We start from the raw sequence: 57,671 nt of genomic DNA, 5'->3' as shown, positions 1-57,671 counted from the left end.
TCCTGGTTACTGCTGAAGAAATTCTACAAAGTGAAGAGACGCCTGTTTGCTTCAAGAGCAAGCGGATCAGCCCGATGTTCCTGGGCAAATTGCATCGTGCTCTTACTCAAAGACGTATAGCTCGATTCATCCATGTTCAAAAGAGCCTCAATTGATTCTAAAAATGCATTTTTATTATCTAATGCGAGATCATAGCCAGCACCTTTTTCTTTTAAGTTTCTCCAGGGGGTTTTGTCACTTATAATAACCGGGCAGCCGGCTGTCAGGCTTTCAAGTATAGTATGTCCGAAGTTTTCGCCCCGGGTTGGCATAAACAAAGCATGATAATTCATAAGGGTAGCTTGCACCTCATGATTCGGAATACTACCGAAATAATTTACATTTACAGTGGCTGGCATTGCGGCTATCACGGCTTCACATTCCTTCCAGTAGAGTTCATTATAAATGGGACCAAAGATATCAAGCACGATAAACCCTTCGCCTCTATATGCCTGCAAAACTTCGAGTGCATATTTCGTGTTTTTTTCAGGCGATACTCTAGCTATACTTACTAATCTTAGTTCATCGTATTTTTTTGAACGAGTGGCTGAAGCGGCATGAACTGTTAACTTAGGCAGATTAGGTGCAACTCTGATTTCATGCCGGTCACCAAGTAACTTTATGATATCTTCCTTTTCTTCCTGGTTCGTCGCGTGAAATATAACGCGCTGATATAAGCCCAGACTTTTAGCCAATTGATAGAAGAGTCTTTTCTTGCCAGCTTTCACATTTACAGATCCTGCCGCAAACATACCACGACCGGCTATCATAACAGGATTTAGTTGCAGCAGTTTAGCTGACAGAAGTGGTACAATTGAAAAGTAAAAAGAATAAACCCCATTAATGTATAAGAGATCAGGTTTTACACTTTTTAAAAGTTTATGCACCTTAAGTGCAGACATAGCTGAGGAGGAGAAGTAATACACCTGCACCCCTTCTTCCGTATGATTCCAGGCATCCGACTCAATATTGGCATATGGTAAATCGGAACAATAGTCTGTATCACGTGTTATTACCCAAAAATCATAGTGGCCTTTTAAATGAGCAATGAGGTTGGCACAGGATTGTATAGGGCCGCCTGCTTTATAACCTGGTAAATACCAGTCAATGGAAATTAATATACGAGGTTTACAGACTTCCATCACATTGTTTTGTATAGATTAAGGTATTGTTGCGCGACAGCTTTATTGCTATAGCGTTTACAATTCTCCAGGCCTTTCGCAACAAGTTCCTCACGCAACTGATCGTTTTCTATAAGAGATAAAACAGCCTGCCTGATGCTTGATACATTATGAGGATTAACTAATAGGGCGCTTTCTCCGGCAACCTCTGGCATGGAGCTACAATTGCTGGTAATTACTGGTCTGCCTGTGGCCTGGGCCTCCAGAATCGGCAAACCAAACCCTTCAAAAAGCGACACAAAAGTAACAATATCTGCCTGTGCGTACAATAGACGAAGCTCTTCGTCAGTTACACCAACCCTGTTCGTATAGTCTATGTTATACTTCTCCAAAAGCAGGGCTTGCTGCTCCGAAAGCTGACCTACTACTACAAATTTGCAGGAAATTTGATAAAGCGCCTCTATGGTACGCTCAATATTTTTATTATACTTAGTACCTATCTGCAGTATGACAGGCTTTGCTTTAGCAAAAGGCTTGGCTACATACTTGAATTCCTGCGATATGATGTTAGGAATAACAACCACCTTATTCGGATTAACCTGCAGGTGTGCCACCAGCTTATTCTTTGTTTCTTGCGACACTACAGTTACCCTTTTAACCCTCGCGATTGGCATTGTAAGCCAAAAAAAACTTAGCAGAAAATTACTGAGTCGGTTCTTACGGTACAACGAATCTATATCATGGATGGTGAGAATCGTTTTTTCTTTATTTAGCAGCAGTGCAATGAAATTGACATCACCCGTAATATGATTGATTTCTCTCTGTAGCCGAAAGGCCTCCAGGGAAAGCAACAACCTGCTTGTAAAACCCCTACTATGCCTGGATAAAAAACAGTTTGTATAGGAAACACTTGCTGGAATTTGTTTCTGAAGGTTCAGAAACAAATTCTCGATACTAAATGCTCCGGGGCGTGGCTTTCGAAAGAAGTAGGTGATGTGCACGCGTGAACCTATAATCTGATTTTGAAAAACTTCTGAAAGGACCAGTACAGCAGCCATGTTACAAATGCTGCTTTTACTAAATGGTTAAATACCGTTGTGAAGTCCGTTTCGGCTTTAACGACTTGCAGGAAGATGAGGGGTAACCATAAAATAACAGTTGGCCTGGTTTGAGCGATTGTCATGATTGAATGAAACGAGAAATTAATGATCAAGCCAAAAAAGAACATAAAAATAATTCCACCCCCTACGCCAAAATTTGCGTAAGCCTCTCCTAATGAACTTAAATTCATGCTGGTGCTTCCAACCAAAACCAAGCCCGAAAATCTTTCAAAATATTCCTTGCCTCCTGCAACATATTTATCTGTATTCAAAAAACGCGGGAGTACAGTTGAAGTTACTCCCCTTACAATTGTTTCACCATCCGCAAAGGGCTCAACAGCAGGCGTATGGTTCATAGTATGAGCGACAATCCACCCTTGATTAATTCGGTAAATAAATCTCTTTATATTATTATCAGAAAAAAGTCCTGCTTCACTATTAAGTTGTGCATCTATAAGACTGGTAAAGTAGCCTGTATTATCTTCTACCTGTCCTCCATACCAAATGGCACTACGGTATTCACCTTTTACAGCCTGAATAGCGAACAAAAATATGAACCCCATGAAAATGGCAGAAAGCTTTATAAAAAAATTATACTTCCGGACATAAGCCAGAAAAAGCACGATAAAGGTAAGCCATAAGAAAAAGTCATGAAACATAGAGGAGGCTACGGCATCCAGAAACAGTAACCCAACTATAAAAGCCAATACAAAACTTTTAGTGGCAGAATTGGTAAAGTATAAATATAGCGCTCCAATATATTTTAAATTACTTAACAGGAATACAAAGAAAGCAAGTCCTCCAGGCACAAAATATTTTGCAAAACCGGATACAAAACCTATTACAATTAAAATATAAGCTGTTCTTTCTTTCCCTTGCAGCTCAGCTTTGATCAAATTTAAAGAAATGACTTTCCTTTTTGCTGAAGATAATGGAAAAAAAATACCCATGATAAAAAAAACAATAGCCGGAACAGCAAAAGAAAAATAAGTTTCCTGTTCTACCGGTTGCCTATAATAATCAAATTCTAGAAAAATATAGCTAAGTACCGGCCCTAAGAGTAACTGTGAGGTATATATAAGTGCAATTAATTCCTTTATAGCAATAGAATGTTTTGAATTATAAATAAACAGAAGAAGAGTAAAAAATGTAATTGATATACTGTAATCATTATAATCCGAAAAAGAAAATATAAAACTTACTCCATAATAAATGAATATGAAAACTAATAACCAGGCAAAGAATACAAAATAACTAGATTTCTCATAAGCAGGATTTATACCTTGATCATAAGGTTGTAATTCTTTTTTTAACATTGAATATGATAATTAACTGTCTAGTTCCTGTAAAAGAAGCTTGTTTACATCCTCAGCATTAAATTTCAAGCTTCTTCGATTTAAAGATTTTCTACATATAGCTTTTTCAAGATCAAAATTTACAAGACTATTAAAATCAACATTTAGTACTTTTGGATATGCATCTTTAACAATATAGGGATGAGTACCTAGTATAGCATCAGAAAACCATACATCTAAATCACAAGACAGATACTCAAATAGCTTATTAGAGGCACTATACTTTACATTTGCATTATATATCTTGTATAAAATTACGCCAATATCGTATTTACTGATAACATCAGGAATGAAATCATAATCTATACCTGATGAGTAAAGTTTTATATTCGTATTAGATATAGAATTAATATAATCTTTTGTTCCTTTTTCAATATTATAACAATATATATCAAACTTCACATCACCCTGCTTACTAAGCACCCATTCACAGAACTCTTTTATATAAGTTGAGGAAAGTGATAATGACCCTACATAAACAATTTTTAAGGGCTTACTAATCATATCACGCTTAGTACTATTTAATTCCCATTTCTGAGGAGGGTAATTAGGTAGTTCATGGAGTACGTTTTGATTAATAAACGGAAAGTCTTGGTAAAAAAGCTTAACTCTTTCTGCATTGGTTTGTGATATCCAACTGGCTTTCTTGAAAAGAAATTTTCGTTCAAATTTGTGATAAAATTTTACTAGCTTCATTCCATTAATGTACCATTCAGGAGCCGAGTATTCGTGAAAATGTATTAACAATTTAACATTTTTATTTATGAACCTTGCATATAAATAAGCTGGGAGAGCAGAATAAGACTCATAATATAATAAGACATTTGGCCGGAGAACAATCAAACTAAACAAAGTTCCTATATTATACAGTAACTGTTTTACCAAACTTACAAATTTACTGTCATTATAATTAGGAAGAGGAAATCTTCTAACTTTGATTTGTTGATGGGAAAATCTACCTCTTTTAGAATTTCGTGAAGTATAGACATTAACAGTTAAATCACTAGTATCACCAATGAAATTAAGCGTATTCATAATTGGGGGATAATACTCGAGTGGTTGGTAATGAAGAATAGCTACGCGCATTTTTATGAAAATATTTTATCGAGTAAATCATTTATAATAATCTCATAGCTAAAATTTTGTGCTTTATTCTTACCTCTCTTAATCAATTCCTCCAGCGCTTTTTTATCTTTAATGTAGGTAGCAACTTTGAAAGTTAGCTCTGATAGACTATTATAAAATATAACATCATCATCATTATAGAATAATGATGTTTCATAATTCTTCTCTGTAATTAACGCAGTACCACAAGCTGGTAGCTCAAATGTACGAGTAGTATGGAGCTCTGGAAATTTTTTAGAGAGTGCACCAAAGCCAAATAAGCAAGATGATAGCGCTTTTGCATAATCCTCTCCCACTAATTTCTCGCCTAAATAGTGTAAACTATGATTTTTATTTTTAATTACAAATTTCTGCCATCCATAGCCTGCTAATTTTACATTGTAACCACTATTTAATAAATGTTGAATTACTTCTTCTCGATTTGGCTCGTTTAATCCCACAAAAGCAATACAAACTTCTTTCTCTGAGAAATCATAATAAGGTTTATGTATTGTTGTATGAAAGCCCTGCGTCGTTAACAATATTTTATTCTTATCTTTAAACTTTGTATATTCTTCTATTTCAAAAGTTTTAGTTGTAATCAAATAATCATAATAAGGTATTCCCCTCTCAAAAAGTTTCGATCTATTCTGATGAAAAGCAGTATCAGGAGTATAATGTATTATTTTACCTCCTTTGGATCGAATTAATTTCAAAGTTTCAGGTGTGATAAAAATACCTTTATCAATCCAAATAAGGTCAAACTCTCTAGCCTGTAAATTGTAAACAATATAGTTATTTATGCTTTTAATTAATGGACCAACCTTATAACGAAAGCCTAAAGTTCTGAAAAGCTTATTCGAATTGGTAAAAGGAATATTTGTATCTATATAGCTGAAGCTTTTGATCAATTCTGATTGGCAAATTATCTCGCCACGCATTCTTGAGGTTGTTCCATATGAATACTGACCTATGTAAAGAGCTTTCATTTTTTTTAAGAATAGTTTTAGAATCTAATCAGATGAAGAGTTACAAACACTATTGATGATTCTATCTCCAACTGCATTCCAGGTAAGCCTATTCGTAGTAAACTTTCTCACTTCATGTCTAACTGCAGAGTATCGGCTCTTGTGTTTTATTAACTCTAATAAAGGTTGAGCAAAATCCCCTGCATTAAATGGTGCATCAATCAATATACCTGATTCATTATCTTTTATTAATTCTGGTATACCGAAACTTTTGGGAGCTATAGACGGGCAACCATAATAGCCAGCTTCAATGATAACGGCTCCCATTGTATCCATTACCGTAGGGTGAATCAAAAAAAAAGCTTTCTCAAGTACCCCTATAAATTTAACTAAATCTTTAGGGTCTTTTTTATTAAGGAGCCCCGCATAAATGATTCCATCTAAAGATAGGATCGAGGCTGGCGGCTGTTGTCCTATAATAGTCAAGGTAGCCTCTGGATAAATTTCTCTAATTTTTTGTATTGTTTCTACACAAACATAGCCTCCTTTTTTCTCAAAATTGAGAGATATAAAAAGAAAATCTAGGCCTCTTTCATATTTATCTACCTGAGGTATAGCAATGTTACCTCCTACCCATACCACTTCAGCATTATTGAATTTACAACTGTAGTGTTTCTCAGCTTCGTGCAGAGCCCAAAAAGAACCAAAAAATAAATGGTTTGCATTTAAGAGCCATTGTTTTTCTAATGCACTTATACGTGCTATATCTTTCTTTTCAAACTGATTGGGCTTAGAATAAACTTCTAAATATGTTGGAAAACAGGCATCAAGATATACACCATAAGGTTTATCGAAGTAGCAATTCGTCCAAGGCATCTGACCAAAAAAAAAATTATATTCAGCTTCTGAGGAAAGTTTTTGTAGTACAATATTCTTCACCAGATCTAATCTTTTCTCAGACAAAAAATGAAAACTGCCTCTAAAACCAGCTATACGCTTAATTTTGGAGACTAATTTCTCAAAAGGAAAACTAGTAGGTTTGATAGGGCCTATGTAGTTAATCTCAAAAAATTTTGAAAGCTGCTCTATGAGTCTACAGTTTATGCCGCTCCAACCACCGCTTACAATATTTAAATCTTCTGTAGATATAAAATTTATCTTCATCTTGTTCATTAAGGCGGAGGTATATAGATTTATCCTTTAAAAAAACTAACAATGTTTCTTATCTGAATTGCTTTCTTGAAACCAAGAAAATGAGTTAATATACGTTGTACCTTCCCCCCCACCGGCTCAAAGTTCTTTACCTTCAATTTATTTAATTCAATCCAAGCTTCTCTGCTTACTTGAGGATACAAATTATCAAATCTATAGATTATTTCTGCAAAATTGCGGGCTAAAGCTCGCTTTACTTCTATAGTCATTGAATGTTCCGGAACATGTTGTACATACAACTTAAAACTATTTAAAAGTGAGAGCGCTTTGCTGTTTGTAAATGGTGCTTTTGAAACGCTGTTGGCATTTAAAGATCTATAGTAAATCTTGGATCTTGAGCAGAAAATTATTTCATCCGCCTGCAGCATTATTCTAGAAAAAAACTCTCCATCTTGGTTTATTTTTAAACTTTCATTCCAAACACCTGCCTTTATTATTAGAGATCTCGGCGTTAGCCAAATAGATGTTTGCCCCATTCCTTTCCCGTTCCAAGAGTCAATAAGCCACTGGATGGGGTATTTGTAGCTTTTGTTGAGGCAGGAATCCTCTATTCTAAAATCATCTATATTACTGTAGAATCTACCCCATATGCATGAAGATACTGAGTTGATTGAGCATTTCTGAAGTAACTCCAATTGGCTTTCTATTTTATTAGAAGAAAGCAGATCATCAGCATCCAGATATTGTATATATTCTCCTGTAGATACTGAAAAAGCATAGTTTCTGGCAGCGCATGCACCTTTATTTAATTGCTTATACACTTTTACTTTTTGTGTTTCAAAAGATTTAGCAACAGCATAAGAATTATCAGTTGATCCATCATCAACGACAATAATTTCTATATTTTCCCATGTTTGATCAAGAACACTCTGAATAGTTTTTGCAATAAACTTTTCAGAATTGAATAATGGTATAAGAACAGAAACTTTTGGAACCACACTTAAATTATTTATTTCTCAAAATTATTAAGAAGATTAACTATATTTTTTATTCTCGTGGATGGTTTTAATCCATTGACAACATTCTGTCTACCAGCCTCACCGAATTTTTTAATCAACTGTACATCTTCTAATAATTGAATAATTTTTTTACCCATCTCTTCATAATCGTATTCTCTTACCAGAAAACCAGTTACACCATCTATTACATTTTCAGGAATACCATTATGTAAGGTTGACACAACCGGTAACCTGAGAGCGGCAGCTTCAGCTATACTAATAGCAAATCCTTCCTGGTCTCCCTGATATGACGTAACACTATGTTGCACGTAAACCCAATGAGTATTCAGAATCGGTATAGCATCTTTTCTTTGAAGTGCACCAAGTAATATTACCTTATCTTTCAAACCTAAAGATTCTATTGTTAACTCTATCTCTTTTCTTAAAGGTCCTTCCCCAATCAATGTTAATGTTACATTTGGGATTTTATCTAGCACAAGTTTGAAAGCATGCAATAAAGCTATGGGGTTTTTCTTTGGCGTCAAACGACCTAGAAACACTAAGGAAGGAGCAGTATTAAAACGTTGAGCCCATGGTAAAGGTGTATACATTTCAGAATCAATACCAAGCTTAATTACATTAACTTTATAAGCAGGACATCCTTGTAAGACTAATAATCTCTTTATATGATTAGAAGCAGCTATCACATATGAGGCTTTCTCGAAAACTCTTTTCAATTCATTCCTATAAAAGGAATTGTTTAAAGATGAAGTTATATCAAAGCCATGGAAATGTACGATAAAGGGTAAGTTCTGATCTATCAAATACTCTAACATCAAAACTGCAGTTGTGCCATATTCGATGAAAGCCACATCTATCGCTTTCTTTCGTAGCTTCCCCTTAAGTTTATAAAAAGCATATCTTTTGCTGAATAAAAAATTAAATTTGCCGCCAAGGGTCAACAACAATTTATTTGTAAAGCGGTTAGCAGCATAATAAAAATCTATCCTCTGATGGTTGATGCCGGGAAAGCCATTCAGATTAGAACTTGTATAAACTTCTAGTTCATAAATATGTGATAGTGCAACAAACAAATCAGATATAAATGTTTCTGATACAGAAACTTCTTTTGCAAAATATGCAACTCTGACAGTTTTGTTACTGAATCTATTATTCATAATGAAAGCATATGATATTATTGCTTCACTTATTCCGTCTTACAGGTTAAGGCGAATATCCAATGTTCTAAAAAAGCTTCTAACTATTTGAAAATGATGTTTCTAGTATGTAAGCATTTAATAGTTAAAAAATAATTATATGCTAATTAAGAGCTCTCTATAAAATAACATCAAAAATCAGGCATAATAATACTTCCAGTAATTTTTACAACTACAAACACTTTCCTCAGATTAACTTTTTAATAAGAGAGGCTGTCTTAGACATTACTTTATTTCTAATCTTAATTTTTCGTAATATTTTTTTTTCACTGATAGTAAGAGGACAAAGCGGGTCATTTAATGCCTGATTAAGTATTTGCTCCCGAAGTTCTTTATAATCCTTTGAATGAGAAGATTCCTGTTCTTCATGTCTTCTAGACCAATATAACTGTACAGGCATAAGCACAATATTGTACTTCAATGAGTAATTCAATAAAAACTCATAGTCACCAATCATACGTTTACCAGTGAAGCCGCCTTCTCGGCAGAAAATTTCCCTATTAATTATGAGGGATCCAGGAGATCTATCAAAATGATGACTACCAAAAAAATGTTCTAAATATGATTCTCTCGGAGACATCAATACTGGTAATGGACGTAATGAATATGCAGAAGAAGCTCCATAAGCAACATCAGGAAACTGGTTGATACTCCCAACCATTACATCTAAACCATGTGGATATATGACATCATCTGAATCTAAGTATTTTATATATTTTCCTTTTGCATAATACGCAGCTTTATTTCTGTTTGGATAGTCACCTAAATTAACATCATTGATAAACACCTTTACTCTATTATCATTTGCAGCATAAGATTTAGCTATATCGACTGTACCGTCTTTTGACTTATCATCAACAATGATTAATTCAAAATTTGTATATGTAGAGCGTAATACACTTTCAATAGCTTCTGCTATATATTTCTCCCGGTTATAAGCAGTCATTAAAACAGAAACGAGCGGTTTTTCTATTTTCATTTCTAAGATAATTTTAAACTAGATGTTTTGTTTACCTTGTGGCGGAAGCCCACAAATTTGCTCATGAAAAGTATCCAGTGCGTCTTCTCCTATAATTAAATGAGCAACTGTATCTTTATATGCATTATTTACTGCTCTCATTTTCTTCCAGTTAAAGGCAATCCATTTCCTGTCAGCTTTATATTTAGTATTTCTAAAAATCACTTTAAGGTAGTCAATGAAATTATACTTCATTGACCTGACATAACCGAAATTCTTGTAAATGTAATACAAAACCGTAAGGCTTCTTTTATAAGTATAATCATAAGTAGCGTGATGGTAATGGAAAACACGAGATGAAGGATCATACACTATTTTGTTACCTGCCAGAACAACTTCTTTTGCCCACTGCATATCTTCTCCAAAGCTGACTTTTTGGAAGGGGTATTTGAGCAAAGAAGACTTTCGATACATTGCATTCACATTGTCCCAATTACATAATCTATGCAGTTCCTTTAAAGAATAAGGCGTTAGTAACTGTTCTTGCGACAACTGCACATAACGTGGTTTTGGTTTACTATAAGGCCTAAACCATTCATGCGGATTTTTATCTTTATCATGCGGAACAATTTGCTGACCACAGACACCTATCACTTCAGGATCATCAAAGTGCTTCGCCATTTTCTCGATCCAAAAATCATCAGAAGGACTCGCATCTTGTACTGTCATTAACAGAAGTTCTCCTTCTGCCTCTGTTATACCAACATTACGGGTTAAACCATGGTTGAATTCAGATGCTTCAATTTGCAGTACTCTAACAAAATCAAATCTTGAAACTGTATCTACAGTTTTATCTGTACTTCCAGAATCAATAACAATGACTTCAATGTTTTTATAAGTTTGTTTTGCTATCCCTGCTAAACACTTTTCAATAGTGTCTTCACCATTTTTAGTAGGTATAATTACTGATATGAGAGGATGAACCACGTCTTAGAAAAATTTAATAATGTTGTATAAAAGCTTTAAATGAGGAACTGAAGGGCGTTTATACAACATAGCCTTGCTCCACAACAAGAATTTTGCAAGAACAGAACCGTGTCTATACTTTATAGAGAGCAATAAATTATTTATTATTGCCTGATATTCTAATTCATCTAAATCTTTTCTGCTCATGGGATGCACAGATACAGGCAAATTTTTTTCCCACTTTTTATGAAACTGCTCAGCTATTACAAGCCAACTTTGCTCTAACCTACCCGCAGAGGCATGTTTAAACAAAATATCATATGTCACATAATTTTTCAGCCCCTGAGAAGCAACACCTAACGAATAATCTAAATCATAAAAATGGAACCCTTTCAAATTGATTTCATCAAACCTTGTCCGCTCCCACACGTCTTTCCTGCAACAAAACCATACTCCGTCTACAACAACTACTTCTGCTAGTTTAGTATTTTCCGGGTTATGGCATTCATGCATCCACTCACCCTTCCTGTATTGAATAATATTATACCTTAAAAACTCCTTGGCATCATAAAAGTTGGATACCCACCACGGCGAATAGTTCCTTGTTTTAACTTTTGCCCCTGCAACACCAATAAGTCCTGTTAAGTTATTGCTGAGAGATTTTACTATAGTATTTCCCCAGTCAGAAGTTTCATAATAAATATCATCATGCATAAAGCAAAGTAAATCATACAAACTTTGCTCAGCTCCTTTATTATAAGCAGAGAGTATGCTATAAAAATTATCTTTATTGTTTATAAAAACAATTTCATATGGTACTCCTATTGTACACCTAATATTATTTTCCAGCTCTGAACTTAAAGATTCGGCTCTTGAACATATTATAAGTGATATCATATTTTATGGCTTCTGGGCATCAAGAGTGGCTTGTAAATATTCTCTTCCCCACTTATGGCAGGGTTCTAAATGATTACCCTCAGCCCATTCATTCCATGCATTGATAAAAATAAAATTTTCCTCACCCGAGTAAGGTTGAAAGTTATTAATTACAGTTTTCAACCACCTTTTATAAACACCAGGAGTTGAGTTTTGAAATATTATTGCCCCCTTTTTTTTCCTTGGGGTATTATCCCAACCAGGAGTGACTCCTGGGAAAAGCTTATAATCAACCTTCTTTTTCTGAAGCATCTTGTCAACTATTTCATCATAGTTAAATATACTATGATAATTGAAAGGGTCATTGTTGATACCCAATATAAGGCGGAGTTTAGTAAGAAAGCTTCTTTTCCTTGAAGGAAAGTTTCTCCAATCTGGTTGAAATTCCGCTGCTGCATCAAAACCTATTTTCTCTGCCGGATATCCCGCTTCAAACATCTCCATGCGGATCAGGTACAAGTCTGGAAATCCTGCCTCCTTCGTCTTTTGCTTCCACAATTGAGCTGTTTTATCAGGGAAAGGCATTGTCTCTGTCCGGCAAATTGCAAAAACAGGTTTGCCTTCTACTTTGATATAATGAGGATCTGAAAAAAACTTAAGAAGATAATCTATGTGATTTTCATCATCTTCTATACTGTATTTTTGCTCAATAAGAATATTATCATTACCATCCCATGTCCTGGTCCAGCTTCCGTTTGCCCAGCATAACATAAAAGGGAAATCAGGTTTTCCAGAACTAACAATTTCATCAACTGGCCTTTCTAACAGCCGCTTTCCATGAAACCAGTAATGGTAATAACAAAAGCCATAAATTCCATATTGCTTTGCTAAGTCAGCTTGTGCCTGCCTTGCCTCCGGAAGACGAAGATCATAAAATCCTAAATCTGATGGCACATGTGGCTGATAGTGATTTTTGAATAAAGGTTTTGCTTTAGCAACATTGGTCCATTCTGTGAAGCCAGTCCCCCACCACTCGTTATTCTCAGGTATAGGATGAAATTGGGGTAAGTGTATTGCAATAGCTCTAACTTTTGACATTTTTAAATTCTCTTTTTATACTATCAAGTAACGCATGGCCCATTAATACTGCAAAAGCACCCGCAAAATACAATCGCTTTTGCAAACTATAGTTTCTGCTTTTATCTAGGATGAGTTGCGCTATAAGATATTTGTAACCAATAAACTCTTTTTTATGAAGCTTGTCTTTAAAATGTTCTATAATGATAAACTTCTTATTATTAAGCCATTCAGGATCGTGAGTTGTTGTACTGGATCCATCGGCTGTATAAACAGAAACTATAATATCTAAATATTTAGGACTTGAATGCACAAAACATCTTAAGTTAAAATCGTAATCTGCACATACTAAATATTTCTGATTGTAACACCCTATTTTATCAAATAGAGCTTTTTTATAAAAAATTGCCTGATGACTGATATTCTGATTCAAGATTTTGCGAAGGTTAAATTCACCACCATAAATCTGTCCATCTTTCCACCAAGCAGAACTACCTTCTATTTTGATATCGCCATAAACTACTTCAGCATTGTTTTCAGAAATATACTTGAAGACCGTGTTCAAAACATCATTATTATAGAGCCTGTCATCGCTGCCAAGAAATAAAAGCCAATTACCTTGAGCTCTTCTTAGACCTTTATTATAGGCATCATAAATACCAGTATCTTTTTCAGAAGCAAAATTGATATTTAATTTGTTTATAAATCTAGTTACAGTCTGCTTGGTGTTATCTTTAGAATTGCCATCAACCACAACAACCTCAAAATTCGTAAACGTTTGCGAACCTAAACTCTCTAAACAAGTTTCAATTACCTTTTCAGAATTAAAAGTAGGTATGATAATAGAGAAAAAAGGCTGTTCGGTAAAAAAATTGTCAGCAACTTGCATTAGAAGTGGTTATTTTAATTTTATAACTTCAGGAGTATTGACTAGGCTTCTTGTGAACTAAAAGACTCAAGGTAACTTTCGAAAACAGTTAATGCTTTGACTTCAGAATGAAGACAACTATACTTCCTGTATGCATTTTCCTTCAACAAATTATAAGCTTCATTAGAGTTAGCCAGTCTTAGTATTTCTTCTGCCATTGTATTTATATCCAAATAAGGAACTACAATGCCGGCGTTATCAGAAAGAAATTCTGGTGCACCACCAGAGCCTGCAAAGCATATGATTGGCTTTTTAAGCATAGCTGCCTCCAACACAACTAATGGATAAGGATCTTCCCTAGATGTAAGCAAGAAAATATCCATCGCTGCAATATAATCTAAAGGATTCGGCACAGAATTGATGATGGTAACATCATTAACTAATCCAGCGTTTCTTATATCATGTAAAAGTCTTTCATACTCTAACCCTGAGCGGGATGCGCCAACCCACAGATACTTAAATCGCATAGCAGGAGATTTTAGCTTAACATTTAAAGCTACTTGAATAAATATATCTATTCCTTTTCTCCAATCCGATGTTCCAACAGAACCTATTAAGATTTCGTTGGTAACGCCAATATTCGTTTTAAGTGTAGCTACAACAGAGGCATTATAGTTATATAATGGAATATAGTACCTCAATAAAGAAATTTTTTGCTCATCTATCTTATGATTAACCTGAAGGTTCTCTTTCACAGCATCAGAAGGAACTAATAATTTGGTTGAAAACTTGAAAGTAAGAGCTAATGCATCTGGTGTAGTAAAGGTTCTTATAGAATTTTCCAGCTCATGAACATAAGTGATACAATTAGTTTTGAGATGGTTTAGCTTCCTTAAAATATTACCGTTCGTGACAGTATTAGAAAAAATCAAATTATAATTATTGGCTGTAAAAGCTTTTAATTCAAATGTAGTTTTCGTTTTATATCGTAGGTTTAAACCAAGATGCTTAAAAAGTTTAAAGAAACTCCTGACTATAAAACTTTTATGAATGCCTCTAAACTGAGAATAGATAAAAACATTTCCTGTCTCTTTAAAATCAGCAGTAAGCGGTCCATCAAATCCTATAATTATATCTATAGTGGTCTTGGGGTTTTGTAATTTGTATGACCTTAAAAAATGCAACAAAAGTATAGGAGCTCCTGTCCTGCTGGCGTCATGTGAAATAACTAAAATTCTGTTCATATCTTAATCAATCGCTCCCTTTCCAATATCTCAGTCTGCTCAACAAATACTAAATAATTTACACCACTAGAAGCAATAGAACCTAATATTAAGCCTCTGTTACATACTCTACAACATGCAAAGTGCTTTTTTTAGGTAAAAAAACATATTTGCGAACATGAAAGCGGTTGATGATGGCATATTTTAATCGAGATGTAAATTTATAAAAGGATAAAAGTGCTATAATATTTAATTTAAAAAAAATCGAATATTCCAGATGTAAGCGCAAAAGGAGTTTGTTTAAAGATATGAGCGCTTCAATTTTATCTACTTTCTTCCACTGATAGAATAACCATAAGTAAAGATGAGTGAGCAACTTTTGGCGTTGAGGGTTTAGATTTTTAGAGGATTGAAGTGAATCTGCAATTTTTTTAAACAAATTAAGGTGTGATCGCAAATGAGGTTTGGAAATGGCATCTCTGCCAATAGACGGCCTGTCTTTAGTATCTTTACGCCAGAAACAATCTGGCTCACCATTTTTTTTAAAACGTAAACCATTAAGTATAGCCCTAATCCCTAACTCCCAATCCTGAAAACTAAGTAAATTTTCATCCCAGGAACCGATTCTTCTTAACGATTCAGCTTTCCATGTGACAGAGGTAGTTTGCCAGGGAACATCTACCATCAAAAATCTATCAAGATCTGAAAAGGAAATGTCATCACAGTTCCAAAGAAGATTTGTATCACCCATCTTATCGTTGAATATAAAGCAGGGAGTGACTAACATATCAATTTCGGGACCTTCTTTTTGTAATAAGTCTACTCTATTAGCCACTGCATAAGGCGCAAGCAAATCATCAGAGTCTAAAAATATCAAATAATCTCCAATGGCATTGGCTATTCCAATATTTCTACAAGTAGGTGCTCCTTTGGGTAATCTTTCTCTTTTAATAACATTTATATAATGCGGGAAATATTCTTGCCACTTAAGTGCTTTTTCGTAGGAACCATCTGTAGAGCCATCGTCTACTATAATTAGTTCCCAATTGGTAGTTGACTGACTAAGGACAGAACAAATTGTCTCATCGATCAAGGTGTATCGATTAAAGAGGGGAACAATTATACTAACTACAGGTTTCTTCATGCTACTTAACCTACCTATGACTATACATAAGTAATAAATTTTTAAAAACGATTTAGTATTAACCAGAATATAGGAAAGAGGAAATTGATTCTACTATACTTAAACGCGCTGTAATTCTGCGTTTATGGATGAATAAAATATTTTCATGCTCTTTGCAAATAGTTTATGTATAAGTTTTAAAAGTGAGTCAGCCGACATTGAAATGCTTAGGGGCAGTAAATGCTAAAGAACGTAATTTTAATATTTTGAAGCTTGTATTCGGACATAGCCATACAAAGCACTTTATTTAGTTAGTTTAATTATACAGACTACCACACTCGAGATACACTCATTTTTATTTGCATGCAGTTTTATTGGTCACATCATACGCTTCTAATCATAGTCTTATATATCAAAGTTATTTATTAAAAATTTTAAGTAGAGTTTTCTGTTCATTTTCATAAGAAAATAATTTTTCAACTCTTAACCTGCCTGCTTTACCCATTCTTTTTCGAAGTTCAGAATTGTTAGCTAATAATAAAAACGCCTTGGCATGTGCTTCAATATCCCACTGTTCCACAAGTATACCCGTTTCATCATGTATAACAGTTTCGTTCAAAGCACCACTATGAGCAGAGACAACTGGTAATTCTGCTGCCATTGCTTCTATAATGCTTACACCGTATGCTTCTTCTTGCTTTGTTAATGGTCCTAAGCAATTATGAGCAGTAAAAATATCAGCTTTAGAACGAATATCTATTCCCTTTTCTGCGCTAATCGCGCCTAAAAAATGTATGTTTTTTTTATATTTTGATTTTGCTTTATACAATTCGCACGTGACTCTAAGAGGTCCATCCCCTGCAATAATCAATTCTCCCTTGAGCCCTTTATCACAGGCTAATTCGAAAGCTTGTATAACGATGTCTGGTCCTTTGCAATCAATTAACCTTCCTAAGTAGAGGATACTTATATAACCATGTTTTTTATCTACAACAGTTTTTTTCTGTTCTATAGGTACTCCTAGATATTTTATCGATATATTATTTTCCCCTATACCAGCTTCTAACAATATTCTTTTTGTAAAATTTGAATTGGCTATAAAATGAACATTTTTTTCAAAGCTCCTAATTTCAGATAAATAATTAATGCTATGTATTCTTTCTTCTGGATTTAGATGATTACATAAATCCCAGTGAACATCATAGCCATGACAATGAATAAATACCCTACACGGCAAAGAATTCAATATTTTCTTAAAGGATACAGCATAGTTCAGGAAATGAATAAAAACAAGATCGATTTTATACTCTAATATTATATTATTTAGTATTTCCACCCTATCCTGTTGAGGAATAGTTACTTCTTTGTTCAAAATTTTTCTAGTTATTCTTTGAAAAAGTGACTTAGAAGTATGTTTTTTTAAACTGACAATAGGAACCTCATTCCATGTTGTATTAGTAGTAACATGTTCAGTACATATGACAATTAAGTGATCCTTCATCATCTCAAGCATTCTTACTGCCCAAATCTCAGAAGGCAAACCCCACTGCGGAATCATACAAAGGATTCTCATCAAACTGTATATTAACTAGATCAAATTACTTATTTAGGAAAGCAATAGACATTAGTTACCATCTGATCTATGTCTAAGCCTTCCCACATTTTAAAATCAAATTTTACAAACTTGGAAAAGAAGACATATCGTTTATAACCATAATTATCCAGTAGGTTATCAAGTTCTTCTACTGAATGTCCAGAACGTAGCGCAGTTCCCTTATTATATTCTATTGCTAGTATAGGTTTATGATGTTTTATTGTTTTTTCTGCACCCAATAATGCATCATATTCAGCACCCTCTATATCAATTTTTATAAATGATAAATCATTAATTTCATTTTGTGAGGCAAAATCATCTAGGGAAATTGTAGGGACTTTAATAGCATTATCTACATACTCAGATGTAAGGTAGCCTACACCATTACACTCATTTAAAAAACTAATGTTGTTGGTAACTTCATTACTGGGAGGTACAAACCACATACTTCCTTTTTCTTTGGTTACACCCAAATTGTGGGCAAAAACCCATTCCATCTTGTTTAAATTTATATTTTTTTCTAATTTTGTATAATTTGGCAAAAAAGCCTCAAAAGCATCAACTCGACCACCATTACCTACAAGTTTCCCCATCAGTAAACTAAACCAACCTCTTTCAGTACCTATGTCCCAAACAGTTTGTCCCTCCTTAATGAAATAGCGCATGATGGTAGACATGGCAGGATCATATTCTCCAAAAAAGTAAATTGAATAGCTAATATAATCCTTTGGAGAAGCGAACATTTTGAAGCCATACTTAGTGTATGTTAACATTTCTTCATCTAAGCATAATTTTCTTAAATGATTTCGTACTACTGTGTTTAGCTGTTTCTTATTATTGAAGGCTACTTTCTTTAGTGCCTTAGTAAACAAATATTTAGAATTAATCATTGCTATTTTCAATAAGATTATTTTCAATTTCAGCAGGAATTATGCAATAGTTTCCTGATCTATTTATCTTTCCACTTTTCCAGAAATCACTCTCTGCAACGCTAAAATATGATACATTATCTATAGAATCTATAAAGTTTTCAGGGGCTGTATTTGTATGTGTAAGAGTTAGCTTTAGATAATATTCGCCTGATCTAAGTAAAAAAGATGGTATCTGTATTTTAAAGCAATTATTGTCATTAATTCGATTAAAATAAACACCCATTTCATCATTGATGAAGCTAGCAACTATGTTTTCGTAGCTGTCTTTAATTTGTAATGAGAAGTAAATTCTTTTGTCTTTAATAGAACTATTTACCTTATAATATACATGTATAGTAACCTTATCTCCAGAGTAGAATGTATCCGTTTGTAGACCATACTCATTCATCATTTCAATTTTAGAAAAAAGTATTTGTTGACTTCCGGTTCTGTCAGTTCTTTGTGCTATAGACTGATATCTACTAGTTATATCATTGTATGAGAAATACTTTTTTATTGTTTCTTCTATACCACCAATATAATCATTAGTACCATTCTTCAACAAAAGCCCGCTGTTGCATAGAGACTTGATTGAGGCCATGTTATGACTAACAAATAAAACCGTTCTGCCTTCGGATTTACTTACATTTTGCATTTTACCAATAGCTTTTCTTTGAAAGTCAACATCACCTACTGCTAATACTTCATCTACAATAAGTATCTCAGATTCTAGGTGCGCTGCAACTGCAAATGCCAAACGCACTCTCATCCCAGAGGAATAACGTTTAACTGGAGTATCGATGTAGCGCTCTGTTCCAGAAAACGCTACTATCTCATCAAATTTTGAGCGGATTTCGGCTTTCGTCATGCCTAAAATAGCACCATTCAAAAACACATTTTCCCGACCAGTTAGTTGGTCATTAAAACCAGTACCAACTTCTAGTAAAGAGGCAATCCTTCCTTTAGCTTTTATACTTCCAATAGTTGGTGAAGCAACCCGAGATAATAATTTTAGCAGTGTTGATTTACCGGCGCCATTTTTACCAATTATACCCAAAACCTCCCCCTGCTGTACTTCAAAATTTATATCCCGAAGTGCCCACACATAATCACTCGTACCCTTCGTAGTCCTATCATTTATATCACCTATTTTAAGATAAGGATCTTCTTTACCCCTAATTTTATGCCACCACCTATTCAGGTCATGCGAAATTGTGCCAGTTCCAACTTCGCCTAATCTATATTGTTTTGATAAATTTTCTACTTTTATTGCTGTACTCATCTTGTCCAATTAAACAGTATCTATAAATGTCTTTTCTACTTTATTGAAAACAATTACACCCAAAATGAAGATGCAAGCTGCAAAGACAGTAGGATAGGCAACGTAAGACCACTGGAATGTGCCAGTTCCAAGAAAGGCAAACCTGAAAACTTCTATAATTGGCGACATGGGATTAGCCATAATAAATAATTTATATTTTTCAGGAATTTCAGAAACAGGATATATCACCGTCGAACCATACATTGCCAGTTGAACGCCAAAACCGATCAAAAATTGAAGATCACGATATCTTGTTGTCATCGCTGAAATAAGCATACCAAACCCCATAGATATTACTGCCATCAAAACAACTAACAGTGGCACCAGCAGAAGATAAACATTAGGTTGCACTGGAGCACCTGTAAACATATAATAAGCCAGGAACGTCAGAAATAGAACAAACTGCACACCAAATTTGAGCATATTGGATACTACTATAGAAAGGGGTGTAATCAATCTTGGAAAATACACTTTACCAAAGATATTTGCATTGCCGACAAAAGTATTTGAAGTGGCTGTTAAGCAAGAAGAAAAATAATTCCAACAAGTAATACCTGCCATATAAAAAAGAAGCGGAGGTACGCCTCCTGTAGAAATGCCTGCTATTTTTCCAAAAACAAGAGTAAAGGTAATAGTAGTGAATAGAGGTTGTAAAAAGAACCAGATAGGTCCCAAGATAGTCTGTTTATAAACAGAGATAAAATCTCTTTTTACAAACATTTGCAATAGATCTCTATAACGCCAAACTTCTTTCAGTTGTAAATCTAGAAGACCAGAACTTGGTTCTATCACAAGTGTCCAATTCTCATCCTCAGTAGACTGGTTTTCAACTATTCCTCCTTCAAATTGCTTTGCTGCTGCTTCCTCTCTTGTCTTTCTTTTTGTAACAGTACCTGTATTCATAGTGCAAATCACTGGATTATAAAGTATGAGTAATAAATTTACTACTCGTGGTAATTGAGTATTCTGTGACCGCCATCTTTCAGATAAGTGTCGCGCTTAAAGAGTTCAACATCGCTCTGCATCATGTCCTGCACTAACGCTGCAAGGTCATACTGCGGCTCCCAGCCCAGTTTCTCTTTGGCCTTTGTGCCGTCTCCTATTAGCAGATCCACCTCTGTTGGCCGAAAATAATTCGGGTCCACGCATACAACTTGCTTTCCAATCTCAAGCTGGTACTCCGGGTTAGAACAGGCGGCTACGTAGCCCTTCTCCTCCACGCCTTCGCCCTTAAAGGCTACCTCCACGCCCACCTCGGCAAAGGCCATTTTCACAAAGTCTCTTACAGTTGTTGTTACACCGGTAGCTATTACAAAATCCTCCGGAGTATCCTGCTGCAGAATTCGCCACATGGCCTCCACATAGTCTTTGGCATGGCCCCAGTCCCTCCTTGAGTCCAGATTACCCAGGTATAGGCACTGTTGCAATCCCATGGCTATTCTTGCTGCGGCTCTTGTTATCTTGCGCGTCACGAAAGTCTCGCCCCTCAGCGGTGACTCATGATTAAAGAGGATACCGTTACAGGCGAACATGCCGTAAGCCTCCCTATAGTTCACCGTGATCCAATAGGCATAAAGCTTGGCCACTGCATAAGGCGATCGGGGATAAAATGGAGTAGTCTCAGACTGAGGCACAGCCTGCACAAGCCCGTATAACTCTGAAGTGGAGGCTTGATAAATCCTTGTTTTCTCTGTTAATCCAAGGATGCGGATGGCCTCCAGAATCCTAAGTGTACCTATGCCGTCTGCGTTTGCCGTATATTCCGGTGTGTCGAAACTCACCTTCACATGGCTCATGGCGGCCAGATTGTAAATCTCATCTGGCTGCGTTTCCTGAATGATGCGAATCAGGTTGGTGGAGTCTGTCAGGTCTCCATAGTGCAGTTTCAGGTTAATGTTCTGCTCGTGCGGGTCCTGGTAGAGGTGGTCTATCCTATCGGTATTTAACATAGAACTGCGGCGCTTGAGCCCGTGGACCATGTAGCCTTTGCTCAAAAGGAGTTCGGCCAGGTAGGCTCCGTCCTGCCCTGTTATACCTGTGATGAGTGCTGTTTTCATTCTTATTCTCTTTATCTTAAGGTTGATTTAGGAATGATAGTATAAGATTTCCAACCACCCCTAACCCCTCCTTGTCTAAGGCGGGGGAATAAAAAAATAGGTTATACTGCCACGTATTTATTTTTGTAATCGGTGTAGGCCATGGCTATGCCCTTTTTGAGTTCTGTTGTGTGACGCCAGCCGAGGCTGTGGAGTTTAGAGACGTCCATTAGTTTACGTGGAGTACCGTCTGGTTTGCTTGTGTCAAAAACTAACTCTCCCTGAAATCCCACAACTTGCTTAACCAGTAAAGCAAGTTCCTTGATGCTGATGTCTTCACCTGTACCGACATTTAAAAATTCTTTACCACTATAGGACTCCATCAGGAAAAGGCATGCCTCAGCCAGATCATCGGCAAAAAGGAATTCCCGGCGTGGGCTGCCCGTGCCCCAGATAGTCACCGTCATTTCCCCACTTTCCTTTGCCTCATGAAACTTGCGGATGAGCGCGGGCAGCACGTGTGAGTTCTGTGGATGATAGTTGTCGTTGTAGCCGTAGAGGTTGGTGGGCATCACGCTGATGAAATTGCAGCCATACTGGTCACGGTAGGCCTCGCAGAGCTTGATGCCGGCTATCTTGGCAATGGCGTATGGCTCGTTCGTCGGCTCCAGCTCCCCTGTCAGCAGGTATTCCTCCCTCAGGGGCTGTGGCGCCAGTTTCGGGTAGATGCAGGAGGAGCCCAGGAACATCAGCTTCTTAACTCCTGTCTCGTATGAAGTTTGGATAACATTGGCCTCCATCATGAGGTTATCATAAAGAAACTCCGCACGGTAGGTGTTGTTGGCCACAATGCCTCCTACCTTCGCCGCTGCCAGGAACACATACTCCGGCTTCTCCTCCTGAAAAAACTCCCGCACGGCCACCTGGTCCCGCAGGTCTAACTCCGCAGAAGTTCGTGATACGATATTACTATACCCTGCCGCCGCCAGTTTCCGCACAATAGCCGAGCCCACCATCCCACGGTGTCCTGCCACGTATATTTTAGAATCCCTATTCATGATAAATGCACAAATTTATTATTAAACCCGCGTGTCGTCCTTTTGTCATTTCGAACGCAGTGAGAAATCTGGTATATTTCATGGTCCCGCAATATTTCAGATTTCTCACTGCGTTCGAAATGACAAAAGAAATGAAATATTTAAACACCTTTATTGCAGTTTTTTTTATCAGCAACAACTAGTAAAACCTGTTTATCATAATGAACCAGTGTATTTTACTTCACTAGCATGCAAATTTCAGAGGGCTTAGCTCAAATCTGACTATTTATGGTTGTCAAAAACACCAACATCGGCGGAATATTACCCTTTAAGATCAAACTTTAATCGCACGTTTCCACCAGGTCTTTTGCTGCGTATCTTCTGCATAGTAACCATAACCATAGCCATAACCATAGCCATAGCCATAAGTCAGTTTTTCATAGTCTACATCATTGAAAAGAATGGCTGTGTTTCTGATCTTGCCAGCTTCGTACTGCTGCTGAATATTGTGCAGGAAGGCTTTCTGCGTATAACCCTGCCGTACCATAAAAATGTTGGCATCCGCAATCTGCATCAGCTCAAACCCATCTGAAAGGATACCCACAGGAGGGGTATCCATGATAATGTAGTCATACTGGATTTTAAGCTCCATAATCAAATCCTCCATACGCTTGCTTAGTAATAGCTCGGATGGATTTGGGGGTATATCACCGGAAGGCAAAATATAGAGTTGGTCCTGTAAAGTCGGATGAATAATTTCATCGAAGCCTGCATGCCCCGCCAAAAAATTGCTCAGACCTGTACTGCTCATAACCCCGAAATCCGCATTGCTGTTAGGCTTGCGCATATCCGCATTAATGAGTAGTGTACGCTCACCTGAAATAGCCAAAATATACGCCAGGTTTTTAGCAGAAAAGGTTTTGCCCTCCCCGCTTATAGAAGAAGTTACCACATAAATTTTACCGGAGCCAGCCGTTTGGGTCGTTGCTCCGGCTGTCATAAAGCGCAAGTTAGACCGCACCGTCCGGAAAGCCTCCGACATGGCTGATTTAGGACTTTGGTCAATCAGGTTTTTGTCTTCTTGCTTGTTGTGTCCCACCATTCCCAGTAGTGGAATAGTGGTTAAAGCGGATATATCTTCCGCTGTGGTAACCTTATTATTGAGGAAATCCTTTAAAAGGATAAAAGCTATTGGTATAGCTAAACCTAACAGAAGACCCGTAATGTAGTTTTTGCTATCAGTAGGAGAAACTTTTCTTCCTTTAGATGCTTCTGACAGGATAGTAACATTAGAGCTATTGGCAGCCTTGGCTATACCTGCTTCAGCCTTTTTCTGCATCAGCAGTACATAGAGGTTCTCACTTAGACTGTACAGTCGGTTAATATTCACAAACTGACGCTCGGCAGCAGGCAACCTATTGAGGGAGGCTGACTCTGTTGCTATGCGCTGGTTCAAATCACGTTTGGCTATATGATTAGCAGCTTCCAGGCTGTTCAAGTTCTCTAGTAAACTTTGCTTCAGCTCCTGAAATTGCTGACGTTTTACCTGTAATTGATTACTGATAAGAGGGTTAGCCTTGTTGTTATTGTTTGAAAGCACCTGTATTTCTGACTGTAACGAAACTAACTCACCAATTAATCCATTCAGGACAGGATCTGTAATTCCAAAATTTGATGGAATAACAATTCCTGTATTTTCCTCTTCACTCTGGAGGTAGTTTCGCAAATAGTTAAAATATTGGTCATTCAATAACAAAACTGCTTTTTGCTGTTCAAGGTCCACTACCCTTTCAGAAATTTTAGCCGCTTGCGCATCAATTTTTACAGCTGTATTATTTTTTTTGAATGACTCTAACCGGCTCTCTATAAAGTAAAGCGAATCGCTAATCTGCTGTAGTTGCTCATCGATAAATTCAATAGTATTGATTGCATTTTTATTCTTTGTGTCCAGGTTATGCTGGCGATAAGTTACCATATGCTGGTTTAGGAACACCTTTTCCTTATCTGGGTTTGCACTCGTAAGTTTAAGGTGGAGTACAGAAGCGCCCTGTGCATGAGGAGAGACTCCCAGCGAGCTGGCATAATGGTTTGCCAACTGCTCCATTTTATTAATTTTAAAAAGATGCTCATCGTCAGTGAGAGTGGCATTTACAGTTTTTATAATCACTTGAAAATTTAATCCATCGATTTGGTAGTACTGACCACTATTAAAGCTCTTTCCTGACACCAGGTTGTTCCAGTGCTGGTTTTCAGAAGAAAGGGTATATCCAGCATCAGAAAAATTTATACTAAATGGAATATTATAGGGAATGTTAGTAGAAGCTGTATCAATCTCTACTTTATAAGGGACGTTACTACTAAACACCTCTGAAAATTTGATATTTCCCTGCATATAGTATGAAATTCCAAAATCCAGATCATGTAAGGTTTTTAGCGCAAGCGCCTGTGTCTTAAGCAGGATAGACTCATTAGTTAAGCTGATGGAATTCGGAAACATTTCACCCCCATATAGAATGGTAGCAGCCGAGGACGTTTCATTGGCAGATTCACTAAACATGATAGAAGAATTTACCTCGTATTCAGGAATAGTATATCTGTTAACCAAAAAGGCCGCCAATACACCCATTACAACGAAAGTCAAAATGAGCAACCAGTTAGAAAGTATTTTTTTCAGAAGCTTCAGAACATCAAGCCCGGCTTCCTGTTGCTTTAGAGGGATATTTTCCACTGTATCTGTAAAATTAACATCTGTTGCAAGATTCTAAAAAGACGAATTAATACTATTGTGTAAATCTCAAAATCAATAAACTGACGGTGGATAAAAGAGATAAGGTCAACGTAACGTTAGTTAAAAGATTTTCTCTAATGTTCTTAGCAGGCAACGGATCAACAACAATCATATCATTCGGCTGCAAGTAAAAGTTATTTTTTGCTAAAGTGTTATCATCTAATAAACTGAATTTATACAGCTTTGCCACCCCATTTTCGTAGCGAACAAGTTTTATGTTGCTTCGGTTCGAATAAGGGCTGAAACCTCCCGCTGTTGCTAAAGCTTCCATCAGGTTTATGTTGTCCTGATAGGTGGTAAACTGCCCCTGCCTTGGGACTTCCCCTATAATAGTATATCGAAAAGTAAGTAACCGCAGATTTACGGTAGGGTCAGACAAAAAAGGACTTAAAGCCTCCGTCACCTTTATTCTCGCTTCGGGCATGCTTAGACCATTTAGATTCACCTTGCCCACAGCTGGTAATAAAATATTGCCCTCCGTGTCCAGTGTATATCCACTCAGCACCGGGTCCTGCGCCCCGAAGACAGTAGCGCCTGTTGCTAGAAAATCAAACTCTGCAGGAGTAGTACTTTGAACTCTTAAAGACAACACATCACCCGGCTTCAGCTTATATGCCTGTGGCTTGAGGTCAAATGTCCGTAACAGCTCATCCGCATTGCTTTGGTTGGCTACCTGCGGGTTATCCTGTAAGAGTAAGACATTCTTTTGTGGCACACATCCGGAAAATACTACTATCCCGATAAATGTCCACAGGGCAATAATGGTGTTACGCATCTTAATCTGAAACTCGTTAATAGCATTAAGGGCGCTGTATTGCCCTTGTTGCTTCTTCTGAAATGGCGAAAGTAAGCAATTATTGCTTTAGTCCCCCGCTTTAGCCGGAAATAAATTATACAATTTTCTTAAAACTGCACCTGCACCCCATTTGATATACTGTAAACAAAGTTTGTGATAGGCACAATCGGCTCATCTTCATAGGTACAGTTAAAATTGGTGCGTAAGTTAAAGCGGTTAGTCAGCTTCACCACCAGCGTTAAATCCCCGCTCACACGGTTTCGGAACTTATCGATCACATCAGCATACCCCACCTGGTAATACATGATCCCTTCCGTGCTCACATTGTCATTCAGTTTCGCTTTCAGGCTCACGTAATTGGTGGACCTCAGCAGGTTTGAGATAATAATATTAGTCTCCTCCCCTGGGTTCTCCCATTCTTCATGCTCGTGCATTACTCCTGTCCCAATATATATAGTAGAGTTTTTAGTTCGAAGCAGCCGGTAACGAATGCCCCCTCCTGCCAGTGAACGAAACTCCAGCCCCCTCGCCTTATCCGCCTGCACCTGCACGAAGAGCTCATAAGACAAAGGCTGCCTGAACAGGAAGTTTGTTCTGAAATGGGAATATCCTGTGCTGGCCACTGTGTTACGCTGGGCCCTGGAATCATAGTTCACCAGCAGGTAGTTGTAGTAATTCAGCAGCAGGTAGCTGTGCCTGGCAGAAATGAAAGCGACGTTTCCATCGAAAGTGAGCTGCAGGTAGTTATTCGGATTGTCTTTTCCTGCATTGCGGTTAAACATTGAGAAGTTTAGCCCCCCCTTACCCGTAAAATAATTAGCAGTATCTTTCTCTACCCTCGAACGCTCAATATTAAGAATCTGCCCATTAGCTTGGCCACAGAGGAGGAACAAGAAGAGAAGAAGGGTAAAGGAACTACTTTTAGAGAAAGGTAAAGACATTACAAGAGGTACAGGTAATATAAAAGCAAAAGATAAAAAAGAAGGTATGTCACACTAACATAATGCTAATTAAGATTATGGTAGAGAAGCGTAATTTTTAATTTCTCATTACAACCACAATAGCTACAAAGATAAGTAAAGTATAGTGAAAATTCCTTCAGTTTAACAGGAGAGGGAAAACAACCTCATGATGTTACACACCCGGCATTCAAGCTTGTGCCGCAGGAAACGAGTAAAAAACCGGTAACAATAATGCACAAACTTATAGTTTAAGAATGGTATCAGCTTGAAAAATTTAATGCCTTATTTAGGAAGATAGCCATTTTAGTGAAGGTAACTTTTAACTTATGCGTTCTTACTCTACAATTATCCTTTCACTGTAGCTTCTGGTGCCTATTGCTCTTTTATTACATGTATTAAAAAGCCCGGCTGCCAAATGAAGGCAGCCGGGCTTTAATCAAACTATTGATGACAACCAACTACCTTTTCAACACCATTTTCAAGCTTCGAACTGTTGATGTTGTCGTTAGGCGGGCAATAAAAATACCGCTTGCCATACCATCACCTCTAAGTTCAAATTCATACAGCCTGTTTGCTTCGGCTAGGCCGTTCGCTATCTTCTTAACCAAAGCACCTTTCATGTCATATACTTCCAGCACATAAACTTCTTCTTTCTCTAACGAGAAAGCTACAGTAGCCCTGTCAGAGAATGCTGTAGGATAGCTATAGAAGTTTGAGGACGTAGGCGCTAAAATTTCTATAGCTATGACTGCTTTTGTACTGCTGCTCTTTAAATTAGGGTTATGGATCACAATAGAACCTCCGCCTTGTCCGGCATCACCTAACAATGTTGAGGCTTCTGCATCGTCTCCTTCGCCATGTTGGTTATCATAGACTACAACACCTGATATTGCGTCCCAAATCTTCATCCTTAGTTTATCAGGCTCTGTACCGCCATTGTACTGCCCATCTACTGCCGATAAAAGGAAGCCATAGTTACCTTCGCCATTAATTGTGCCTTTGCCTTTGTAATTGGCTTTTTTTCCAGAAATCACCAACCTCTCATCATCGTGAGAAGTGCTTCTGAAGTCCATACCACCCACCTGGAACTTAAATACTGTCTTACCATCCACAACGGTAGTACTACCTTTCTTATACTTTGACTCAAAAGCAAAATGAGCCTTGCCTCCTTCCTGCATATACTGCAGGGCTGTGTTTGGCAGCGAATTAATCCAGCCGCCTCCCGTTACAAAGCCCGCACTTGGGTCATAAACCGCAATATAGATGAAAACGCTCCTGTCTGGACAGATTTCACCGTTACCATATGTCACTGACAAAGTATAAACATCAGGTGTTGTAGGCCAGGTGACAGTTAAGGTGTTTGTACTTGCTCCTGTTATACCTGTAGTTATCAAAGTTCCGCTACTGTTCTTGAGAGACCAGGAGTAAGTAGATGCACCTGCAGAAGATATCATATACTGGGTTTCAGAACTTACAGGCACTGTCATGTTCGGATCGCCTCCATCTACTGCTGTGATCAGTGCTTCTGCAAAGCTACCAACTGTTACCTGGGAAGTATAAATGTGCATACAACTGCCTTGGGTTATCGTTAATTTAGCTGTATAATTACCAGCTGTAGCATAAGTATGTGTGATATCACCTTTAGTGGTGTAATCTGTAGTACCATCATTATCCACATCCCATGCGTAAGCCGCACCATCTGTTACATTACTGGAGGCATCAATGAAGGCTGTTGCTGTACTAAGACAAACTGGCGCAGCAGTAAAAGAGGCAACAGGATCAACACAGGTAACCGGGTCCATAAGCTTTACTACCCAATAATCAGCACCACCTTTAGAATCTTCGCTCTTATCACCACTTTTGTTAGAGTAAGAGTACCCACCCAGGAAATAGCCACCGTCAACTGTCAGCTGTAAAGAACGCACATAATCATTCTTACTCCCGCCGATAGTCTTGTCCCATTGCTTGCTTCCGGAAGCATTCAGCTTTACTATCCAGCAATCATGTAAGCCCTTTGAGGGTTCGCTCTTGTCACCACCACTTCCTTCAGCACTTTTACCAGAATTTGTATATCCTCCCACAAGGTAACCTCCTTCTATTGTCTGCTGTAAAGTGAACAAGTCCTCAAAAGAGCTTCCCCCAATGGTTCTGTCCCATTGCATACTACCCGAGCCATCAAGCTTTATAACCCAATAATCATAACTACCTTTAGAGTCCTCACTCTTTTCGCCACCTTTGTTAGATTTAGAGTATCCGCCCAAAATATAGCCCTCGTCGGCTGTCTGCTTTAAAGACCGCAAATGGTCAATATCACTCCCTCCAAAGGTTTTATCCCATTGTTTGATTCCCGATGCATCCAGCTTCACTACCCAGTAATCAGCATTACCTCTGAGAGGTTCGCTCTTATGACTACTGTTACTGGAATAAGAGTACCCGCCCAGAATATAGCCCCCGTCAGTTGTCTGTTCTAAATCCCGCAAAAAATCACCACTGTTCCCTCCGATGGTTTTGTCCCATAGCTTATTGCCTGAGACATCCAGCTTTACAACCCAATAGTCTTCGCCACCCCTGCCATTCGCGCTCTTATCACCACTTATGTTTGATTTGGAGTGTCCGCCCAGGATAAAACCTTGGTCATTAGTCTGCTGTATAGCAAACATAAAATCTTCTCCAGCACCCCCTATGGTCTTATCCCATTCTTTATTACCTAAAGCATCCAGTTTTACAACCCAGTAGTCTGCACCGCCTCTTACTACATCATCGGCACTCTTGTCACCACCTGCATTAGAATAAGAGTAACCACCCAAAACATACCCCCCGTCCACTGTCTGCTGTAAAGACTGCAAAAAATCATTATCATTCCCTCCAAAGGTCTTGTCCCATTGCTTGTTGCCCAAGGCATCCAGTTTTACAACCCAGTAGTCTGCACCGCCTCTTACTACTTCATCGGTACTCTTGTCACCACCTGCATTAGAATAAGAGTAACCACCCAGAATGTAGCCCCCGTCCACTGTCTGCTGTGAAGAGGTCAGTAAATCATCATTATTTCCCCCATAGGTCTTGTCCCATTGCAAGTTAGGCTGTGCAATCAAGTTAGTTACAGACAAACCATATATTAAGATGCTAATTAAACCGGCTAAAGATGTTTTATGTATAAACTTCATGCTTCTGCTGCTGGAAGCCAGAAATTCAGTAAAATATTTCCCCATTTCTCTATAAACTAAAATTGAAAACCCTATTAAATTTGATCTTATTAATCATTGCTGTACCGCCTCAATAAGTGACTCAATACTTATTTGAGGTGAGACAAAATCATCTGTTACCGGTATAGGTAAGGTGAGAGGGTCTTCCATCTGGCAGGAAATAATTTTTGTTTGGCCAGTTGCTAACATGTGCAGCATTCCTGGAAAATGCACTGCCTTTGCACCTTCTGACATTTTAATAGTCCAGGAAGCATGTATCGTATTGCTGTTTTGATTCTCAACTTTCAGTAGCAAATACCGTCCTTCTCCATTACATGTCCCTATGGCATAAGAGAAAGAAACATTGTCAACTGTTTGTATTAGCTTCCAATCCTCAGTTGTAGTTTGTCCCTTGCTTGGTAAGCTAAAAAGCATTGCTGCAATAAACATAACCTTGAAAATGAATGTGTTACTATTTTTAAAGGTCCTGCATTTAAAGCTTTCAGTCTTCTGAGTTGGAATTCGCTTTGATACTGCTTCTCCAGTTTCAGAAGCAATATTTAGATGCGGTATGAAAATACTGTTTGATAGTTTCATAAATTATGACTTATTGTAGTTAAAGGATATATTGAAGCACAAGAAGATACTATTCACGCCTGAAAGCGAGACACCAGAGAGAAGAACCCTTTTATGATTTAACAGATTAATAATTAAGAAGTAACACCTCTTTTAGGCACAGCTAAAAAGATAAAGCCAAGCCAATTATTAAGATCTTTTATGTCTTAATGAAGACCAATAAATTTTGTTAAAAAAAAGTAAAAATAAATTTATAATAAATGTACTACTAAGTAGGTAATTTGGCTTGAATATACTGGTTTATATGATTTATGTTATAATTTCTTTACCTTTTATAACAAACTGTTGGTAAAAGCATCAAAAGCAGGTGTAGAAAGTCATTAATAGTTAGTTAATAAATAAAATTAAATAAACCATATTTATCCCTCTACTTGGAAGCCTCATCTAGCTTATTATTAATTTTTTACATTAGAATGAGATATATAAACATATTTTTTACAGATACTCTATCATAGAAAATTTGAAGTAACTAGAGTACAGCCCGTTGGCTTCTTCTGATTTACTTATACCTAAAAATACTTTAACAGAATCGGCCTTAGAAGTGAACATTTTGCCAATTCCACCGCTTTATATATAACAGGATTAAAAACCAATCCGCTATGGCAAGAGCATCCATTCAATTGATACAGGCGCTGCGGGAAACAGCACAGCGCCTCGCGCAGGGTGATATATACCAGTGGGGCCACATGGGCAGCTGCAACTGCGGTCACCTGGCGCATACCATCACCAAACACAGCAAAGGCCAAATACACGGTGCGGCCATGTGGCGGTACGGCGATTGGCGGGAACAACTCCGCGATTACTGCCCCCAGAGCGGTATGCCTTTAGATGAAATCATTGACCAAATGACGGACTTCGGACTGACAAGACATGACTTAGAACACCTGGAGCGTCTGTCGCATCCTACCATCACACAACGGCTGCCGCAAAACAGGAAATACCTGCAGCACAACAAGCGGGAGGATGTGGTGCTTTACCTGGAGACATGGGCACAGGTGCTGGAGGATGAGCTTGTAAATAAGATAAAGCTGCCTTCCCTGAAGAACAGCCCGGTTAAAGAAATGGCTAGATGAACGCCATAACTCGCAGCGTGCGCAGCTCCTGCGAGCGTCTGGTAATGGTGGGCAGACACTCGCAGGAGCTGCGCACGCTGCGAGGTCTATAAATCGAACAAAAACACTTGCCCCTTCCGCGAAATATCTTCAGTTTTGAAGGAATGATAACCTTTGAGACTGAATGACACCTCAACAAGAAGAAATTATCGCTGCTACCGCTGCCTATGTGAAAGAACTGCTGTCTGGTGAGGGCTCCGGGCATGACTGGTGGCACATTTACCGGGTCTGGAACAACGCCAAAAGCATTGCGCCGCACGAAGACGCAGACATGTATGTGGTAGAGCTGGCAGCGCTCTTGCATGACATCGGCGACCATAAGTTTCATAACGGCGACGAAACTGTGGGGCCGCGCATGGCCAGGGAGTGGCTGCAGCAGCATGAAGTGGAAGGTGAAACAATAGACCACATCTGTGAGATCATCAAAGACTTATCTTTTAAAGGTGCTGGCACGTCCTCTGTTATGAAGACCACAGAAGGCTGCGTGGTACAGGATGCGGACCGGCTGGATGCGATTGGGGCCATCGGCATTGCCCGTACCTTTGCCTACGGAGGCCACAAGAACCGCGAGCTTTACAACCCACACATCAAACCGGAACTGCACGACTCGTTCGAAAAATACAAAGCCAGCACCGCTCCTACCATCAATCACTTTTACGAGAAGCTTTTACTCCTGAAAGACCGTATGCATACGGACACCGCCAGACAGCTGGCTGAAGCCCGGCACCGCTATATGGAGAGCTTTCTGGAGCAGTTTTACGCGGAGTGGGAAGGAGAAAAGTAATTACTTAATTTTTTTGTCATTTCGAACGCAGTGAGAAATCTGAAATATTGCGGGGTCATGAAATAACGCAGATTTCTCACTGCTACGCAGGTCCCTTTCGACTCTCGTCTCAGGCATGTTCGAAATGACAATATAGTTTTATATTGGTTTTGCCTAATCCCATGTTCAACAAATAGTAACTATTAGCAGTAGCAAGTATCTTGGTTCAGATACTTGTATTGCTAACAGAAGAGCCTGTCCGGTTGCGAAGTGTTTACGTAAGGCTAAAAAATCGCTTACCAAACAAAAACCAACACATTTAAAGTTACCCCATGGAAATCCCTTTACTCTCAGACATCGTCATCATCCTCGGACTGGCTGTTGTAGTAATTCTGTTGTTCCAGCGATTCCGGCTGCCGACTATTCTCGGGTTCCTTGCCACAGGCGTGATTGCCGGTCCGCATGGCCTGAGCCTGATAACAGCTATCCATGATATCGAAATTTTAGCTGAGATAGGCGTAATCCTGCTGCTTTTTATTATTGGGATGGAATTCTCCCTCCGTAGCCTCGCCCTGATCAAGCACACGGTGCTGATAGGCGGATCTATCCAGGTGCTGGCGACCATTGGGCTTGTCTGGCTCGTGATGGTGCTGTTCGATTTCAGCCACGGAGAAGCTGTTTTCATGGGTTTCCTGATTGCTTTAAGCAGCACAGCCATTGTACTGAAGATACTGCAGGACAAAGGAGACATTAACTCTCCGCAGGGGCGGGTGGTGCTGGGCATCCTCATTTTCCAGGACATCATCGTGGTGCCGATGATGCTGCTCGCGCCTTTGATGGCAGGTGGCTCTGAGGATATTGGGTCTGCCCTGTTCTGGATGGCGCTGAAAGGGAGCTTTGTGATCGTGTTTGTCCTCATCAGTGCCCGCTACCTGGTACCGATGCTGCTGTATGCCGTCGCCAAAACCAAAAGCAAAGAGCTCTTTATCCTGTGTGTCGTGGTGATTTGCTTTGCAGTAGCCTGGCTTACTTCAAGCCTGGGTTTATCCCTGGCGCTGGGTGCATTCATGGCAGGCCTGATTATTTCTGAATCAGAATACAGCCACCAGGCAACGAGTAACATCCTGCCTTTCCGGGAGATTTTCACCAGCTTCTTCTTTGTCTCAATAGGGATGCTGCTGGACTTCAACTTTATGTTGCGGAACCTGCCGGTTATCCTGTTCTTTACCCTGCTTACCTTTCTGATAAAAGGCACTGTCGCCACTGTGGCAGCACGCATGTTGCAGTACCCGCTAAGGATATCTTTGCTGGTCGGCTTGTCTATCTTCCAGGTGGGAGAGTTTGCCTTCATCCTTTCTAACACTGGTATTGAGAATGGCTTGCTCTCCCAGGAAACCTACCAGTATTTCCTGTCCGTGTCGCTGTTAACGATGGCTGTTACGCCGTTTGTGATAGAGTATTACCAGAAGATAGCAGGCGTTATCGGTGCCCCTTTTACTTCCGGCAAAGAGCCCATGCCCTATGCAATGCCTTCTCCCGAAGAACCTGGGGATTTGCCCCCGCTCGACGACCACATCGTCATCATTGGCTTTGGCGTGAATGGCCGCAATGTGGCGAAAGCCGCACGCCATGCAAATATTCCGTACGTGATTGTGGAACTGAATGCGGTAACAGTAAAACACGAGCGGAAAATGGGCGAGCCGATAGTATACGGAGACGCGGTGCACCCGATGATTCTCTCCCACATCAACATCCATAAAGCGCGTGTGGTAGTAGTGGCCATCTCTGACCCCGAAGCTACCCGGCGCATCATTGCCAGCGTCCGGGAGATAAGCGACAGGCTTCACCTGATTGTGCGCACCCGCTTTGTGCAGGAAATGGAAGAAAACTACAGGTTGGGAGCCGACGAAGTGATACCGGAAGAGTTCGAGACTTCCATTGAGATTTTCACGCGTGTGCTGAATAAATACCTGATGCCCCGCGATGAAATTGAAAGCTTCACGCAAATGATACGTTCGGACAATTACGAGATGCTGCGAAGCATGGCCGGCATCAAAAACAATGCATCTACCGGTTTCAACCTGGATCTTCCGGAGATTGAGGTAGCCAGCCTCCGCGTACTGACGAACGATGATCTGATTGTTGGGAAGCCCCTGCTGGAATCAGGCGTGCGCCACCGCTTTCAGGTAACGGTGGTGGCAATAAAAAGGGACGGTGAAACAATCCTCAATATCGACGCTCACACCTACATCCTCAAGGGCGACATCCTATACGTTGTCGGCAAGCACAGCGAGATCATGCGGTTCAACAACTACCTGAAAGCGGATGTTATTTAGAGGAGCTGTTTTATTTGTTAATGCGTTGCACCCTATTTTTGTTTCCCTATGAAAAGCATCTTGTAGAGGAAAAAATTTAGAAGGCTTTATGAAGGTGATTATAGCGCTGGTGCGAGCTTGCAGCTCGTACTTTCTGTTTATGAAGAGATCATGCTATTTTATCAATCAAGATGCAGTCTTTCATAAAGTCTTCATCCTTCGTGCATCCTCGTGGTTTTAAAGTACGAGCTGCAAGCTCGCACCAGCGCACAGCTACTAAGGTTTCCCTACTAGTTGAATTTCGAGGTAAACCTTAAAACACAGATAAGTTCTCTGCTTAACTTTCTAAATTTTAACCCTCTAACTCTCTAACTTCAAAAACTCCCTAACCCTCTAACTTTCCAATCACTTCCTCTACCTGGTTCTTCACCTGCTTGTAGCCGGCTTTGAAGTTGCTGATGCCTCCTTCCGCCCATCCGCGCCAAACGAGCATTTTTGACTGCGGGCTGATAAGGTCGATGATCAAAGTTCCCTGTTTGAACAGGTCCACGCTGCGGTAGCCGGGCATGTCGGCGTGGCCGTAGTTGTAGCGGTAGCCGCTCATATAGCCGTAGCTGTACCCGAAACCGGTGCCGAAATTCTCCGGCTTATCTTTCTCCTCCGGAACAGGTACACTTACATCGTACGCCACGAGCAAATCCGGATTGGTTTCTACTTTGGTATAGCCGCGCTCGATTAACTCCTCCTCCACTGCCTGCCGTATGTGTGCGTCCAATTGCGCATTGTAGCCTTTGTCATAGGCAGGTTCGGCGACCGGTTGTTCCTGGAGCCAGGCAAAAGTCTTATAGGTGTTCATGCGGGCGTAAGGTGCTTTGATGGCGCTTGCGCCAATTGCCCTTGATGTAGTAACGCAGGATTGAAGGCCCAGCGAGCATAGTAACAGGAAGAACAAAACAAGCAGGCGGTGAGTAGCTGTCAGCATAAGTATGTGATCCGAATAGGTTTAAGTAATTCTGGTTGGAATTTTAATTCAGTATTGTTTAGTAGTCTGACCCGCACTGGAAATACAATTTCAAAATTGACAAATGCTCCTTCCTGATCTGGATTAAAAATCGCACTCGCTATAACAGCAACAATGTTTTCGAATAGCCAATGTCCAGCATGGCAGCTTTCCCACACACCAATCTGTCAATGCAGGTGACAATCGTCATTTTTCCGGTTCAGGTTCAGCGGTAGGTTTGCACGGTGAATACAAAACAAATGTAGGGCGAAGCTGTCAGCAACGCAAGAACAGGCAAAAATCATTGAACATACCAAATCCTAATTTAGTATAGCTACTAAAACAAGAACGCTTATGAACAACAAACCTAAAAACTATACATCCGCTGAAGAGGCACTTTCCTTCATTAAATCTGGTGACAGGGTGTTTATACAAGGCAGTGCCGCCACACCGCAGTACCTGATACGGAAGTTAGCTGAGCGGGCAAATGAACTTCAAAATGTAGAGCTGGTGAGTATTACCACATATGGCGATTTCCCTCTTTCCGAAGAACGCTACGAGGGCTCTTTTTTCATCAACTCCCTTTTTGTTTCCGCTAATGTGCGGAACGCGGTGAACGGTGGCCGCGGGGACTATGTGCCTGTTTTCCTGAGTGAGATCCCCCACCTGTTCCGGTCTGGCATTTTACCTTTGGATGTGGCCATTGTGCATGTCTCTCCCCCTGACAAGCACGGTTACTGCTCCCTGGGCGTGTCGGTGGATGTGACGCGGGAGGCTGTGCTGAGTGCCCGGCACGTGATAGCGCAGGTTAACCCGCAGATGCCGCGCACGCACGGCGACGGCCTCATTCATGTGGGGCGCTTCGATGTGCTGGTAGAGGTAGACGAGGCGCTGCCCGAAGTGGATTACAGCCAGCGCATTACCAGCAAAGAAGAAACAATAGCCCGTTACATAGCAGAGATGGTGGACGATGGCGCCACCCTGCAAATGGGGATCGGGGCGATACCAGATGCGGTACTTGGCAGCCTGACAAATCACAAAGAGCTGGGCATACACACAGAGATGTTCTCTAACGGCGTGATGCCGCTGATAGAGAAAGGTGTGATCACCAACGAGCACAAATACAGACACCCGGGCCGCGTTGCTACCGGGTTTATTGTAGGAAACAAGCAGCTTTACGATTTTGTGGATGACAACCCGCTCATCCTCATGCAGCGCACCGACTATGTGAATGATATCGCCATCATTCGTTCCAACCCTAAAGTAACAGCCATTAACAGCGCCATCGAAATCGATCTGGCAGGCCAGGTAGTGGCAGACACCATCGGCACCTACCAGTTTTCAGGCATAGGCGGGCAAATGGATTTTATGCGGGGTGCTGCCTTGTCGCCGGGCGGAAAACCTATTATTGCGCTTCCTTCGGTTACCAACAAAGGAATATCAAGAATCACGCCTTTCATTAACCAAGGAGCAGCCGTGACTACAACCCGGGCCCACGTGCACTATGTGGTCACCGAATACGGCGTAGCTTACCTCTATGGCAAGAACCTGCGCCAACGGGCTAAAGCACTCATCGACATTGCCCACCCCGAGCACCGTGAGCGCCTGGAAGAAGAAGCGTTGAAACGCTTCGGGTATATATAACTCTCACCCCGCTTTAGCTAAAATTCAGAACATATGCTTGCTGCTAAAGACAAACCCCTGGTGTAGAATTTAAATTTTCACATTAGCCGTTCATGCGTATTTATCTGTGCACCGCATACGTATAAAGCTGTACAACACAAATTTCCTTTTAATGCATGATGTGAAAGAACTATGAAAATTAATGTAACTAACATGGCTGATATTTCAACGCATGTACCGTCCGCACCGCCACAGTGGGTGGAGAACTTTGCAAAAGTCGGACTGAGTGCAAAAGGTGTAGTTTACTGCCTTATCGGCGTTGTTGCTTTTATGTCCGCCTTTGAGCTTGGCGGCAAGTCGACGGAAAACACAGACAGAACCGGAACCTTTCAGTTTTTACTTGATCAACCCTTCGGGAAGTGGCTTCTGGGTATCGTGGCAGTAGGTTTGATATGTTATGTGCTATGGCGCTTTATTCAGGCCATACAAGACACAGACCGGGAGGGCTCCGACGCGAAGGGTATAGCCAAGCGCATCCGCTATGCGTTCAGTGGCATCGTATATGCCGGTCTGGCTTACCTGGCGGGCAGGATGGCTTTGGGAAATGGCGGAGGCAGTGGCGGTGATTCCCGCCAGACACTCGCCAGTGAGCTGTTGCAGCAACCCTTTGGGCAGTGGCTGGCAGGCATTGTGGCCGTGGGGATTATGCTAGCCGGGCTGTACCAGATTTACCAGGGCTTCTCCAAGAAGTATAGGAAGAAGATAAAAAGCTCGGGTTTGAAGAGCGATGTGGAGGACACGATGATACGTGCCGGTATGGCAGGCTTTATTGCCCGCGGTATCGTGTGGCTGGTGATTGGCTATATGTTCCTGCAGGCAGCCCTGCACTCTAACGCAAGTGAAGCAGGCGGCAACAGCAGAGCCTTTGCTTTCCTGGAGGAGGCTTCCTACGGCTCTTACCTGCTGGGGGCAGTAGCTTTAGGTTTGATTTGCTACGGTGTTTTCATGTTCATGCGCGCCAAATACCTACCTGTTTACCGGTAGCGGCTAAAACTGCTTTCAGACATCCTGTTCTTCCTTCTGACAGAGGCAGAGCAGGATGTTTTCTTTTAATAACGCCTGCCTGTTTGCCCGCGCTGAAGCTATACATTTCCTTAAAAGGCATTCAAGTGATTGGATGTCTGGAGGGAGATTGCGTACCTTATAATGTCTGGCAGCTGTATTGTGCAGCAACAGAAGCTGAAAATTAATTTGATACCTGTATGCTCAAAAACAAGATCAACGACCTGGATGCGCTGATAAAGTTACGCCACGACCTGCACCAGAACCCGGAGGTGTCCGGGCGGGAAATACAGACAGCAGAACGCATTGTGAACCACCTGCAGCAATATGCCCCTGACCGGCTTCTCACTGGCCTTGGAGGCACGGGTGTAGCTGCTGTTTTCAATGGCCGGCATCCGGAGGGGCCTGTTGTATTGTTCAGAGCAGAACTGGATGCCCTGCCCATTGCGGAAACGAGCGAACGTCCCTACAAGTCAAAGGTGGAAGGTACCGGGCACCAGTGCGGCCACGACGGACACATGACTATCCTGACAGCCCTCGGCAGCCTTCTGCACCAGCAAAGACCGGAGACGGGAAAGGTGATATTGCTCTACCAGCCAGCAGAAGAAACGGGTGCAGGTGCCTGGGCTGTATTGCAGGAGGAGGCCTTTGTGGACTTGCAACCGGATTATGTTTTCGCCTTGCACAACCTGCCGGGGGTGCCCATACACCAGGTGGTGGTACGGCAGGGTGTTTTTGCCGCTGTTTCCACTGGTATGGTGGTAGAGTTGCAGGGCAGGTCCTCGCACGCAGCAGAACCTGAGAATGGCCTGAACCCTGGATTGGCGATGAGTGAAATCATTTTCGCCTTCAACCAGATCATCGGGCAAAAAAAACAGTTCCGGGACCTGACCCTGCTGACTGTAATCCACGCCCGTTTAGGGGACGTCGCCTTCGGCACCAATCCGGGCTTTGCCACCGTCATGGTCACCCTCCGCGCCTATGAGCCTGCAGATTTCCAGAAGTTAAAGGAACTTACACAGCAAGCTGTCGCGGGCATTGCGGCAAAACACGGGCTGCATTACAAGCTGCATTACGTAGAAGAGTTTCCTGCCACGGTCAACCACCCGGAGGCGGTGCAACTTATAGAAAGCGCTGCTAAAAAATATGGCCTGGAGGTGAAGGAAGCGGAAAAGCCTTTCCGGTGGTCGGAGGATTTCGGCCATTTCACCCAAAAGTATAAAGGCGCCCTGTTCGGGCTCGGGTCAGGCGAAGCGCAGCCGCAGCTGCACCACTCCGACTATGACTTTCCGGATGAACTCCTCGCAACAGGAGCAGCCATGTTCTATCACATCACAAATGAAATATTGAGCGCATAAAACAGTATGTTTCACTCCTCTTACATCGAAATAAGTAAATCAGCACTTCAAAACAACATTCACTTCTTAAAACAGCAGGTCGGGCCACAGGTGAAGTTTTCCTCTGTCATCAAAGGGAATGCTTACGGGCACGGCATTGAGGTTTTCGGGCCACTGGCGCAGGCTTGTGGCGTCGACCATTTTTCTGTGTTCTGTGCCGATGAGGCGCTGCGTCTACTGGAGTCCCTCCCCCGCCCTGCAACCATTATGATCATGGGTTACCTGGACAACCCGGAGTTGGAATGGGTTATACAGCATGACATCGAGTTCTTCGTTTTTGAACCTGACAGGTTGGTGGAAGCGGCGAAAGCGGCAGCAAAAACAGGGAAGCCAGCCAGAATACACCTGGAACTGGAAACAGGCATGCACCGGACAGGTTTCGACCCGGCAGATCTGGAGCAGGCGAAAACCGTACTGGAGAAATACCGGGAGCATGTGCTGCTGCAGGGGCTGTGCACGCATTTTGCAGGAGCGGAAAGCTTTCAGAACCACGACCGCATAATGGCGCAGCAACACAGCTTTAACACCCAGCGGAAAAAGCTGCAGGAAAGTGGCTTTACTTTCAGGCAAACACACACAGCCTGCTCGGCAGCCATGATGGGCTATACCGAAACGCACATGGACATGGTAAGGGTGGGGATCATGCAGTACGGCTTTTGGCCCAGTCCTGAAATGTACAGCCAATACGTGAGCCGGCAGGAAAACAAGACAGACCCTTTGCAGCGCCTCATCAACTGGAAGAGCCGCATCATGAGCCTGAAGCATGTGCCCCGGCAAGCATACATTGGCTATGGCTCCTCTTACCAGGCTCCCCGCGACATGGTGGTGGCAGTGGTGCCAGTGGGGTATGCCTGGGGTTATAGCCGATCGCTCAGCAACCAGGGGCAGGTGCTGATCAGGGGGCAGAAAGCAGCAGTGGTTGGCATAGTGAACATGAACGTGATGATGGTGGATGTAACCGCCATACCAGGCGTACAGAAAGAAGATGAAGTGGTGCTGCTCGGCAGGCAGGGCAGCCAAAGCATTACGGTGGCCTCTTTCAGCGAACTCAGTTCCCAGCTGAACTATGAACTACTCACGAGGCTGCCGCTGAACATCCCCCGCTTTGTTGTGGAGTGACGTCATGAACTGAAAACTTTGTAATTAAGCTTTACATGAGGAGCCCGGAAGCGAAATCAACTCTTCAATTCATACCCGCAGTTAAAGCAGTAGTTAGCATCAACAGGATGCCCTTCCTGGTGGCAGTTGGGGCATACACGGGTAGCAGCTGTCTCGCGGTCAGATCTTGCCAACTCTACGGATACAATTCCCGTTGGTACTGCAATGATGCCGTAGCCCATGATCATGATGCAGCTGGCCAGAATCTGGCCAAGTGGGGTGACAGGTGCAATATCCCCGTAGCCAACGGTGGTCAGGGTAACAATGGTCCAGTAGATGCTCTTGGGTATGCTGGTAAACCCATTTTCCTCCCCTTCTATCAGGTACATCAGCGAGCCCACTATGACCACCAGCACCAGCACCACCCCGATGAACACCAGGATTTTGTTGAGGCTGGCCCGCAAGGCATTTGACAGCACCTGCCCTTCGTTGATAAACCGGGTAAGTTTAAAAATACGGGCAATGCGGAGCAGTCGCAGCACCCGGACCACCAACAGGTAATGGCTCCCGGCAAACACCAGGCTCAGGTAGGTGGGCAGAATGGCCATTAAATCAACAAGGCCAAAAAAAGAGACAACGTACCTGCCGGGCCGTGGCGTGCTGTAGATGCGCAGCAGGTACTCTATGGTGAAAATGATGGTAAAGCACCATTCCAAAAAACGAAACCAGGGAAGATACTTATCATTTAGCTCTTCTATGCTTTCAAGGCTAACCACCAGCACACTCAGCAGGATGAGTAACAGCAAAATAACATCGAAGGCTTTGCCACCAGGGGTTTCAGCCTCAAAAATGATAGTATAAAGTTTCTCCCTGAAGTTAGTTCTCTCTTTTGGCGTCATATAATGTCAGGCTGTACTGGATTTGTACCGTATACGGAAAAAGTGTTTTGGAGCCTACCCCAGGTACTTCTCCTGCTGCCGGCTTAATAGGTAGAAACTATCTGCACGGAGTCCCGCTGCAGCTTGGAGGTCAGGAAATTCTTTATCCGGCTCTCATACTCCCGGACCTTAGCCGCATCTAACGGCTGGGGCTGTCTTCCTGCAGCCTTGTTCTCCTGTGCCCGCCAGTTAATGCGCACCAGCATCATGGTATCCGGTTTCACTGCATCCGGGGCTGTCACTAGTTCGCCTACCTGCACCTGCTGTATTTCCGGGAAGAGCAGTTTCAGGTCAGAGGTGGCATTGCCGGTGGTGTAGCGTCTTCTCCGCCGCTGCAGGCTGTCTGCCCGTTGCTCCTGCATCTTCTGCAGCTCCAGCGTCTTTATAAAATCGCGGGTCAGCGTGTTGGTGACATCATAGGCTATCCGCTCTACTTCCTCCGGCGACACGTCCAACTGTACCAGTCGTACCTGGTAGTTACCAAGGGCACTCTCCTGGAGAACACTGTTGTAATGCTCCACCAGGCCTTCGTCCACCTGCTTGCCCACACTGTAGATTTTGATGTAGTTGACGGTATCTGCCTGCTGCACCTCCCATTTTATGATCTCGTTGTTTCTGGAGGTAAAGTCCCTGATAACCAGGTTCTCTATCTGCTTCCGGGTTTGCACGTCTTTGTAAATATTATAGAGGAAGTACACGCTCGGCAAAACCACAATCACCAGCATGATGGCCATGATCCGGGCCACCTTCCGCTCCTTTTCCTGGTTCACATAGTGCTTGATATGAAAGTTCAGGTACTTCACTATCAGGAAAGTGGAAAGTGAGATAAAGACCGCGTTGATGAAGAAAAGGTAAAAGCCCCCAAAGAAAAAGTCAAACCGGCCGATGGCCAAACCATAGCCTGCCGTGCACAGCGGCGGCATCAGGGCTGTGGCAATCGCCACTCCCGGTATGGCATTGGACCTGTCGGAGCGCGAGATGGAGATGATACCCGCCACACCGCCGAAAAAGGCGACCATTACATCCAGGAGCGTTGGCTGCGTCCGGGCCAGAATCTCATTGGTGGGCTCACCAAGGGGGGTGATGCTGAAATAGAAGGTACTCACAAACAAGCCTGCCGCCGCTGCCAGTGCCAGGTTTTTAGCAGAGGCGACCAACATTTCGCGGTCATTGATCCCTACTGATAGCCCCACGCCCAGAATAGGCGACATGAGCGGCGAAATTAACATGGCCCCGATAATCACAGCGCCGGACCCTGTGTCCAGGCCAATGGAGGCCAGCATGGCGGAGCAGATAAGCATCCAGGTGTTGTTTCCCCGGATCGGGATTTTATCGTAAATCTCCCGGATGGTACCTTCCTCGTCGGTCTGGTGCTGAATGTTGAGGACGTGGTCCAGCGTCCTCCTGAGGGCTCTAAGAAGCAGCATAAAAGTTAAATAAGGCAGCACAGGAAACTGACATTCCTGCTACAGCTATGGTCTCTGCGGATTTACCGGGTTCACACCTGCAACAAAAGCTTTATGCTTGCCTGTGCACTACGCACTTGCTGTGACATTTAGCAAGGATGCGGCTGGTTTAAAACTTTATATAGCTTTGTCTTTGCAGGTATAGGCGTATAAACCTATGTCGCTTATGTTAACCTGTCGTCTCTTTACCCAGGCACAACAGGTTCCGGCAAAAATAAGAAATTGTGCGGGAATGAACTATTTCTTTACCGGAAGCTGCGGCAGCAGGCTGGGCAGTGCGTTCATTTTGTTCAATTCCTGTATCAGTGCATTTACCTTCTGCCTGTCGCCGGGGTTCTGGATTTCTTCATCAGCATCAAACAGCAAAAGTTCAGCTTCCTTATAGAGCACGGGCTTTAAGTGGGGATAGGCCTGCACCTTGTAAAGCAGGCTATGCAGCAGGTACAACAGCCGCAGCACAATAATACTGCTGCCTTTCCCATAAAGCCGGATAGGGCTTAGTGTAATGGAAAACAAGTTCTCAAACGTTTCATGCTGAAAGCGTATGCGGGCAGCCCCCTTCTTATCATACAGCACCTTTTTGTCCGACAGTTGCATGCGCACCGCAAACAAATCGGTCAGGTAATCTATGGCTTTGATAGCTGTTCCAGGGTCATTTATTCCCGGGCTCAGGGCCTTGACGGCGCTCTCGGTAATGTGCTTGAACCCGAAGATATAGTTCACACCAGGCCGTTCTTCTCTGTAAAAGTCCACCAGGCCGAAGAATGCGTCCTTAAACTCCTTCATGTTCTCCAGCCTTTTGTTGATACGTGCAAAGGGAATACCTTCTAGCAGGAAGCTGCCTAGCGCCTGCTCAAAATCAAGCACCACATCATATTCGCAGCACAACTCCAGCACTGCCTGCTCGTCCAGGCTTTGCAGGTAGCCGGTTTTGGGGCTTTTAAGGTCATGCCACCCCTCGCTATGGGTAAACATATTCGGCATGCCTGATCTTTTATCCTTTTCTATCTCATCCAAAAGCCCCCGGTGGGTAACCCGGTAAATGTTTTCCAGAATGCTTTCGATTTGGATGGACTGGGAGATAGAATGAATAAAGTATACAAAAAACCCCAGGCACAGAATGGTAAAGCACATGGAAAGAAAAATGGAGAACCCGGGAAGGGAGTTGTTGTAATATTCTGCCCGCACGTTTACCATGATCACGAGCGTGTAGATGAGCGTACCTAAATATAAGCCCAGCACCCTTTGGTTCGCCTTATAGGAAATCAAACCTGGAATAACGCGGGGGCTGAAATTAGTGCTCGCCTGGTTCAGCACCAGCATGACCATGGTAAAAGAAAAAACAGTGAGCGAGATGACACCGGTGGTAATAGAGCTTAAGATAAGCCTTGCCGTTTCCCCGTTGGTGATGATCATGAAAGGCAGGCTGTCTTTAAAATGCGAACTGAGGCCAAGTGCCTCCAGGTAAAGCATGAGCAAAGCCAGCCCGAAAAAAAACAGTGAAATCAGTGTGGGGTAAAAGCCAATGCTGTTAACGATGTAGTGATATGCAAACTTAACCTGGCTTAGTATCTTCTCCATGGTGCAAACTTGTAAGTTGCTAAAGTAGCAGCCTTTATATATGCTACTTTACTTATATTACCCACAGGAGGTTGTATAGATCAGGCTATGCTTCTTAAGCTTCTCGTGATGATACAGGGGCAGGAACAGGATTGATTATCTATTTCAGTTAAACCATTACTGGCACCCTCGCTTTGCAGGTTTAGAATACAATTCAAATACCTGGCTTGTAAGAGGTAAAGGTCTTGTCGGTATAGAATACCATTACCTGTTCTATGGCCTTACCTTTCGCCTCAGGCTCCTTTACAACCGGAGATGGTTCTTGTACTTTTTGTGGCGGCGCTGTTTCTTCAGGAAGTGAAGTGCCTGCCTGAGGAAGGGGCTTATCCTGCTGGTTTTCTGAAGCTAAGCTTTTTAGCATCTCTCCTTCCCCAAACAACAACCAGTTAACAGCTACCTCCCTGTAGCAACTGATTATCTTCATCACAACATCCAGGCTCGGCTTATTTCTGCCACTAAGGATATGGCTGACTACAGCGCGGGGAACTTCTATATTATCAGCCAGCTGAGTGGAGGTAAAACCCTTATACTCCATCAGTTGCCGTATGCGATCTACCATTTGTCGCGTAATTTAGCTGTTGTCTCTTATTACATTTGTAACATACAAAAGCTTTTCTGTTATCACAAATTTTTTAAACATAAATATAAGACCTCTTCGGTTACTTCAATATCAAATCACAACATGCTATTTTTCAGAGTAATATAAAAGATAAACATCCAGAAACTCAAGCTGTTTACAATTGTATATACATTTGTAAACAGCCATACTGTCTCCGTGGGCACATCATGTGTGACATCAGGTAAAAACCTGCCTTCAGAACCAGCACCCCTCGCTGCAGCAGGGGCTTTATAAGAGCATACAAAGGTCTGAAAACAAGCAAGGTGACACAATGGCAGACAGAATGGAAGCGATTGTGGATAACTCAACTTATCCACAATCGGTTACTTTTCAACCATTTACAGACCTGCAGCATGTCTAATACTTTCAGCTAAATTGCCTGTTCCTGGGAAGGGCCTGACATAAAGAGCGGGCAGGCAGGTTAAGGAAAAAGAAAAAAGCACCGAAGCACAAATAGAACTATACCAGCATCCGGATAAAGATTCTTTGAAAAAAAGAGAGGGAAATAAAAAGGCCAGCAGGAGCTTATGCTTAAAGCAATCCCCTGCTGGCCTTATAAAAAAATCAGTATACGTTTACTTCACCAGCAATGTCCCATGCATTTTATGCCAATGGTCGGGGTAAGTGCACACAAATTCATAGGCTCCTGGCTTGGAGGGAGCCATAAACTCAAGTTCTACCGTTTGCCCCGGCAGTGCCAGGGGTGATGCCGCAATCACGGCCGGACTTTCCGGCACATAATTACCAGAAGCGCCAACTTCTGCAGCGGCCAGGGCCACCTGTTTAAAGGTGCCCGGAGCTGTGAACACTACATTATGCATCATAGGCATATCCACACCCTCGTTGATAAACGTTAAGTTCACCAACGCTTCGGCTTTAACTTCAAGTGTATCTTCCTTATAAGCTATCTCATCGAGGGTGTTCCCGATGGCATGCAGGGTAAGTTCCTGCGTTGGCTGCAATGTGGAATCCGGCGCTTCTACAAGAGGAGCAGCACCCTCTTCAGCACTTGCTTCAGATGCGACAGGCACCTCCTTTGCTGTCGTGTCAACTGGATTACAGTTCCAGAGAAACAGGCAGCCTGCGATGAGGCCACCATTTAAAAAATATCTTTTCATTCAATCTTTGTTTTGTAGCACCAATGCTCTTCCGCCTCCGCTACCTCAGTATCATAACATTTCAGGGTTTGGCTAAATAGCTGTTGCCACCTATGCTTCAGTGACGCGGCCATCCGTGAAAGGGTTGGTATAGTTTCCCTGTTTACCCAAAGTACTCCTGCTCCAGTTTTTTATCGTGGCCGTAGATATCCTCGCGGAAGTGTATTTGCCCCTTCTCATCTACCCAGCTGGTAAAGTAAACAATGTACACCTGTACCCTGGTTGGTAAGGTAACCCAGGTTTCCTCACTGCCCGTCATGGTACTCCTGATTTTGGATTCGGTCCACTCCGGCTGATCCTTCAGGAGATACTTCGCTAACTCCACAGGATACTCCACGCGCACACAACCATGGCTGAAGTCACGGTTGGTCTGGCTGAAAAGAGCATCGGCAGGAGTATCGTGCAGGTAAACGGCATACTCATTCGGGAACAGGAACTTAATCATACCCAGGGAGTTCTTCGGCCCCGGCTTCTGGCGCACGCGGTACTGGAAGTTCTCCTCCGTTACGCTCGCCCAGTCAATGCTATAAGGCGAAACAGTTCTGGGGTTTTTCTCTTTTGTTACCACCTCCATGTTCTGAGACGCAAGCCAGCCCGGGTTGCTCAGCATCTTAGGCTTGATTTCGGCAGCCATGATCGTATTCGGCACATTCCAGTAGGGAGCCATCACCACATACTCCAGCTTATCGCTGAATATTGGAGTGGAGTGCATGGTTTTACCAACGATGACACGCATATCCATCACCTTCTCATATTCCCTTTCAGCTTCCGGATCATTATCAGGGTCTTCGTAGATATACATTTTATACTCCGGTATATTCACCCATATGTATTTCTGATCCAGGCTCTTGGGCACCAGGCGCTTCGGGATCCAGCGCCAGCGCTCCATGTTAATGGTTATCTGCCGGATACGGTCCTCCACCGGCACATTCATGGTAGTGAGGGTATTCCCGCCTACAACGCCGTCCTCTTTCAGGCCGTGCAGCATCTGAAACTGCTTTACCTGCCTGGCCAGATTAGCGTCATAGACATACAGCGAAGAATCGTTTTGCGGATATTCCTTGTCGGGGTTCAGGCGCTTGCGAAGGGTCAGCACAGCGGCATGCGTGTCTCCCTCCTTCAGCATTTTTTTACTTCCTAATTCTATTTTGGGCCATCCTCCCTCTTCCTCCAGTTTACGGTACTCCTGGAGCTTGTCCCTCAGCCGTGTATAGCCCGCATGGAGCGCTTCAAATTCGTAATAAGGGTACGTACTCTCCCGCTCGCGTAAAATCGTCTGGAGGGTCTTATGCAGCTTGATTTTATTTTTCTTTACATCCCAGCTGTTGTTGCCCACCAGCTGCGGGTTAAACCGGCCCCGGTAAAAGTCGGAGGCATAGTTGAAGTAAGAGGCGGTCAGTGCCACATCAATTTCCTGTTGCAGCGCAAGCCGGGCAGAGTCACCGGACTTCATCTGCTCGTACTCCTCAATCATTTTATCGATGTCCACGATGCGGTATTTGGCCGGATTCAGCCCTTCTTTTTCAGCGCTTTCTATAACAGACAGAAACTTCTCTGTTTCAGGCACCAGTTTATTGTCCCGGAACCAGGCCAGGTTATAATCTCGGTCCCCATAAAACAGGAACATGTAGTCTTCGTGCTCCTTGAATTCCGGCTCTTTGTCAATATAGTTTCGCACAAAAAGGCTGTCTGTGGTAGCCTGAGGCAGCTCTTTGCCGCCAAACAGGCCGGATGCTATTCCGTCGCCATCGGACCCATCGGAAGAGGACTGGTTACAACCATTCATGGCCACCACACCCACTAGGGCACAAAGCGGAACAGCCAGGTATTTATAGAGGTAAGGGTTCATTTTTTAGATTTAGTTGGTTAATGCGCTTTGTAATTGTTCCTGTTTTAAGAAATGCAGGAGTTAATCCTACAACTATATCAGAATAATACAATCGAAAGCGGCTTAATTGTTTAAAACAGGCGCTTCACCCCTATGTACTTCAAATCAGCACAAAATGTTCTGCAGAGGTTTCCCGCTGCCTGAATTAGCCTTTTCAGCCCATGTTATACTACTGTATACGCTACAGACTTAACATAATAACAACACTTGTGTAAAAGAAGTTTTGGCAGTAGGTTATCCCCTCCCTGCGGCGGCTACTTCTGTTTTTCTCCTTTGGCATTATTACCTATCTTACACCTAAACGACATAGCGCGCTAAAATGAACGTATACCTCCGTTGCTTACTTGGGCTGGGTATGGCAGGAAGCCTGCAGCTTGCCTCCTGCTCCACCCAACCCTCTAACGAGAACATGACGATGACAAAAGAACAACGAGCTGCAGAAGCAGCCCCTGATGATGTACACAGCTATGCCAGGCCCGCAGAGGCAGTAGCGAAACACCTGGACCTGGACATTGCGGTTGATTTTGACCGGAAAGTGCTGAGCGGCCGTGCCGCGTACCAGATCGAAAACAAAACCGGTACCGACCAGATTGTTTTCGACACCCGTAACCTGCAGGTTGAGAAGGTATTTTTAGGGGACGGTATGGAAGAAACCACCTTCCGCCTGGGAGAAGGCAACGAAACGCTTGGGCAGCCGCTGCTCGTGCAAATAAAGCCGGACACCAGGAAGGTGACCATCCAGTACAGCACCTCGCCGAAGGCAGCAGCCCTGCAGTGGCTGAACCCACAGCAGACCGCTTGTAAGCAGCACCCCTTCCTATTCACGCAGTCGCAAGCCATCCTGGCCCGCACCTGGATTCCGATCCAGGACAGCCCCGGCATCCGGATTACCTATGCGGCAAGGGTAAAAGTGCCGAAGGAACTGCTGGCCGTGATGAGTGCAGAGAACCCGACAGAGAAAAACAGCACCGGCACCTACACCTTCGAAATGAAGCAGCCTATCCCATCCTACCTCATGGCCCTGTCGGTAGGTGACCTGACGTTCCACGAAATAGGACCACAGACGGGCATATATGCCGAGCCACAGACCATTGAGGCCGCTGCCTATGAATTTGCAGAAATGGACAAGATGCTGGCAGCGGCAGAGAAACTGTACGGCAAATACCGCTGGGGCCGCTACGACCTGCTGGTGCTGCCGCCCTCTTTCCCTTTTGGCGGTATGGAAAACCCGCGCCTGACCTTTGTGACACCTACCGTGCTGGCAAAAGACCGCTCCCTCACCAGCCTGATTGCGCATGAACTGGCCCACAGCTGGAGCGGCAACCTGGTTACCAACGGCACCTGGAACGACTTCTGGCTGAACGAAGGCTTTACGGTGTATTTTGAGCGGCGGATCATGGAAGAGCTTTACGGCATGGAGTACGCCGACATGCTGCATGTGCTGGGCTATCAGGACCTTACCAATACCCTCAACGACTTGGGTGCCGGCAGCGAAGACACCCGCCTGAAACTTGACCTGGAAGGACGCGACCCGGATGAAGGCCTCACAGACATTGCCTATGAAAAAGGAAACTTCTTTTTGCAGAACATAGAGCGAGCCGTTGGCCGGGAGCGGTTTGATGCTTTCCTGAACAGTTACTTCAGCACCTTTGCCTTTCAGAGCACGAATACAAGCAAGTTCCTGAACTTCCTGCGTACAGAGCTGATAAAAGGAGATGAGCAGCTGGCGCAACAGATAAACGTGGAGGGCTGGGTGTTCTCTCCTGGCCTGCCAGCCGACTTTGTGAAACCCACTTCCACCCGCTTCGCAGAAGTAGAGGAAGCCTTCCGGAGCTGGCAAAGCGGAAAACCGGCCGCACAGTTAACTACTAAGGGCTGGTCGAGCCACGAATGGCTGCACTTCATCCGGATGCTGCCGGATCAGATGACGCAGCAGCAACTGGCCGAGCTGGACAAGGCCTTCAACTTCACTAACTCAGGCAATGCGGAGGTGCTGGCCGCCTGGTTCCTGCATGCCATCCGGAACAACTACACCACAGCTGACCAGGCACTGAACACTTTCCTGACCAATGTTGGCCGCCGTAAATTCCTGGTGCCTATTTACAAAGAACTGATAAAGACACCGGAAGGAAAGAAAAAGGCCCTGGCTATCTATGCCAAAGCCAGGCCAAACTACCATGCCGTTTCAACCGTCACCTTAGATGAACTGCTGAAATAGAAGCAAAAAGAGAGGGGCAGCTAAAGTATAGCTGCCCCTCTTTTTTTAAGTTTGCTTGTAAAGCTCTGTTACCTTCTTACCTGCTGGTTAAGCCAGGCGAAGGTACAGAGCCCTTCTTATGTCATTTCAGAAGGCTCTGTCTTATTTCTCGGCTTTCGTGTTGATAGCCTGCTCTGCAATTTTAGTAAGCAGTTCGTCTGTCTTCTTCTCTTCTTCAAGAGTAGTTGTCAGCTGCTTCAATACATCTTTCATGCCTAGTTGCTTCGCATACGCACATACAGTACCATAGGCAGCAATCTCATAGTGCTCTACTCTTTGTGCACTGGCAATAAGGGCGGCATCCATTACACTTTCGTCTGCACGCTCACTCATCATAGATTCTGCTTCTTTGATGATGCCTTCCATAGCAAGGCATTTCTCTCCTGTTGCCTTTTTGCCAAGCGTTTCAAAAACACCATCCAGGCGCTCTATCTGCTTCTCGGTCATTTCCAGGTGGTCCTGGAAAGCCTGCTTCAGTTTGTCAGAAGAGGTCGCTTTCATCATTTTAGGCAGCGCCTTCGTTATCTGTTTTTCCGCACTGTAAATGTCTTTTAACTCGTGGATTAAAAGGTCTTCTAAATTGTTAAGTTTCATAGCTTGAAAAGGTTTCGCGTTAAAAAATCGTGGCTTGTCAGCCTACTGTACATCCTATACGACACACCCCTTCCGGAGTTTTAATATATGATTTTTTATTAACTAAATATCTCATATTTTTCACCAGGCCAGCTATCAATATAAATTAATTTATATACATGAATAGGGAACTATAGAATAAATGGAAGGCAATGGCTGCCAGCCCTCCTGCAGCCCAATGCGCAATTCATGAAACGATTTTCATTAAAAGCGGTAATCTTTATGGGGACGGCAGCGTGTTTTGTAACTTGCATGCTCCTTATTAAAAGATCAACAACAACAGCACCCGTGGACAAACCCAAAGGAAAACTCATTGCAATTGGCGGAAACGAAGACAAGGGCACCTACCCCAACCCCCGGTCAAAGAAGAAGTATTACCTAGACTTTTTCGAGCTGGGTATCTTAAAGCGCTTTCTGCAGGAGATCCCGGAGAAGAAGCCGCATATAGAAGTCATCACCACAGCCTCCATGATACCGGAAGAGGTGGGGGAACGCTACCTGAGCGCCTTCGGTATTTTGGGAGTAGAGCATGTGAACCTGATGCACATTCGCCAGGAGGAAGATGCCCATGACCCGGTTTACCTGGACCGGATTAAAAAGGCAGATGGTGTCATGTTCAGCGGCGGCGACCAATCCCGCATTACACGCATGTTCCTGAACACAGAAATCCTGGAGGTGCTGAAGTACCGCTACTGGAACGAGAATTTTACAATAGCGGGTACCAGTGCCGGCGCCATGGCGATGTCGCGGATAATGATCAAAGGCGGAAGCGCACCTGAATCGCTGTTGCGCGGGTCTGTAAAGATAGGCGAAGGACTGAACCTGATAGACGGGGTTATTATTGACACACATTTTGTGGTGAGAGGCCGTTTTGGCCGCTTGATGGAAGCGGTCGTGACGCATCCCAAAACAGTAGGCATCGGTTTAGGTGAAGACACGGGAGTGCTTCTAACAGAGGGCCATATCATTGAAACCATAGGTTCCAACCTGGTGGTGGTGGTAGATGGCCACGAGGTACAATATACAAACGTGCATGAGGTAGAGAAAGGCCGTCCTGTTGCTATCAGTAACATGGTCATGCAAGTTCTCGCGAAAGGGAACATATATGATTTCAACTCCCGCCGTTTCTTTAAAAGCGAAGAAGATTACTTCCACGACCAGCTGCAGGAAGCAAAGTAGCTGCAGAGAAGCATAAAGCTCCCGGCTAAAATGAGGCTGTTTTGTCTGCACCCTTCCAAAGGGGCAGTTAAACCATCTCCTTGTATATCCCTACAAAACTATCTTCCTGTTTTTGCTTGCTGGCCCGGTACATGCCTTCTGAGTTGAATGGCAGCGCCACCTCCCCTGCTGCATTCACAGCTATCAGCCCACCTTCTCCTCCGAACTTCACCAGCTTGTCCAGCACCACTTCGTCGCAGGCTTGCTGCAGGGTGTAGCCCTTGTACTCCATGAGGCAGGAAACATCATAAGCCACCACGGCACGCATAAAGTACTCGCCGTGTCCGGTACAGGAAACAGCACAGGTTTTATTATTGGCATAAGTACCGGCTCCGATGATAGGGGTATCTCCTATGCGGTTATAGCGCTTGTTCGTCATGCCCCCGGTAGAAGTGGCAGCCGCCACATTGCCGTCGCCATCAATGGCAACAGCTCCTACAGTGCCAAATTTTTCCTCCTTCTGCTCAGAGTGGTCGAGCATAAAGATGTTTGAGTCGCGAACCTCGCTCCATTGCCTGTACCGGTAAGCGTTGAAGAAGTATGATTCGGGAGCAAAGTCAAAGCCATGGTTGCGGGCAAACTCTTCTGCCCCGTAACCACTTAGCATCACATGGTCAGAGTGCTGTATAACGGCCCGCGCCAGTTTAACTGGGTTCTTTATCCCCTGCACACCCGCTATTGCGCCAGCCTCTAGGGTTTTACCACACATGATGGCCGCATCCATCTCATGCCTTCCTTCTTTTGAGAAAACAGAACCACGACCAGCATTAAACAAGGGGTTGTCTTCAAGGTTTATAACTGCTTGTTCTACAGCATCCAAAGCGGGCTTCCCTTGCTGCAGAAGTTTATAACCAATTTCTACAGCCTCTTTCAGCGCGGCTTTGTAAGCTTTCTCCTGCTCTGGCGTAAGAGATGCCCTGGTGATGGTGCCTGCTCCTCCATGAATGGCGATGGCTAAATTGTTCATAGGCTGAAGTGAGTGTTTTGTTCCTGTACCCTGTACGCCTTTCCAACTCCGGCTGTTTAAAGCAACAGCATGAAGTCTGCGCCAAATATACTGATTAAGCTTCCAGGACAAAGCGTTTAGAAAATAGCAGGCAGCCGCGAACGGAATGTATCAGAATCAAAGGCATTCAAAAGAGACAGCAAAAGATTCCGGTAGTTTTTCTACTTCATGAAGCATAAGAAAATCAGGGCTGCAATTTGAGACAGGAGAGAATGAATAGAAATTATTTCAGAGAATTTGAAGATGCTTTGTCTCTGCTAAACCTAGTAAATACACATCCGTTGCAAAAGTATAAAGACCTGAAGATCAGGACTAGTACTATGTTTAACTTTAAATCAGAGATAAAACTATGGCAATTAATTTTGATAAATTCGCACAAGAAGGAAAAGAGTATTTAAATACCCTGGCAGCTGACCTGGGACACCCGGAGGAAAAAGGGCAGACAGCGATTTTGCTTAGAGCCGTGCTACACACGTTGAGGGAACGTATCACCATCAGTGAATCTCTTAATCTGCTGGAGCAGCTTCCTATGTTCCTGAAAGGGATATATGTAGAGCAATGGAAATACAGGGAAAAGCCACTTAAGTTTGACAGCATTGAAGAGTTTAAGAACGCTGTAAAGCAGGAACAGGCAAAGATTGGGGAACGACAGTTTGACTGGGGGCAGTCTACAGAAGACCTGATCAAGATGGTACTTACCTCCCTTGGCACACGCTACTTATCTGAAGGGCAACTGGAACACATAGCCAAGCAGGTGCCGGAAGAAATCAGAGACTTGTTCCCGGTAGAAGTAGAAAGCAATCACTAAAAGCTGTGTAGCCGCTGGAGCACTGTTGGGAATAAACATACCCAGCACAGCTCTCCCGGCAGAAGAAGCATGCTGGTGAAAATATAGATTTTCAAGTCATTTTCTGGACCTGCATTAGGGGAAAAATCGTTATCTTTGTTCTAATCAAGATAACCTATTTAAATAAAAAATTATGTCGTTTGATATCCAAGGTAAACTGTACGAAAAGTTTGAGGAGCAACAGGTAAGTGATAAGTTTAAGAAGCGCGAATTCGTGCTGGAGATTCCGGATGGCTCGTACACACAGTATGTAAAGTTTCAGTTAACGCAGGATAAGTGCAGCCTGTTAGATGCATACAAGAATGGCGATGAGGTAAAGGTAACTTTTAACCTGACCGGCAAGCCTTTTACTAAAAACGGCACTACCATGTACTTCACCAACCTGCAGGCCTGGAGAATGGAGCCAGCAGGTGGCAGCACTCCTGGCGCACCTGGTGGAGCCCCAATGCAGCAGGATGCTCCTTCTTTCTACAGCAGCGACGCAGACAACGACTTACCTTTCTAAGAAAGAGATTATATAATCTAAAAGCGGGCTTTAGGGCCCGCTTTTTTTTATGTCATTTTTTCTGTCTTGCTGCCTGCTTATTTCCAAAAAAAAACAAAAACAAAGCGGGTGCCATATCACGATTTCCTATACTAAACACTTATAGCATAGCCTTTTGCAAAACCTGATAATCCCTGCTATAAAAATCATAACATTAAATGTAGCACGGTTTTTGAAAAAACAGTTGTTGAGTTAAATAATAAGTGTAAGCTTTCCGGAAGTTTATATTTCGATTACCTGCTTTCGCAGCAGAACAAAATTTTCGGACATCAGTTTATATGCACAGCACCTCCCAAACCTATGGACGAACTACAGCGCCTGATTTTGCAGGGCGAAAACGAAACCGTTGATTTTAAGCAACGGGTAAAGCAACCAGAAAAAATTGCCCGCACCCTCGTTTCCTTTGCCAACACCCGGGGTGGTGTCATTTTGATTGGGGTGAAAGACAACGGCACAATTTCCGGCATCGATCCCGAAGAAGAGAAGCACATCTTACAACAGGCAGCCGACTTTTACTGTGATCCTCCGGTGCAGGTGCAGTATGAGGAAGTGGAGGAAGACCGCCGCATTGTATTGAAAGTAATTATTCCGGAGAGCACTGTTAAACCGCACTTCGCTAAGGTAAAAGAAGATGACTGGCGGGGATTTGTGCGTGTGAAAGACACCAGCGTGCAGACAAGCAAAATGGTAGACAAGGTGCTGGCGCAGGAGCCGGAGCAGTTTGAGCGCCTGCCACTAAACCGGCATGAAAATGCAGTGCTAGGCTATCTGCAGCTAAGCCCCCGCATCACGCTGAAACAATACATGAAGTTAGCAAATCTCTCAGAGCGACGTGCCTACCGCACTCTCGTAAAGCTGGTGATACACGGCTACCTGCGCCTGCACGACAAAGAAAAAGAAGAATATTATACCCTAAGTTAATTACCCTGAATTTCAGAAGACACATACTCCCACATAAGGTTTCCTTTTTCGTAATATGCTGAGTGGGAGTATGCACCATTTGCCGCATACACTTTCCATTCGCCAAACCAGAAGTACTGCACTTTCCTGTCATCCTCCACCCGCTTTGCCCTACCCGTTTTTTCCAGGGTTCCATCCTCCCGGTACCGCTTCACGTTTATATAATCCAGGTTGCGCCTGTAGCGCTCCGTCATCATCAGCTGACCACCTGGGTAATAGTAACGCCACTTCCCTATTTCTCTCCCATGCTTAAACCGCCCGTTCCGAATCAGGGACTTGCCGTCGTTGATGTATACTTTCCAGCGGCCATGATAACGGCCCTGTTTGTCGAACTGATTTGACCTGAAAGGCCATGTCCCTTTCGGATTTTCCTTTGCCTGCCCGAGCAGAGGCAGCAGCAGGAATATGACAAAGATGCAGTGGCGCATGAGAAGAAAGTTTATGAGGAAACAACCACTTTCAAAACAGGAGTTACTAAATTTATTTAATCAACTAAATAATTAGTTATACCTGCATTGTCGGACTAAAGTATTGAAAATTAAGCTTGTATATTCTCTTCTTTAGATGTAATATACTACTGCTGTACAGTTGACGCATGCGAAACCTGTACAGCGTGTAGCCTCACTTTATTTTGTCACGTAAACAGCAGTGTTAACCGTGACAAAACAGGAGCATTGTGGAGTAGAAAAAGCATTTCAGTTTTCACCCTTAGCCCAAAGCCTATGGCAAGCACTACCAAA

Annotated in this window: 48 protein-coding genes; 12 read left to right on the top strand and 36 right to left on the bottom strand. The window is 42.5% G+C overall.

Features of this window, described 5'->3' with window-relative positions; translation table 11 throughout:
- Positions 1–23: 23 nt before the first annotated feature.
- The 26 genes from ACYVB1_RS07115 to ACYVB1_RS06990 all read right to left on the bottom strand — a co-directional run bounded on the left by ACYVB1_RS07115 (position 24) and on the right by ACYVB1_RS06990 (position 31,369).
- Complete coding sequence (locus tag ACYVB1_RS07115; protein WP_460922140.1) at positions 24–1,181, bottom strand: glycosyltransferase family 4 protein; 1,158 nt, start codon at positions 1,179–1,181, stop codon at positions 24–26.
- The gene (locus ACYVB1_RS07110) at positions 1,181–2,218 is read right to left on the bottom strand and encodes a glycosyltransferase family 4 protein (protein WP_460922138.1); all 1,038 of its coding nucleotides are present in this window, start codon (positions 2,216–2,218) and stop codon (positions 1,181–1,183) included. The genes ACYVB1_RS07115 and ACYVB1_RS07110 overlap by 1 nt, the downstream gene beginning before the upstream one ends.
- Positions 2,170–3,576, bottom strand: coding sequence for a hypothetical protein (locus ACYVB1_RS07105; protein ID WP_460922136.1), 1,407 nt, complete (start codon positions 3,574–3,576; stop codon positions 2,170–2,172). Before ACYVB1_RS07105 ends, ACYVB1_RS07110 begins: the two co-directional genes overlap by 49 nt.
- A gap of 12 nt (positions 3,577–3,588) precedes the next feature.
- Positions 3,589–4,701 carry a glycosyltransferase family protein gene (locus ACYVB1_RS07100; RefSeq protein ID WP_460922134.1) on the bottom strand — a complete coding sequence of 371 codons (1,113 nt, stop codon included), beginning with the start codon at positions 4,699–4,701 and terminating at the stop codon, positions 3,589–3,591.
- A gap of 2 nt (positions 4,702–4,703) precedes the next feature.
- Positions 4,704–5,708 (bottom strand): CgeB family protein, encoded by a 1,005-nt coding sequence (locus tag ACYVB1_RS07095; RefSeq protein ID WP_460922132.1) that lies wholly within the window; start codon positions 5,706–5,708, stop codon positions 4,704–4,706.
- 24 nt (positions 5,709–5,732) lie between these two features.
- Positions 5,733–6,860: a glycosyltransferase family 4 protein gene (locus tag ACYVB1_RS07090; protein ID WP_460922130.1), complete on the bottom strand. Its 1,128-nt coding sequence runs from the start codon at positions 6,858–6,860 to the stop codon at positions 5,733–5,735.
- Between the two features lie 20 nt (positions 6,861–6,880).
- Positions 6,881–7,837 carry a glycosyltransferase gene (locus tag ACYVB1_RS07085; RefSeq protein ID WP_460922128.1) on the bottom strand — a complete coding sequence of 319 codons (957 nt, stop codon included), beginning with the start codon at positions 7,835–7,837 and terminating at the stop codon, positions 6,881–6,883.
- A gap of 11 nt (positions 7,838–7,848) precedes the next feature.
- Positions 7,849–9,015 (bottom strand): glycosyltransferase, encoded by a 1,167-nt coding sequence (locus tag ACYVB1_RS07080; RefSeq protein ID WP_460922126.1) that lies wholly within the window; start codon positions 9,013–9,015, stop codon positions 7,849–7,851.
- Positions 9,016–9,241: 226 nt separating this feature from the next.
- Entirely contained in the window at positions 9,242–10,033 is a 792-nt protein-coding gene (locus ACYVB1_RS07075; protein ID WP_460922124.1) for a glycosyltransferase family 2 protein, read from the bottom strand.
- 18 nt (positions 10,034–10,051) lie between these two features.
- Positions 10,052–10,999: a glycosyltransferase family 2 protein gene (locus ACYVB1_RS07070; RefSeq protein ID WP_460922122.1), complete on the bottom strand. Its 948-nt coding sequence runs from the start codon at positions 10,997–10,999 to the stop codon at positions 10,052–10,054.
- Between the two features lie 3 nt (positions 11,000–11,002).
- Complete coding sequence (locus ACYVB1_RS07065) at positions 11,003–11,875, bottom strand: glycosyltransferase (protein WP_460922120.1); 873 nt, start codon at positions 11,873–11,875, stop codon at positions 11,003–11,005.
- A 3-nt stretch (positions 11,876–11,878) separates the two neighbouring features.
- Entirely contained in the window at positions 11,879–12,952 is a 1,074-nt protein-coding gene (locus tag ACYVB1_RS07060; RefSeq protein ID WP_460922118.1) for a glycoside hydrolase family 99-like domain-containing protein, read from the bottom strand.
- Positions 12,939–13,820: a glycosyltransferase family 2 protein gene (locus ACYVB1_RS07055; RefSeq protein WP_460922116.1), complete on the bottom strand. Its 882-nt coding sequence runs from the start codon at positions 13,818–13,820 to the stop codon at positions 12,939–12,941. Before ACYVB1_RS07055 ends, ACYVB1_RS07060 begins: the two co-directional genes overlap by 14 nt.
- A gap of 41 nt (positions 13,821–13,861) precedes the next feature.
- Positions 13,862–15,043 (bottom strand): glycosyltransferase, encoded by a 1,182-nt coding sequence (locus tag ACYVB1_RS07050; RefSeq protein WP_460922114.1) that lies wholly within the window; start codon positions 15,041–15,043, stop codon positions 13,862–13,864.
- Positions 15,044–15,131: 88 nt separating this feature from the next.
- Positions 15,132–16,166: a glycosyltransferase family 2 protein gene (locus ACYVB1_RS07045; protein ID WP_460922112.1), complete on the bottom strand. Its 1,035-nt coding sequence runs from the start codon at positions 16,164–16,166 to the stop codon at positions 15,132–15,134.
- Between the two features lie 397 nt (positions 16,167–16,563).
- A complete protein-coding gene (locus tag ACYVB1_RS07040; protein WP_460922110.1) occupies positions 16,564–17,703 on the bottom strand; it encodes a glycosyltransferase family 4 protein in 1,140 nt (379 codons plus the stop codon).
- Positions 17,704–17,747: 44 nt separating this feature from the next.
- A complete protein-coding gene (locus ACYVB1_RS07035; protein WP_460922108.1) occupies positions 17,748–18,629 on the bottom strand; it encodes an FkbM family methyltransferase in 882 nt (293 codons plus the stop codon).
- Positions 18,622–19,932 carry an ABC transporter ATP-binding protein gene (locus tag ACYVB1_RS07030; RefSeq protein ID WP_460922106.1) on the bottom strand — a complete coding sequence of 437 codons (1,311 nt, stop codon included), beginning with the start codon at positions 19,930–19,932 and terminating at the stop codon, positions 18,622–18,624. The genes ACYVB1_RS07035 and ACYVB1_RS07030 overlap by 8 nt, the downstream gene beginning before the upstream one ends.
- Positions 19,933–19,941: 9 nt before the next feature.
- Positions 19,942–20,874, bottom strand: coding sequence for an ABC transporter permease (locus ACYVB1_RS07025; RefSeq protein ID WP_460922104.1), 933 nt, complete (start codon positions 20,872–20,874; stop codon positions 19,942–19,944).
- Positions 20,875–20,915: 41 nt separating this feature from the next.
- Positions 20,916–22,028: a GDP-mannose 4,6-dehydratase gene (gene gmd / locus ACYVB1_RS07020; protein WP_460922102.1), complete on the bottom strand. Its 1,113-nt coding sequence runs from the start codon at positions 22,026–22,028 to the stop codon at positions 20,916–20,918.
- A 101-nt stretch (positions 22,029–22,129) separates the two neighbouring features.
- Positions 22,130–23,065 carry a GDP-L-fucose synthase gene (fcl, locus tag ACYVB1_RS07015; RefSeq protein ID WP_460922100.1) on the bottom strand — a complete coding sequence of 312 codons (936 nt, stop codon included), beginning with the start codon at positions 23,063–23,065 and terminating at the stop codon, positions 22,130–22,132.
- 313 nt (positions 23,066–23,378) lie between these two features.
- Positions 23,379–25,772 carry a GumC family protein gene (locus ACYVB1_RS07010; RefSeq protein ID WP_460922098.1) on the bottom strand — a complete coding sequence of 798 codons (2,394 nt, stop codon included), beginning with the start codon at positions 25,770–25,772 and terminating at the stop codon, positions 23,379–23,381.
- 52 nt (positions 25,773–25,824) lie between these two features.
- The gene (locus ACYVB1_RS07005) at positions 25,825–26,607 is read right to left on the bottom strand and encodes a polysaccharide biosynthesis/export family protein (protein ID WP_460922096.1); all 783 of its coding nucleotides are present in this window, start codon (positions 26,605–26,607) and stop codon (positions 25,825–25,827) included.
- Between the two features lie 128 nt (positions 26,608–26,735).
- Positions 26,736–27,410 carry a DUF481 domain-containing protein gene (locus ACYVB1_RS07000; protein ID WP_460922094.1) on the bottom strand — a complete coding sequence of 225 codons (675 nt, stop codon included), beginning with the start codon at positions 27,408–27,410 and terminating at the stop codon, positions 26,736–26,738.
- Positions 27,411–28,048: 638 nt separating this feature from the next.
- Complete coding sequence (locus ACYVB1_RS06995) at positions 28,049–30,664, bottom strand: PKD domain-containing protein (RefSeq protein WP_460922092.1); 2,616 nt, start codon at positions 30,662–30,664, stop codon at positions 28,049–28,051.
- Positions 30,665–30,847: 183 nt separating this feature from the next.
- A complete protein-coding gene (locus tag ACYVB1_RS06990; protein WP_460922090.1) occupies positions 30,848–31,369 on the bottom strand; it encodes a hypothetical protein in 522 nt (173 codons plus the stop codon).
- Between the two features lie 638 nt (positions 31,370–32,007).
- Between ACYVB1_RS06990 and ACYVB1_RS06985 the strand changes: the two genes are divergently transcribed.
- The 3 genes from ACYVB1_RS06985 (at position 32,008) to ACYVB1_RS06975 (ending at position 35,619) form a co-directional block, all read left to right on the top strand.
- Entirely contained in the window at positions 32,008–32,481 is a 474-nt protein-coding gene (locus ACYVB1_RS06985) for a hypothetical protein (protein ID WP_460922088.1), read from the top strand.
- Between the two features lie 163 nt (positions 32,482–32,644).
- Positions 32,645–33,304, top strand: coding sequence for an HD domain-containing protein (locus tag ACYVB1_RS06980; protein WP_460922086.1), 660 nt, complete (start codon positions 32,645–32,647; stop codon positions 33,302–33,304).
- Positions 33,305–33,615: 311 nt separating this feature from the next.
- Complete coding sequence (locus ACYVB1_RS06975) at positions 33,616–35,619, top strand: cation:proton antiporter domain-containing protein (protein ID WP_460922084.1); 2,004 nt, start codon at positions 33,616–33,618, stop codon at positions 35,617–35,619.
- A 364-nt stretch (positions 35,620–35,983) separates the two neighbouring features.
- Here the strand turns inward: ACYVB1_RS06975 and ACYVB1_RS06970 are convergent, their stop codons facing one another.
- Positions 35,984–36,580, bottom strand: a complete 597-nt coding sequence (locus tag ACYVB1_RS06970; RefSeq protein ID WP_460922082.1) for a DUF4136 domain-containing protein — start codon at positions 36,578–36,580, stop codon at positions 35,984–35,986.
- A 372-nt stretch (positions 36,581–36,952) separates the two neighbouring features.
- Between ACYVB1_RS06970 and ACYVB1_RS06965 the strand changes: the two genes are divergently transcribed.
- From ACYVB1_RS06965 to alr, 4 genes are all read left to right on the top strand, one after another.
- Positions 36,953–38,242 carry an acetyl-CoA hydrolase/transferase family protein gene (locus ACYVB1_RS06965; protein WP_460922080.1) on the top strand — a complete coding sequence of 430 codons (1,290 nt, stop codon included), beginning with the start codon at positions 36,953–36,955 and terminating at the stop codon, positions 38,240–38,242.
- 171 nt (positions 38,243–38,413) lie between these two features.
- The gene (locus ACYVB1_RS06960) at positions 38,414–39,265 is read left to right on the top strand and encodes a DUF1206 domain-containing protein (RefSeq protein WP_460922078.1); all 852 of its coding nucleotides are present in this window, start codon (positions 38,414–38,416) and stop codon (positions 39,263–39,265) included.
- A 218-nt stretch (positions 39,266–39,483) separates the two neighbouring features.
- On the top strand, positions 39,484–40,641 hold the full coding sequence (locus ACYVB1_RS06955; RefSeq protein WP_460922076.1) for an amidohydrolase: 1,158 nt from the start codon (positions 39,484–39,486) through the stop codon (positions 40,639–40,641).
- Between the two features lie 6 nt (positions 40,642–40,647).
- Positions 40,648–41,799: an alanine racemase gene (gene alr / locus ACYVB1_RS06950; protein WP_460922074.1), complete on the top strand. Its 1,152-nt coding sequence runs from the start codon at positions 40,648–40,650 to the stop codon at positions 41,797–41,799.
- A gap of 56 nt (positions 41,800–41,855) precedes the next feature.
- Here alr and ACYVB1_RS06945 read toward each other — a convergent pair whose 3' ends face one another.
- From ACYVB1_RS06945 to ACYVB1_RS06920, 6 genes are all read right to left on the bottom strand, one after another.
- Complete coding sequence (locus ACYVB1_RS06945) at positions 41,856–42,677, bottom strand: ion transporter (RefSeq protein ID WP_460922072.1); 822 nt, start codon at positions 42,675–42,677, stop codon at positions 41,856–41,858.
- 83 nt (positions 42,678–42,760) lie between these two features.
- A complete protein-coding gene (locus ACYVB1_RS06940; RefSeq protein ID WP_460922070.1) occupies positions 42,761–44,143 on the bottom strand; it encodes a TIGR00341 family protein in 1,383 nt (460 codons plus the stop codon).
- Positions 44,144–44,419: 276 nt separating this feature from the next.
- The gene (locus tag ACYVB1_RS06935) at positions 44,420–45,763 is read right to left on the bottom strand and encodes a DUF2254 domain-containing protein (protein ID WP_460922068.1); all 1,344 of its coding nucleotides are present in this window, start codon (positions 45,761–45,763) and stop codon (positions 44,420–44,422) included.
- Between the two features lie 193 nt (positions 45,764–45,956).
- Positions 45,957–46,361 carry a helix-turn-helix domain-containing protein gene (locus ACYVB1_RS06930; protein ID WP_460922066.1) on the bottom strand — a complete coding sequence of 135 codons (405 nt, stop codon included), beginning with the start codon at positions 46,359–46,361 and terminating at the stop codon, positions 45,957–45,959.
- Between the two features lie 635 nt (positions 46,362–46,996).
- Entirely contained in the window at positions 46,997–47,539 is a 543-nt protein-coding gene (locus ACYVB1_RS06925) for a plastocyanin/azurin family copper-binding protein (RefSeq protein ID WP_460922064.1), read from the bottom strand.
- Between the two features lie 142 nt (positions 47,540–47,681).
- Positions 47,682–49,427, bottom strand: a complete 1,746-nt coding sequence (locus ACYVB1_RS06920) for a L,D-transpeptidase family protein (protein ID WP_460922062.1) — start codon at positions 49,425–49,427, stop codon at positions 47,682–47,684.
- 358 nt (positions 49,428–49,785) lie between these two features.
- On the opposite strand from ACYVB1_RS06920, the gene ACYVB1_RS06915 reads away from it, so the two are divergent.
- Positions 49,786–51,684 (top strand): M1 family metallopeptidase, encoded by a 1,899-nt coding sequence (locus ACYVB1_RS06915; RefSeq protein ID WP_460922060.1) that lies wholly within the window; start codon positions 49,786–49,788, stop codon positions 51,682–51,684.
- Positions 51,685–51,825: 141 nt separating this feature from the next.
- On the opposite strand, the gene ACYVB1_RS06910 is transcribed toward ACYVB1_RS06915, so the two are convergent.
- Positions 51,826–52,317, bottom strand: a complete 492-nt coding sequence (locus tag ACYVB1_RS06910; protein WP_460922058.1) for a YciE/YciF ferroxidase family protein — start codon at positions 52,315–52,317, stop codon at positions 51,826–51,828.
- A 327-nt stretch (positions 52,318–52,644) separates the two neighbouring features.
- On the opposite strand from ACYVB1_RS06910, the gene ACYVB1_RS06905 reads away from it, so the two are divergent.
- A complete protein-coding gene (locus ACYVB1_RS06905; RefSeq protein WP_460922056.1) occupies positions 52,645–53,535 on the top strand; it encodes a cyanophycinase in 891 nt (296 codons plus the stop codon).
- A gap of 67 nt (positions 53,536–53,602) precedes the next feature.
- Here ACYVB1_RS06905 and ACYVB1_RS06900 read toward each other — a convergent pair whose 3' ends face one another.
- Positions 53,603–54,541: an isoaspartyl peptidase/L-asparaginase family protein gene (locus ACYVB1_RS06900; RefSeq protein WP_460922054.1), complete on the bottom strand. Its 939-nt coding sequence runs from the start codon at positions 54,539–54,541 to the stop codon at positions 53,603–53,605.
- A 388-nt stretch (positions 54,542–54,929) separates the two neighbouring features.
- Here ACYVB1_RS06900 and ACYVB1_RS06895 point away from each other — a divergent pair, with 388 nt between their 5' ends.
- The 3 genes from ACYVB1_RS06895 (at position 54,930) to ACYVB1_RS06885 (ending at position 56,892) form a co-directional block, all read left to right on the top strand.
- On the top strand, positions 54,930–55,388 hold the full coding sequence (locus ACYVB1_RS06895; RefSeq protein WP_460922052.1) for a DUF2267 domain-containing protein: 459 nt from the start codon (positions 54,930–54,932) through the stop codon (positions 55,386–55,388).
- A 172-nt stretch (positions 55,389–55,560) separates the two neighbouring features.
- Complete coding sequence (locus tag ACYVB1_RS06890) at positions 55,561–55,932, top strand: DUF3127 domain-containing protein (RefSeq protein ID WP_460922050.1); 372 nt, start codon at positions 55,561–55,563, stop codon at positions 55,930–55,932.
- A 339-nt stretch (positions 55,933–56,271) separates the two neighbouring features.
- The gene (locus ACYVB1_RS06885; RefSeq protein WP_460922048.1) at positions 56,272–56,892 is read left to right on the top strand and encodes an AlbA family DNA-binding domain-containing protein; all 621 of its coding nucleotides are present in this window, start codon (positions 56,272–56,274) and stop codon (positions 56,890–56,892) included.
- On the opposite strand, the gene ACYVB1_RS06880 is transcribed toward ACYVB1_RS06885, so the two are convergent.
- Positions 56,889–57,359, bottom strand: coding sequence for a toxin-antitoxin system YwqK family antitoxin (locus ACYVB1_RS06880; RefSeq protein WP_460922046.1), 471 nt, complete (start codon positions 57,357–57,359; stop codon positions 56,889–56,891). The genes ACYVB1_RS06885 and ACYVB1_RS06880 overlap by 4 nt on opposite strands.
- Positions 57,360–57,671: the final 312 nt, after the last annotated feature.

It is taken from the genome of Pontibacter brevis, from assembly GCF_054779655.1.
This window is presented reverse-complemented; position numbering and strand designations above follow the sequence as displayed.

What these genes read in the sequence shown, in the direction of transcription:
- ACYVB1_RS06960 (WP_460922078.1), top strand. Translation starts at nt 38,414, where the DNA reads ATGAAAATTAATGTAACTAACATGGCTGATATTTCAACGCATGTACCG.
- gmd (WP_460922102.1), bottom strand. Translation starts at nt 22,028, where the DNA reads ATGAAAACAGCACTCATCACAGGTATAACAGGGCAGGACGGAGCCTAC.
- ACYVB1_RS06985 (WP_460922088.1), top strand. Translation starts at nt 32,008, where the DNA reads ATGGCAAGAGCATCCATTCAATTGATACAGGCGCTGCGGGAAACAGCA.
- ACYVB1_RS06945 (WP_460922072.1), bottom strand. Translation starts at nt 42,677, where the DNA reads ATGACGCCAAAAGAGAGAACTAACTTCAGGGAGAAACTTTATACTATC.
- ACYVB1_RS06925 (WP_460922064.1), bottom strand. Translation starts at nt 47,539, where the DNA reads ATGAAAAGATATTTTTTAAATGGTGGCCTCATCGCAGGCTGCCTGTTT.
- ACYVB1_RS06910 (WP_460922058.1), bottom strand. Translation starts at nt 52,317, where the DNA reads ATGAAACTTAACAATTTAGAAGACCTTTTAATCCACGAGTTAAAAGAC.
- ACYVB1_RS07090 (WP_460922130.1), bottom strand. Translation starts at nt 6,860, where the DNA reads ATGAACAAGATGAAGATAAATTTTATATCTACAGAAGATTTAAATATT.
- ACYVB1_RS06900 (WP_460922054.1), bottom strand. Translation starts at nt 54,541, where the DNA reads ATGAACAATTTAGCCATCGCCATTCATGGAGGAGCAGGCACCATCACC.
- ACYVB1_RS06940 (WP_460922070.1), bottom strand. Translation starts at nt 44,143, where the DNA reads ATGCTGCTTCTTAGAGCCCTCAGGAGGACGCTGGACCACGTCCTCAAC.
- ACYVB1_RS07115 (WP_460922140.1), bottom strand. Translation starts at nt 1,181, where the DNA reads ATGGAAGTCTGTAAACCTCGTATATTAATTTCCATTGACTGGTATTTA.
- ACYVB1_RS06970 (WP_460922082.1), bottom strand. Translation starts at nt 36,580, where the DNA reads ATGCTGACAGCTACTCACCGCCTGCTTGTTTTGTTCTTCCTGTTACTA.
- fcl (WP_460922100.1), bottom strand. Translation starts at nt 23,065, where the DNA reads ATGAATAGGGATTCTAAAATATACGTGGCAGGACACCGTGGGATGGTG.
- ACYVB1_RS07000 (WP_460922094.1), bottom strand. Translation starts at nt 27,410, where the DNA reads ATGTTTAACCGCAATGCAGGAAAAGACAATCCGAATAACTACCTGCAG.
- ACYVB1_RS07035 (WP_460922108.1), bottom strand. Translation starts at nt 18,629, where the DNA reads ATGATTAATTCTAAATATTTGTTTACTAAGGCACTAAAGAAAGTAGCC.
- ACYVB1_RS07030 (WP_460922106.1), bottom strand. Translation starts at nt 19,932, where the DNA reads ATGAGTACAGCAATAAAAGTAGAAAATTTATCAAAACAATATAGATTA.
- ACYVB1_RS06920 (WP_460922062.1), bottom strand. Translation starts at nt 49,427, where the DNA reads ATGAACCCTTACCTCTATAAATACCTGGCTGTTCCGCTTTGTGCCCTA.
- ACYVB1_RS07060 (WP_460922118.1), bottom strand. Translation starts at nt 12,952, where the DNA reads ATGTCAAAAGTTAGAGCTATTGCAATACACTTACCCCAATTTCATCCT.
- ACYVB1_RS06885 (WP_460922048.1), top strand. Translation starts at nt 56,272, where the DNA reads ATGGACGAACTACAGCGCCTGATTTTGCAGGGCGAAAACGAAACCGTT.
- ACYVB1_RS07100 (WP_460922134.1), bottom strand. Translation starts at nt 4,701, where the DNA reads ATGCGCGTAGCTATTCTTCATTACCAACCACTCGAGTATTATCCCCCA.
- ACYVB1_RS07025 (WP_460922104.1), bottom strand. Translation starts at nt 20,874, where the DNA reads ATGAATACAGGTACTGTTACAAAAAGAAAGACAAGAGAGGAAGCAGCA.
- ACYVB1_RS06935 (WP_460922068.1), bottom strand. Translation starts at nt 45,763, where the DNA reads ATGGAGAAGATACTAAGCCAGGTTAAGTTTGCATATCACTACATCGTT.
- ACYVB1_RS06980 (WP_460922086.1), top strand. Translation starts at nt 32,645, where the DNA reads ATGACACCTCAACAAGAAGAAATTATCGCTGCTACCGCTGCCTATGTG.
- ACYVB1_RS06890 (WP_460922050.1), top strand. Translation starts at nt 55,561, where the DNA reads ATGTCGTTTGATATCCAAGGTAAACTGTACGAAAAGTTTGAGGAGCAA.
- ACYVB1_RS06955 (WP_460922076.1), top strand. Translation starts at nt 39,484, where the DNA reads ATGCTCAAAAACAAGATCAACGACCTGGATGCGCTGATAAAGTTACGC.
- ACYVB1_RS06930 (WP_460922066.1), bottom strand. Translation starts at nt 46,361, where the DNA reads ATGGTAGATCGCATACGGCAACTGATGGAGTATAAGGGTTTTACCTCC.
- ACYVB1_RS07080 (WP_460922126.1), bottom strand. Translation starts at nt 9,015, where the DNA reads ATGAATAATAGATTCAGTAACAAAACTGTCAGAGTTGCATATTTTGCA.
- ACYVB1_RS07095 (WP_460922132.1), bottom strand. Translation starts at nt 5,708, where the DNA reads ATGAAAGCTCTTTACATAGGTCAGTATTCATATGGAACAACCTCAAGA.
- ACYVB1_RS07050 (WP_460922114.1), bottom strand. Translation starts at nt 15,043, where the DNA reads ATGAACAGAATTTTAGTTATTTCACATGACGCCAGCAGGACAGGAGCT.
- ACYVB1_RS06895 (WP_460922052.1), top strand. Translation starts at nt 54,930, where the DNA reads ATGGCAATTAATTTTGATAAATTCGCACAAGAAGGAAAAGAGTATTTA.
- ACYVB1_RS07055 (WP_460922116.1), bottom strand. Translation starts at nt 13,820, where the DNA reads ATGCAAGTTGCTGACAATTTTTTTACCGAACAGCCTTTTTTCTCTATT.
- ACYVB1_RS06965 (WP_460922080.1), top strand. Translation starts at nt 36,953, where the DNA reads ATGAACAACAAACCTAAAAACTATACATCCGCTGAAGAGGCACTTTCC.
- ACYVB1_RS06975 (WP_460922084.1), top strand. Translation starts at nt 33,616, where the DNA reads ATGGAAATCCCTTTACTCTCAGACATCGTCATCATCCTCGGACTGGCT.
- ACYVB1_RS07005 (WP_460922096.1), bottom strand. Translation starts at nt 26,607, where the DNA reads ATGCGTAACACCATTATTGCCCTGTGGACATTTATCGGGATAGTAGTA.
- ACYVB1_RS06880 (WP_460922046.1), bottom strand. Translation starts at nt 57,359, where the DNA reads ATGCGCCACTGCATCTTTGTCATATTCCTGCTGCTGCCTCTGCTCGGG.
- ACYVB1_RS07105 (WP_460922136.1), bottom strand. Translation starts at nt 3,576, where the DNA reads ATGTTAAAAAAAGAATTACAACCTTATGATCAAGGTATAAATCCTGCT.
- ACYVB1_RS07040 (WP_460922110.1), bottom strand. Translation starts at nt 17,703, where the DNA reads ATGATTCCGCAGTGGGGTTTGCCTTCTGAGATTTGGGCAGTAAGAATG.
- ACYVB1_RS06990 (WP_460922090.1), bottom strand. Translation starts at nt 31,369, where the DNA reads ATGAAACTATCAAACAGTATTTTCATACCGCATCTAAATATTGCTTCT.
- alr (WP_460922074.1), top strand. Translation starts at nt 40,648, where the DNA reads ATGTTTCACTCCTCTTACATCGAAATAAGTAAATCAGCACTTCAAAAC.
- ACYVB1_RS07110 (WP_460922138.1), bottom strand. Translation starts at nt 2,218, where the DNA reads ATGGCTGCTGTACTGGTCCTTTCAGAAGTTTTTCAAAATCAGATTATA.
- ACYVB1_RS07075 (WP_460922124.1), bottom strand. Translation starts at nt 10,033, where the DNA reads ATGAAAATAGAAAAACCGCTCGTTTCTGTTTTAATGACTGCTTATAAC.
- ACYVB1_RS07045 (WP_460922112.1), bottom strand. Translation starts at nt 16,166, where the DNA reads ATGAAGAAACCTGTAGTTAGTATAATTGTTCCCCTCTTTAATCGATAC.
- ACYVB1_RS06915 (WP_460922060.1), top strand. Translation starts at nt 49,786, where the DNA reads ATGAACGTATACCTCCGTTGCTTACTTGGGCTGGGTATGGCAGGAAGC.
- ACYVB1_RS07065 (WP_460922120.1), bottom strand. Translation starts at nt 11,875, where the DNA reads ATGATATCACTTATAATATGTTCAAGAGCCGAATCTTTAAGTTCAGAG.